The 54,182-nt window shown below is 72.0% G+C and carries 56 protein-coding genes and 3 tRNA genes (1 of these 59 cut by a window edge); 35 read left to right on the forward strand and 24 right to left on the reverse strand.

The features are described 5' to 3' along the window. From folC to AC3ANR_RS06310, 12 genes are all read left to right on the forward strand, one after another. Positions 1-238: the end of a bifunctional tetrahydrofolate synthase/dihydrofolate synthase gene (gene folC / locus AC3ANR_RS06255; RefSeq protein WP_488291017.1), read on the forward strand. Its footprint begins 1,052 nt before the window's first position; the window shows 238 of its 1,290 coding nt (coding positions 1,053-1,290); its start codon lies off the left edge, out of view; the stop codon is at positions 236-238. 21 nt (positions 239-259) lie between these two features. Then, entirely contained in the window at positions 260-1,072 is an 813-nt protein-coding gene (locus AC3ANR_RS06260) for an SPOR domain-containing protein (RefSeq protein ID WP_488291018.1), read from the forward strand. 8 nt (positions 1,073-1,080) lie between these two features. Beyond that, positions 1,081-1,569, forward strand: coding sequence for a CvpA family protein (locus tag AC3ANR_RS06265; protein ID WP_488291019.1), 489 nt, complete (start codon positions 1,081-1,083; stop codon positions 1,567-1,569). 18 nt (positions 1,570-1,587) lie between these two features. Then, positions 1,588-3,108 carry an amidophosphoribosyltransferase gene (gene purF / locus AC3ANR_RS06270; protein WP_488291020.1) on the forward strand — a complete coding sequence of 507 codons (1,521 nt, stop codon included), beginning with the start codon at positions 1,588-1,590 and terminating at the stop codon, positions 3,106-3,108. A gap of 4 nt (positions 3,109-3,112) precedes the next feature. Next, the gene (locus AC3ANR_RS06275) at positions 3,113-4,324 is read left to right on the forward strand and encodes an O-succinylhomoserine sulfhydrylase (protein ID WP_488291021.1); all 1,212 of its coding nucleotides are present in this window, start codon (positions 3,113-3,115) and stop codon (positions 4,322-4,324) included. 7 nt (positions 4,325-4,331) lie between these two features. Beyond that, positions 4,332-5,714: a glutamate--tRNA ligase gene (gltX, locus tag AC3ANR_RS06280; RefSeq protein ID WP_488291022.1), complete on the forward strand. Its 1,383-nt coding sequence runs from the start codon at positions 4,332-4,334 to the stop codon at positions 5,712-5,714. Positions 5,715-5,749: 35 nt separating this feature from the next. Continuing rightward, positions 5,750-5,825, forward strand: a tRNA-Ala gene (locus AC3ANR_RS06285). 51 nt (positions 5,826-5,876) lie between these two features. Beyond that, positions 5,877-5,952 (forward strand) — tRNA-Glu (locus AC3ANR_RS06290). Between the two features lie 83 nt (positions 5,953-6,035). Beyond that, positions 6,036-6,112 (forward strand) — tRNA-Asp (locus AC3ANR_RS06295). 186 nt (positions 6,113-6,298) lie between these two features. Continuing rightward, positions 6,299-8,452, forward strand: coding sequence for an ATP-binding protein (locus AC3ANR_RS06300; protein WP_488291023.1), 2,154 nt, complete (start codon positions 6,299-6,301; stop codon positions 8,450-8,452). Between the two features lie 90 nt (positions 8,453-8,542). After that, positions 8,543-9,469: a DnaJ C-terminal domain-containing protein gene (locus tag AC3ANR_RS06305; RefSeq protein WP_488291024.1), complete on the forward strand. Its 927-nt coding sequence runs from the start codon at positions 8,543-8,545 to the stop codon at positions 9,467-9,469. Continuing rightward, positions 9,453-9,845 carry a chaperone modulator CbpM gene (locus AC3ANR_RS06310; protein ID WP_488291025.1) on the forward strand — a complete coding sequence of 131 codons (393 nt, stop codon included), beginning with the start codon at positions 9,453-9,455 and terminating at the stop codon, positions 9,843-9,845. The genes AC3ANR_RS06305 and AC3ANR_RS06310 overlap by 17 nt, the downstream gene beginning before the upstream one ends. Before the next feature lie 4 nt (positions 9,846-9,849). Here AC3ANR_RS06310 and AC3ANR_RS06315 read toward each other — a convergent pair whose 3' ends face one another. Beyond that, positions 9,850-10,389 (reverse strand): response regulator, encoded by a 540-nt coding sequence (locus tag AC3ANR_RS06315; RefSeq protein WP_488291026.1) that lies wholly within the window; start codon positions 10,387-10,389, stop codon positions 9,850-9,852. 103 nt (positions 10,390-10,492) lie between these two features. Then, a complete protein-coding gene (gene glgP, locus AC3ANR_RS06320; protein ID WP_488291027.1) occupies positions 10,493-12,169 on the reverse strand; it encodes an alpha-glucan family phosphorylase in 1,677 nt (558 codons plus the stop codon). 260 nt (positions 12,170-12,429) lie between these two features. Here glgP and AC3ANR_RS06325 point away from each other — a divergent pair, with 260 nt between their 5' ends. From AC3ANR_RS06325 to AC3ANR_RS06350, 6 genes are all read left to right on the forward strand, one after another. After that, positions 12,430-12,921 (forward strand): septal ring lytic transglycosylase RlpA family protein, encoded by a 492-nt coding sequence (locus tag AC3ANR_RS06325; protein WP_488291028.1) that lies wholly within the window; start codon positions 12,430-12,432, stop codon positions 12,919-12,921. 73 nt (positions 12,922-12,994) lie between these two features. Then, entirely contained in the window at positions 12,995-13,276 is a 282-nt protein-coding gene (locus tag AC3ANR_RS06330) for a hypothetical protein (protein ID WP_488291029.1), read from the forward strand. Between the two features lie 98 nt (positions 13,277-13,374). Continuing rightward, a complete protein-coding gene (locus AC3ANR_RS06335; protein WP_488291030.1) occupies positions 13,375-13,536 on the forward strand; it encodes a hypothetical protein in 162 nt (53 codons plus the stop codon). A 2-nt stretch (positions 13,537-13,538) separates the two neighbouring features. After that, positions 13,539-13,691 (forward strand): hypothetical protein, encoded by a 153-nt coding sequence (locus AC3ANR_RS06340; protein ID WP_488291031.1) that lies wholly within the window; start codon positions 13,539-13,541, stop codon positions 13,689-13,691. Positions 13,692-13,710: 19 nt separating this feature from the next. After that, positions 13,711-13,845, forward strand: a complete 135-nt coding sequence (locus tag AC3ANR_RS06345) for a hypothetical protein (RefSeq protein WP_488291032.1) — start codon at positions 13,711-13,713, stop codon at positions 13,843-13,845. Then, positions 13,842-14,009, forward strand: coding sequence for a hypothetical protein (locus AC3ANR_RS06350; RefSeq protein WP_488291033.1), 168 nt, complete (start codon positions 13,842-13,844; stop codon positions 14,007-14,009). The genes AC3ANR_RS06345 and AC3ANR_RS06350 overlap by 4 nt, the downstream gene beginning before the upstream one ends. Here AC3ANR_RS06350 and AC3ANR_RS06355 read toward each other — a convergent pair. Further along, positions 14,006-14,761 carry a hypothetical protein gene (locus AC3ANR_RS06355; protein WP_488291034.1) on the reverse strand — a complete coding sequence of 252 codons (756 nt, stop codon included), beginning with the start codon at positions 14,759-14,761 and terminating at the stop codon, positions 14,006-14,008. The genes AC3ANR_RS06350 and AC3ANR_RS06355 overlap by 4 nt on opposite strands. Before the next feature lie 98 nt (positions 14,762-14,859). On the opposite strand from AC3ANR_RS06355, the gene AC3ANR_RS06360 reads away from it, so the two are divergent. The 10 genes from AC3ANR_RS06360 (at position 14,860) to AC3ANR_RS06405 (ending at position 25,025) form a co-directional block, all read left to right on the forward strand. Then, a complete protein-coding gene (locus AC3ANR_RS06360) occupies positions 14,860-15,168 on the forward strand; it encodes a hypothetical protein (protein WP_488291035.1) in 309 nt (102 codons plus the stop codon). Between the two features lie 473 nt (positions 15,169-15,641). Then, positions 15,642-16,430, forward strand: coding sequence for an XrtB/PEP-CTERM-associated transcriptional regulator EpsA (gene epsA / locus AC3ANR_RS06365; protein WP_488291036.1), 789 nt, complete (start codon positions 15,642-15,644; stop codon positions 16,428-16,430). Further along, positions 16,423-17,883 carry an undecaprenyl-phosphate glucose phosphotransferase gene (locus tag AC3ANR_RS06370; protein ID WP_488291037.1) on the forward strand — a complete coding sequence of 487 codons (1,461 nt, stop codon included), beginning with the start codon at positions 16,423-16,425 and terminating at the stop codon, positions 17,881-17,883. The genes epsA and AC3ANR_RS06370 overlap by 8 nt, the downstream gene beginning before the upstream one ends. Positions 17,884-18,010: 127 nt before the next feature. Continuing rightward, positions 18,011-19,300, forward strand: a complete 1,290-nt coding sequence (locus tag AC3ANR_RS06375) for a porin family protein (RefSeq protein ID WP_488291038.1) — start codon at positions 18,011-18,013, stop codon at positions 19,298-19,300. Between the two features lie 55 nt (positions 19,301-19,355). Continuing rightward, on the forward strand, positions 19,356-20,204 hold the full coding sequence (gene epsE / locus AC3ANR_RS06380) for a polysaccharide export protein EpsE (RefSeq protein ID WP_488291039.1): 849 nt from the start codon (positions 19,356-19,358) through the stop codon (positions 20,202-20,204). A gap of 14 nt (positions 20,205-20,218) precedes the next feature. Next, positions 20,219-21,625, forward strand: a complete 1,407-nt coding sequence (epsF, locus tag AC3ANR_RS06385; protein WP_488291040.1) for a chain length determinant protein EpsF — start codon at positions 20,219-20,221, stop codon at positions 21,623-21,625. Next, complete coding sequence (gene epsG, locus AC3ANR_RS06390; RefSeq protein ID WP_488291041.1) at positions 21,622-22,521, forward strand: chain length determinant protein tyrosine kinase EpsG; 900 nt, start codon at positions 21,622-21,624, stop codon at positions 22,519-22,521. The genes epsF and epsG overlap by 4 nt, the downstream gene beginning before the upstream one ends. Further along, positions 22,521-23,285, forward strand: a complete 765-nt coding sequence (locus tag AC3ANR_RS06395) for a WecB/TagA/CpsF family glycosyltransferase (protein WP_488291042.1) — start codon at positions 22,521-22,523, stop codon at positions 23,283-23,285. The genes epsG and AC3ANR_RS06395 overlap by 1 nt, the downstream gene beginning before the upstream one ends. Positions 23,286-23,433: 148 nt before the next feature. Beyond that, positions 23,434-24,600 carry a glycosyltransferase family 2 protein gene (locus AC3ANR_RS06400; RefSeq protein WP_488291043.1) on the forward strand — a complete coding sequence of 389 codons (1,167 nt, stop codon included), beginning with the start codon at positions 23,434-23,436 and terminating at the stop codon, positions 24,598-24,600. Positions 24,601-24,701: 101 nt separating this feature from the next. After that, positions 24,702-25,025, forward strand: a complete 324-nt coding sequence (locus AC3ANR_RS06405) for a hypothetical protein (RefSeq protein ID WP_488291044.1) — start codon at positions 24,702-24,704, stop codon at positions 25,023-25,025. A 13-nt stretch (positions 25,026-25,038) separates the two neighbouring features. Here AC3ANR_RS06405 and AC3ANR_RS06410 read toward each other — a convergent pair whose 3' ends face one another. Then, positions 25,039-26,151 (reverse strand): GNAT family N-acetyltransferase, encoded by a 1,113-nt coding sequence (locus tag AC3ANR_RS06410; RefSeq protein ID WP_488291045.1) that lies wholly within the window; start codon positions 26,149-26,151, stop codon positions 25,039-25,041. Positions 26,152-26,378: 227 nt separating this feature from the next. On the opposite strand from AC3ANR_RS06410, the gene AC3ANR_RS06415 reads away from it, so the two are divergent. Beyond that, positions 26,379-27,794: a hydroxysqualene dehydroxylase gene (locus AC3ANR_RS06415; RefSeq protein WP_488291046.1), complete on the forward strand. Its 1,416-nt coding sequence runs from the start codon at positions 26,379-26,381 to the stop codon at positions 27,792-27,794. Positions 27,795-27,827: 33 nt separating this feature from the next. Continuing rightward, the gene (locus AC3ANR_RS06420; RefSeq protein WP_488291047.1) at positions 27,828-29,228 is read left to right on the forward strand and encodes a phospholipase D-like domain-containing protein; all 1,401 of its coding nucleotides are present in this window, start codon (positions 27,828-27,830) and stop codon (positions 29,226-29,228) included. A 25-nt stretch (positions 29,229-29,253) separates the two neighbouring features. Here the strand turns inward: AC3ANR_RS06420 and dmeF are convergent, their stop codons facing one another. Continuing rightward, positions 29,254-30,246 carry a CDF family Co(II)/Ni(II) efflux transporter DmeF gene (gene dmeF, locus AC3ANR_RS06425; RefSeq protein WP_488291048.1) on the reverse strand — a complete coding sequence of 331 codons (993 nt, stop codon included), beginning with the start codon at positions 30,244-30,246 and terminating at the stop codon, positions 29,254-29,256. A gap of 123 nt (positions 30,247-30,369) precedes the next feature. Between dmeF and AC3ANR_RS06430 the strand changes: the two genes are divergently transcribed. Next, positions 30,370-30,576 (forward strand): hypothetical protein, encoded by a 207-nt coding sequence (locus AC3ANR_RS06430; RefSeq protein WP_488291049.1) that lies wholly within the window; start codon positions 30,370-30,372, stop codon positions 30,574-30,576. On the opposite strand, the gene AC3ANR_RS06435 is transcribed toward AC3ANR_RS06430, so the two are convergent. The 10 genes from AC3ANR_RS06435 to AC3ANR_RS06480 form a co-directional block, all read right to left on the reverse strand. Then, positions 30,573-31,478 (reverse strand): hypothetical protein, encoded by a 906-nt coding sequence (locus tag AC3ANR_RS06435; RefSeq protein WP_488291050.1) that lies wholly within the window; start codon positions 31,476-31,478, stop codon positions 30,573-30,575. The genes AC3ANR_RS06430 and AC3ANR_RS06435 overlap by 4 nt on opposite strands. 195 nt (positions 31,479-31,673) lie before the next feature. Then, entirely contained in the window at positions 31,674-32,909 is a 1,236-nt protein-coding gene (locus AC3ANR_RS06440; RefSeq protein WP_488291051.1) for a glycosyltransferase family 4 protein, read from the reverse strand. Continuing rightward, on the reverse strand, positions 32,893-33,981 hold the full coding sequence (locus tag AC3ANR_RS06445) for a glycosyltransferase family 2 protein (protein WP_488291052.1): 1,089 nt from the start codon (positions 33,979-33,981) through the stop codon (positions 32,893-32,895). Before AC3ANR_RS06445 ends, AC3ANR_RS06440 begins: the two co-directional genes overlap by 17 nt. Further along, complete coding sequence (locus AC3ANR_RS06450; protein ID WP_488291053.1) at positions 33,978-34,946, reverse strand: glycosyltransferase family 2 protein; 969 nt, start codon at positions 34,944-34,946, stop codon at positions 33,978-33,980. Before AC3ANR_RS06450 ends, AC3ANR_RS06445 begins: the two co-directional genes overlap by 4 nt. Next, positions 34,943-36,298 (reverse strand): O-antigen ligase family protein, encoded by a 1,356-nt coding sequence (locus AC3ANR_RS06455; RefSeq protein ID WP_488291054.1) that lies wholly within the window; start codon positions 36,296-36,298, stop codon positions 34,943-34,945. The genes AC3ANR_RS06450 and AC3ANR_RS06455 overlap by 4 nt, the downstream gene beginning before the upstream one ends. After that, entirely contained in the window at positions 36,295-37,791 is a 1,497-nt protein-coding gene (locus AC3ANR_RS06460) for an oligosaccharide flippase family protein (RefSeq protein ID WP_488291055.1), read from the reverse strand. Before AC3ANR_RS06460 ends, AC3ANR_RS06455 begins: the two co-directional genes overlap by 4 nt. Then, positions 37,788-37,997: a hypothetical protein gene (locus tag AC3ANR_RS06465; RefSeq protein WP_488291056.1), complete on the reverse strand. Its 210-nt coding sequence runs from the start codon at positions 37,995-37,997 to the stop codon at positions 37,788-37,790. Before AC3ANR_RS06465 ends, AC3ANR_RS06460 begins: the two co-directional genes overlap by 4 nt. Before the next feature lie 235 nt (positions 37,998-38,232). Beyond that, positions 38,233-39,129, reverse strand: coding sequence for a DMT family transporter (locus tag AC3ANR_RS06470; protein ID WP_488291057.1), 897 nt, complete (start codon positions 39,127-39,129; stop codon positions 38,233-38,235). Then, positions 39,126-39,620: a methylated-DNA--[protein]-cysteine S-methyltransferase gene (locus tag AC3ANR_RS06475; protein WP_488291058.1), complete on the reverse strand. Its 495-nt coding sequence runs from the start codon at positions 39,618-39,620 to the stop codon at positions 39,126-39,128. Before AC3ANR_RS06475 ends, AC3ANR_RS06470 begins: the two co-directional genes overlap by 4 nt. After that, positions 39,617-41,113 (reverse strand): DNA-3-methyladenine glycosylase 2 family protein, encoded by a 1,497-nt coding sequence (locus AC3ANR_RS06480; RefSeq protein WP_488291059.1) that lies wholly within the window; start codon positions 41,111-41,113, stop codon positions 39,617-39,619. Before AC3ANR_RS06480 ends, AC3ANR_RS06475 begins: the two co-directional genes overlap by 4 nt. Positions 41,114-41,226: 113 nt before the next feature. Between AC3ANR_RS06480 and AC3ANR_RS06485 the strand changes: the two genes are divergently transcribed. The 3 genes from AC3ANR_RS06485 to AC3ANR_RS06495 all read left to right on the forward strand — a co-directional run bounded on the left by AC3ANR_RS06485 (position 41,227) and on the right by AC3ANR_RS06495 (position 45,005). Next, positions 41,227-42,609 (forward strand): phosphomannomutase/phosphoglucomutase, encoded by a 1,383-nt coding sequence (locus AC3ANR_RS06485; protein ID WP_488291060.1) that lies wholly within the window; start codon positions 41,227-41,229, stop codon positions 42,607-42,609. A 96-nt stretch (positions 42,610-42,705) separates the two neighbouring features. Beyond that, the gene (gene waaC / locus AC3ANR_RS06490; RefSeq protein WP_488291061.1) at positions 42,706-43,677 is read left to right on the forward strand and encodes a lipopolysaccharide heptosyltransferase I; all 972 of its coding nucleotides are present in this window, start codon (positions 42,706-42,708) and stop codon (positions 43,675-43,677) included. Beyond that, a complete protein-coding gene (locus tag AC3ANR_RS06495) occupies positions 43,674-45,005 on the forward strand; it encodes a 3-deoxy-D-manno-octulosonic acid transferase (protein ID WP_488291062.1) in 1,332 nt (443 codons plus the stop codon). The genes waaC and AC3ANR_RS06495 overlap by 4 nt, the downstream gene beginning before the upstream one ends. Before the next feature lie 2 nt (positions 45,006-45,007). On the opposite strand, the gene AC3ANR_RS06500 is transcribed toward AC3ANR_RS06495, so the two are convergent. The 3 genes from AC3ANR_RS06500 to AC3ANR_RS06510 form a co-directional block, all read right to left on the reverse strand. Further along, positions 45,008-45,289: a hypothetical protein gene (locus AC3ANR_RS06500; RefSeq protein ID WP_488291063.1), complete on the reverse strand. Its 282-nt coding sequence runs from the start codon at positions 45,287-45,289 to the stop codon at positions 45,008-45,010. Then, a complete protein-coding gene (locus tag AC3ANR_RS06505; protein ID WP_488291064.1) occupies positions 45,289-45,492 on the reverse strand; it encodes a hypothetical protein in 204 nt (67 codons plus the stop codon). The genes AC3ANR_RS06500 and AC3ANR_RS06505 overlap by 1 nt, the downstream gene beginning before the upstream one ends. A gap of 77 nt (positions 45,493-45,569) precedes the next feature. Then, complete coding sequence (locus tag AC3ANR_RS06510; protein ID WP_488291065.1) at positions 45,570-46,112, reverse strand: hypothetical protein; 543 nt, start codon at positions 46,110-46,112, stop codon at positions 45,570-45,572. Positions 46,113-46,199: 87 nt separating this feature from the next. Here AC3ANR_RS06510 and AC3ANR_RS06515 point away from each other — a divergent pair, with 87 nt between their 5' ends. After that, the gene (locus AC3ANR_RS06515; protein WP_488291066.1) at positions 46,200-46,556 is read left to right on the forward strand and encodes a winged helix-turn-helix domain-containing protein; all 357 of its coding nucleotides are present in this window, start codon (positions 46,200-46,202) and stop codon (positions 46,554-46,556) included. Positions 46,557-46,583: 27 nt separating this feature from the next. Here AC3ANR_RS06515 and AC3ANR_RS06520 read toward each other — a convergent pair whose 3' ends face one another. Genes AC3ANR_RS06520 through AC3ANR_RS06545 form a run of 6 tightly spaced genes read right to left on the reverse strand, consistent with a single transcriptional unit; the run spans position 46,584 to position 54,084 of the window. Continuing rightward, entirely contained in the window at positions 46,584-47,936 is a 1,353-nt protein-coding gene (locus AC3ANR_RS06520) for a TolC family outer membrane protein (protein WP_488291067.1), read from the reverse strand. 29 nt (positions 47,937-47,965) lie between these two features. After that, entirely contained in the window at positions 47,966-48,298 is a 333-nt protein-coding gene (locus AC3ANR_RS06525; RefSeq protein WP_488291068.1) for a rhodanese-like domain-containing protein, read from the reverse strand. A gap of 10 nt (positions 48,299-48,308) precedes the next feature. Continuing rightward, positions 48,309-48,998 carry a protein-L-isoaspartate O-methyltransferase family protein gene (locus AC3ANR_RS06530; RefSeq protein ID WP_488291069.1) on the reverse strand — a complete coding sequence of 230 codons (690 nt, stop codon included), beginning with the start codon at positions 48,996-48,998 and terminating at the stop codon, positions 48,309-48,311. Positions 48,999-49,019: 21 nt separating this feature from the next. Further along, a complete protein-coding gene (locus AC3ANR_RS06535; protein ID WP_488291070.1) occupies positions 49,020-52,223 on the reverse strand; it encodes an efflux RND transporter permease subunit in 3,204 nt (1,067 codons plus the stop codon). 5 nt (positions 52,224-52,228) lie between these two features. Beyond that, positions 52,229-53,389 (reverse strand): efflux RND transporter periplasmic adaptor subunit, encoded by a 1,161-nt coding sequence (locus AC3ANR_RS06540; protein ID WP_488291071.1) that lies wholly within the window; start codon positions 53,387-53,389, stop codon positions 52,229-52,231. After that, on the reverse strand, positions 53,386-54,084 hold the full coding sequence (locus tag AC3ANR_RS06545; protein ID WP_488291072.1) for a TetR/AcrR family transcriptional regulator: 699 nt from the start codon (positions 54,082-54,084) through the stop codon (positions 53,386-53,388). Before AC3ANR_RS06545 ends, AC3ANR_RS06540 begins: the two co-directional genes overlap by 4 nt. Positions 54,085-54,182 lie beyond the last annotated feature (98 nt).

The raw sequence follows: 54,182 nt of genomic DNA on the forward strand, positions 1-54,182 counted from the left end.
CGACCTGCCCACGCCGCGCGCCGCCGCGGCGGCGTCGCTGCAGGCGCTGTGGCAGTCGGCCACCCAGCGGCGCGACGTGCAGGCCGGCACCCATGCCTCGCCGCAGGAGGCGCTGCGGCGTGCCGTCGAGGCGGCGGACCCGACTGATAGAATCCTCGTGTTCGGATCGTTCTACACGGTGGGGGGCGTGCTCGAGGGCGGATTGCCCCGCCTGCAGGCCCGACACCTGGGCTCCTGAACCCGACCCGCGACACGCTGCATGGCCTTCTTCAAGTTCCGCAAGGGTGGCGACGATTCGCCGGCCGCGACGGCCCAGCCCGAAAGCGTGGAAGCCTTGCGCCGCCGCGCGCGCCACCGCCTGATCGGCGCCTCGGTCCTGGTCCTGGTGGGGATCGTCGGCTTCCCGCTCCTGTTCGACACCCAGCCACGTCCGGTCGCGGTCGACATCCCGATCGAGATTCCCGACCGCAACAAGGCCCGGCCGCTGCCGCCCCCGCCGCCCTCGCGCGCGCAGGGCACCGTCGGCGAGGCCGCGCCGCCCGCCTCGGCGGCCCGCACCGCTTCCGCCTCCGTTGCCGCCGCGCCCGCTCCTTTGCCTGCGCCTTCGGCCACGGTCGCCGCCGCGCCTGCCCCGGCGCCTGCGGCGGCCAGCGCGCCGACCAGGGAAGCGCCCAAGGCCGAGCTGCCGGCCAAGCCGCCGGCGCTGGCGCAGGCCAAGCCCGACACCCCGGCCAAGCCCACCCAGGACGCCCCCAGGACGGCGCAGGGCGGCGATGCCGCGCGTGCGCAGGCGCTGCTCGAAGGCAAGCCGGTGCAGGCCACGGCCAAGGACACGGCCGTCGAGGGCCGCTATGTCGTCCAGGTGGGCGCCTTCGCCGACAACGCCAAGGCGCGCGAGACGCGCCTGAAGGTCGAGAAGGCCGGGCTGAAGACCTATGCCCAGGTGGCCGACACCAAGGACGGCAAGCGCATCCGCATCCGGGTGGGGCCGTTCGGCACCCGCGCCGAGGCCGACAAGGCCGCCAGCCGGATCAAGGAACTGGATTTGCCCGCGGCCATCCTCACTCTCTGAGGAGCGGCATGGCGGCACTGGACTGGGTGTTCGTCGCCGTGCTGGCGGTCTCGCTCCTGCTGGGCCTGCTGCGTGGGCTGGTGTACGAGGTGCTGTCGGTGGCCAGCTGGATCGCGGCGTTCGTGCTCGCGCAGTGGCTGGCGCCGGCGATCGGCGGCTGGCTGCCGATGGGCACCGCGGGCGAACCGCTGCGCTACGCGGCCGGGTTCGCGGTGGTGTTCATCGTGGCCGTGTTCGCCGGCGGGCTGCTGGCGTGGGCCATGCGCCGGCTGGTCGAGGCGGCGGGGCTGCGCCCGGTCGACCGCGCGCTCGGCGCGGCGTTCGGCGTGGTGCGCGGCATCGTGCTGCTGCTCGCGCTGGCCGTGGTGGTGCACATGACGCCGCTGCGCCAGGACGCGTGGTGGACCGAATCGGTGGGGGCCGGCGTGTCGACGACGGCCCTCAAGGGATTGAAACCGGTGGTGCCCGAGCGGTTCGGGCAATACCTGCCGGGTTGAGCAGGAAGGCCAGAAGCCATGTGTGGAATCGTTGGCGTCGTCAGCGGCGCGCCCGTCAACCAGCTGATCTATGACGCGCTGCTGCTGCTGCAGCACCGCGGCCAGGACGCGGCCGGCATCGTCACGCAGCAGGGGCGCAAGTTCTTCATGCACAAGGCCAAGGGCATGGTGCGCGACGTCTTCCGCACCCGCAACATGCGCGCGCTGCCGGGCAACGTGGGCCTGGGCCAGGTGCGCTACCCCACGGCCGGCAACGCCGACAGCGAGGAAGAGGCGCAGCCCTTCTACGTCAACGCGCCGTTCGGGATCGTGCTGGTGCACAACGGCAACCTCACCAACGCGCAGGCGCTCAAGGCGGAGCTGTTCTCCACCGACCACCGCCACATCAACACCGACAGCGACTCCGAAGTGCTGCTGAACGTGCTGGCGCACGAGCTCGAGCGCTCGACCCGCGGCGTGCCGCTGCAGCCGCAGGACGTGTTCGCCGCCGTGCGCAACGTGCACAAGCGCCTGCGCGGGTCGTACGCGGTGGTTGCGCTGATCGCCGGCCATGGGGTGCTGGCGTTCCGCGACCCGCACGGGATCCGGCCGCTGTCGATCGGTCGCGGCAAGGACGGCACCGTGATGGTGGCCAGCGAGTCGGTGACGCTGGAAGGCACGGGCCACGTGTTCGAGCGCCACGTCGCGCCCGGCGAGGCCGTGTTCATCGACCTGCAGGGTCAGCTGCACGCGCGCCAGTGCGCGGACGATCCGCACCTGACGCCCTGCATCTTCGAATACGTCTACCTGGCGCGGCCCGACTCGGTGCTGGACGGCATCTCGGTCTACCAGGCGCGGCTGAACCTGGGCGAGGCGCTGGCCAAGCGCGTGATCTCCACCGTGCCGCCCAACGAGATCGACGTGATCATCCCGATCCCGGAGTCGAGCCGGCCCAGCGCCACGCAGCTCGCGCACCTGCTGGGCATCCCGTACCGCGAGGGCTTCGTGAAGAACCGCTACGTGGGCCGCACCTTCATCATGCCGGGGCAGGGCGTGCGCAAGAAGTCGGTGCGCCAGAAGCTCAACGTGATCGGCAGCGAGTTCCGCGGCCGCAACGTGCTGCTGGTCGACGACTCCATCGTGCGCGGCACCACCAGCCGCGAGATCGTGCAGATGGCGCGCGACGCCGGCGCCCGCAAGGTGTACCTGGCCAGCGCCGCGCCGCCGGTGCGCTTCCCGAACGTGTACGGCATCGACATGCCCACCGCGAGCGAGCTCGTCGCCTACGGCCGCACGGTCGATGAAGTGCGCCAGATCATCGGCTGCGATGCGTTGATCTACCAGGACGTCGAGGGCATGAAGCGCGCGGTGATGGCCGCCGCCTCCCCGGACTGCCAGAAGCTCGAGGGCTTCGACGCATCCTGCTTCGACGGCGTGTACGTCACCGGCGACATCAATGCCGACGACATCGCCCGCATCAACGAGGCTCGTATCGGCCAGGAAGACCCGCTGGAGGAGAACTCCTCCCGGCTGGCGCTGCCGAACGCGCAGGAGGCCTGAGCCCGTGGCCGAATCCAAGCCGGATCATCCGCTGCATCCCGAGACGCTGGCCGTGCGGGCGGCGGTCGAGCGCAGCCAGTACGGCGAGAACTCCGAGGCGCTGTACCTCACCAGCGGCTACGTGCAGCCCAGCGCCGAAGCCTCCGCCCAGCGCTTCGCGGGCGAGGAGGAGGGCTTCACCTACGGCCGCTACGGCAACCCCACCGTCGCCAGCTTCGAGAAGCGGCTGGCGGCGCTGGAGGGCGCCGAGGCCTGCATCTCCACGTCCTCGGGCATGTCGGCCATCCTCATGATGTGCCTGGCGCTGCTCAAGGCCGGCGACCACGTGGTGTGCTCGCGGTCGATGTTCGGCTCGACCATCAAGCTGATCGGATCGGACCTGGCGAAGTTCGGGGTGCAGAGCACGTTCGTGCCGCAGGCCGACGTGGGCGCCTGGAAGGCCGCGATGCGGCCCGAGACCCGGCTGCTGTTCGCCGAGACGCCGACCAACCCGCTGACCGAGGTGTGCGACATCCGGGCGCTGGCCGACATCGCGCACGAAGGCGGCGCGCTGTTCTGCGTCGACAACTGCTTCGCCACCCCGGCGCTGCAGCGCCCGCTGGCGCTGGGCGCCGACATCGTGATGCACTCGGGCACCAAGTACCTGGACGGGCAGGGGCGCGTGATGGCCGGCGCGCTGTGCGCGCCGCAGGCGATGGTCACGGAGAAGTTCCTGCCCATCCTCAAGAGCTGCGGCATGACGCTCGCGCCGTTCAACGCCTGGGTCGTGCTCAAGGGCCTGGAGACGCTGGACCTGCGCATGCGCGCGCAGTCGGCCAACGCGCTGGCGCTGGCCGAGTGGCTGCAGGCGCACCCGAAGGTGTCACGCGTGTACTACCCGGGCCTCAAGAGCCACCCGCAGCACGAACTGGCGCTCGCGCAGCAGTCGGGCATCGGCGGCGCCGTGCTGTCGTTCGACGTCAAGGCGGGCGATGCCGACGAGGCGCGCAGCCATGCGTTCCGCGTGCTCGACTGCCTGCAGGTGCTGTCGCTGTCGACCAACCTGGGCGACACCAAGACGCTGGCGGCGCATCCCGCCAGCACCTCCCACGGCCGGCTGACCGAGGCGCAGCGCCAGGCCGCCGGCATCACCCAGGGCCTGATCCGCGTGGCGGTCGGCCTGGAGCATCTCGACGACATGAAGGCCGACCTCTCGCGCGGCCTCGACCTCCTTTGAATCCGCAGTGAAAGTCAGAACGCGCTTTGCCCCGTCGCCGACGGGCTTCATCCATCTCGGCAACATCCGCTCGGCCCTGTACCCCTGGGCCTTCGCGCGCTCGCAGGGCGGCATCTTCGTGCTGCGCATCGAGGACACCGACCTCGAGCGCTCGTCGCAGGCGGCGGTGGACGTCATCCTCGAAGGCATGGCCTGGCTGGGGCTGGACCATGACGAAGGCCCGTACTACCAGATGCAGCGGATGGACCGCTACAAGCAGGTGCTGGCCCAGATGCAGGAGCAGGGCCTGGTGTATCCCTGCTACATGAGCGTGGCCGAGCTCGACGCGCTGCGCGAGCGGCAGATGGCCGACAAGCAGAAGCCCCGCTACGACGGCACCTGGCGGCCCGAGCCGGGCAAGCAGCTGCCCACGCCACCCGCGGGCGTGCAGCCGGTGCTGCGGTTCAGGAACCCGGTGGGCGGCGTGGTCGCGTGGGACGACAAGGTCAAGGGCCGCATCGAGATCAGCAACGACGAGCTGGACGACCTGGTGATCGCGCGCCCGGACGGCACGCCCACGTACAACTTCTGCGTGGTGGTCGACGACATCGACATGGAGATCACGCACGTGATCCGCGGGGACGACCACGTGAACAACACGCCGCGCCAGATCAACATCTTCCGCGCGCTCGGCAAGGAGCCGCCGGTGTACGCGCACCTGCCCACAGTGCTGAACGAGCGCGGCGAGAAGATGAGCAAGCGCAATGGCGCCAAGCCCGTCACGCAGTTCCGCGACGAGGGCTTCCTGGCCGACGCGGTGGTGAACTACCTGGCGCGCCTGGGCTGGTCCCATGGCGACGACGAGATCTTCAGCCGCGAGCAGTTCCTGCAATGGTTCGACCTCGACCACCTGGGCAAGAGCGCGGCACAGTTCGACGAGGCCAAGCTGCGCTGGGTCAATGCCCAGCACATGAAGGCTGCCGCCGACGAAGTGCTGGCACCGCTGGTGGCCGAGCAACTGCGCAGCCGCGGCATCGAGCCGGACGAGCGCCTGGCGCGCATCTGCGGCCTGGTCAAGGACCGCTGCGACACCATCGTGGTGCTGGCCGACTGGGCAGCGCGCTTCTACGTGCACGCGCACGCCAGCGAGGAGGACCTGGCCAGGCACATCACCGATGGCGTGCGCCCGGCCCTGAGCATGCTGGCGAAGATGCTGGAGACGGCGCCGTGGGAGAAGGGCGCCATCGGCGAATGCCTGAAGGAAGTGCTGCGCGCCACCGGCCTGAAGATGCCCCAGCTGGCCATGCCGGTGCGGGTGCTGGTGATGGGAACGGCACAGACGCCGTCGCTCGATGCCGTGCTGGAACTCGTGCCTCGCGAATTCGTGTTGGCCCGACTATCGAAGGCGTGAAAAAACAGTGTAGAATTCGAGGCTCGACACCAAGCGGGGGTATAGCTCAGCTGGGAGAGCGCTTGCATGGCATGCAAGAGGTCAGCGGTTCGATCCCGCTTACCTCCACCAAGCAAAGGTGTCGCGGAAGGTAGTGCGCGCGAGCGCACGTTCCAAGGTTTTGACCCTATCGTCTAGAGGCCTAGGACATTACCCTTTCACGGTAAGTACCGGGGTTCGAATCCCCGTAGGGTCGCCAAGATTTCCCGGCAACGGGATCGCGGCAAACAAGTGGCAGGCACTTGCCCCGGACATCGCTCCGGGGGAACGCCGCACCGACGCGGAGTGGTAGTTCAGTCGGTTAGAATACCGGCCTGTCACGCCGGGGGTCGCGGGTTCGAGTCCCGTCCACTCCGCCAAGAGATCGAAAAGGGGCCAGTCCACCAGGACTGGCCCCTTTTTCCTTTGCGCCGCCTGCGCGCGTCCGTGCGCCTCCTTGCTCGTCACTGCCAACGGCGGGTTACGCGGGCGGCCTGGGCCGCGCTGGCTCGACAACGCGCCAAAAATGCCTAACATGGCAACTCGATTCACATCGGGAACCCGGCATGCGCTTGGGCGAGCGGATCAGCGGCGGACCACCTCACGCACACGCGGCGCTGCTCGCCGGGTTCGCCCTGATGGTGGTTGTCTCGCTGGTGGTCGCCGCGGCGCTGATGCGTGAGCGCTCGCTCACGCTCGAGCAGGCGATGGAAGATGCGTCCCGCCTGGCCGCCGTGCTCGAGGAGAACACGGCCCGCACCTTCGACAGCGTCGACATCGCCCTCGTCGGCCTGGCCAGCCACTTCGCGCAGCGTCCGCTGCCGCGCCACGACGCGGCCAGCCGCCGCCTGATGATCGCGCAGCTGCGCCACCTGCCCACCGTCCGCGCCCTGTACGTGATCGGTCCCGACGGCTTCGTCCAGCACGACACCGACTACCCGAAGACCCCGAACGTCTCCCTCGCCGACCGCGACTACTTCCAGCGCTACCTGCACGAGCCGCAGCTGGAGGCGCACCTGTCGCAGGCGCTCCAGAGCCGCTCGGGCACCGGCTGGTTCGTCGCCTCGAGCCGTCGCATCACGCTGCCCGATGGCCGATTCGGCGGCATCGTCGTCGCCGCGGTGCAGCTCGACGCCGCTTCGAAGCTGTTCAAGAAGATGGCGCTGTCCGCCGGCCAGCAGACCTCGCTGTTCCAGGCCGACGGGCGCCTGCTCGCCCGCTACCCGCCGGACGACAGCCACATCGGCCTGAGCTACGCCCAGCTGCCCGTGTTCAAGGACCACGTCCCGCGCGCGCGCGCCGGCGTCTTCGAGACGAGCGGGCCGCCCTTCGACTACCCGCGCGTGGTGAGCTACCGCGTCTTCGAGAGCCAGCCGCTGGTGGTGGTCTTCGGCATCCGCAAGGACGTGATCTTCGCGCCCTGGTTGCGCACCGTGGCCGGCGCCCTGGTGGGGCTGCTCGTCCTGGGGCTGCTCACGGCCGCCGGCGTGCTCTTCTTCATCCAGCGGCAGGAGCAGTGGCAAAGCGCCAACGCCCACCGGGCCGCGGCGGCCGAGGCCTCGGCGCTCGCCGAAGCGAACGCCAAGTTCCGCACCTTCTTCGAGCAGGGGTGCTTCTTCTCCTGCGTGCTGGACCGCGAGGGCGCGGTGCTCGAGGCGAACAGCGCCGGCCTGCAGGCCTGCGGCCTGGCGCGCGAGGACGTCCTCGGACGCAAGCTGTGGGAGGGCGACTGGTGGGTGAACGCGGCGTCGCAGGGCAGGCTGCTCGAGGAGGGGCTGGCCACGGCGCTGGGCGGCGACACGTTCCGGTGCGAAGCGGCCTGGCGGGTGCGGGGCGGGGGCCATCGCCTCGTGGAGTTCGTGCTGTCGCCGATCCGGGACGGCCAGGGGGCGGTGTTCGGTGTCGCGGCCGTGGGGGTGGACATCACGGAGCGCCAGTCCCGGGAAGAACAGCTGCGAACGCTGGCGGGCGAGCTGACGAACTCCGACCGGCAGAAGACACAGTTCCTCGCCACCTTGTCGCACGAGCTGCGCAACGCCATGAGCCCGATCCAGAACGGCATGGTCATCCTGGCCCGGGCCGAGCCCGACTCGGCGCACGCGCGCTGGGCGCGCGGGGTGGTGCAGAACCAGATCCGGCAGATGCGGTCGCTGGTCGACGACCTGCTGGACATCTCGCGCGTCAACAGCGGCAAGGTCCGCCTGGACATCGAGCGGCTCGACCTGCGCGAGGTGCTGGCCGAGGCGGCGTCGGCCGCCCAGAGCTTCATGGAGGCGCCGGGCCACCGGCTCGAGACGTCGCTGCCCGCGGCGCCGCTGTGGGTCGACGCCGACCGGGCCCGCCTGCTGCAGGTCATGGCCAACCTGCTCAGCAATGCGGCCAAGTACACCCCGCACGGCGGCCGGATCCAGCTCAAGGCGCGCGCGGAGGGGCGCGAGGCGGTGGTCGATGTCGTCGACAACGGCCTCGGCATCCCGGTGGAGGCCCAGGCCAAGGTGTTCCAGATGTTCGAGCAGGTCGAGAGCCATGCGGCCCGCTCGCAGGGCGGCCTGGGCATCGGCCTGGCCCTGGTGCAGCGGCTGGTCGCCCTGCACGGCGGCCAGGTGGAGGTCTACAGCGACGGCAAGGCGCATGGCAGCACCTTCACGGTCCACCTGCCGCTCGTGAACTCGACCGCGGCCGCCGCCGGCGCGGTGGCCGCCGGCACCGGGCAGGCCTGACGGCGTAGCGAACGCTTCGGCACGCGCCGGTTGCGGACGGAAACGCAGCCGCACTGGCGTCCCGCCGGGATGCCGGCGTACAGTGGGCCGGTGAAGTTCAAGGACTACTACGCGACGCTGGAAGTCCCGCGCGGCGCCGACGCGGAGACGATCAAGAAGTCGTACCGCAAGCTCGCGCGCAAGTACCACCCGGACGTGTCCAAGGAGCCCGAGGCCGAGGCGCGCTTCAAGGAGGTGGCCGAAGCGTACGAGACGCTCAGGGACCCGGAGCGCCGTGCCGCCTACGACCAGCTCGGCCAGCGCCCCCCGGGCCAGGAGTTCTCGCCCCCGCCGCAGTGGCAGCACGAGTTCGCGCACGACCAGGTCTTCGAAGGCGTGGACCTCGCCGACATCCTGGAGGCGCTCGGCCGCCGCCATGGCCGCGCGGCCGGCGGCGCGCCCCGCCCGCGCCATGGGCAGGACGTCGAGGCCGTGGCGCGCATCACGCTGGAGCAGGCGCACCAGGGCGCCACGCTGCACCTGGACGTCGCGCACGAGGACGGTTCGCGCACGCTGGCGGTCACCATCCCCGCCGGCGTCACCGATGGCCAGAAGCTGCGCCTGCGCGGGCGCGGAGGCCGAGGCCTGCACGGCGGCGCCGACGGCGACATCTACCTGCACATCCAGATCGCGCCGCACGCGGTGTTCCGGCCCGACGGCCACGACCTGCACTTCGACCTGGCGCTCGCGCCCTGGGAGGCCGCGCTCGGTGCCGACATCGAAGTGCAGACGCTCGACGGCCCGGTGCTGCTGACCGTGCCGGCCGGCACGCGCTCGGGCCGCAAGCTGAGGCTGCGCGGCCGCGGGCTCGCCACCGGCCGCGGCGGCCATGGCGACCTGTACGCCGTGGCGCACGTCGACGTGCCCACCACCCTTTCAACGCGCGAGCGCGAGCTGTTCGAGCAGCTCGCCAAGGCTTCCTCGTTCAATCCGCGCACCGTCGCGGGCAAGGGGGCGACCCATGGAAACGCAAGCTGATCTGATGTGGCTGGATGCGCGCGAGAGCGTGGCGCTCGCCGAGCTCTCGCGCATGTGCGGCCTGAGCGTCGAGGACATCCGCGAGCTCGCCGACGACGGCGCGCTGGCGGCCATCCCGGCGGGAGCGAGCGACCTTCGCTTCAGCGCCGACTGCGTGCTGCCGCTGCGCCATGCGGCGCGGCTGCGCGTGGACTTCGACCTCGACCTGTTCACCACCGGGTTGCTGGTGGGCTACCTGCGCCGCATCGAGCAGCTCGAGCGCCAGGTCGCCTCGCTGCGCGCCCAGATTCCGCCGCACCTGAAGGGCGAGCCGTACGAGGGGCAGCGGCCGCACGAGCGCGGCGAGCATCCCCGGGCCGGCGTGCAGCGCCCTTAACGCCCTAGCGCTCGCGCGGGGCGAGCAGGCGCTCGAAGGTCGCCACGAGTTCCTCGGGCCCGAGCGGCCCGACCAGGTACGCATCGGCCCCGCAGCCCAGCCCGGCGTCGCGATGCAGGTCGTCGGTGTAGACCGCAGACGTCAGCACCACCGGGACGTGCGCCGTCGCCGGGTCCTGCCTGAGCATGCGGCAGACCTCCACGCCGTGCACGTCCGGCAGGTTCACGTCCAGCAGCACCGCCGACGCGGACTTCGCGAGCGCGGCTGCCTCCAGCCCGGCCGCGGCCTCGATCACGTTGAAGCCGGCATTGCGCAGGAACCGCAGCGCGGCGTAGCGCGAGGCGGGCTGGTCGTCGACGACGAGGATGGTGCACGCGCCGCGGTCGCTGGGCGGGCCGGGTTCCGTGGCCTGCGCTTGCGTGAGGTGCTGCAGGACGCTGGCCGCGCCGTGTCCCGACCGGTGCCCCGGCAGGGGGGCCGCCGGCGCACCGGGGTCCGGCGGCGTCCCGCGGCGCGCATCGGGTGGTGGCGATCCTTGCGTCATGGCAAAAATTGTAGGGACATGGCGAGCCATTGTGGAGGGCTTCGCTGGCGGAAGGGCCGCGCTGCCGGGCGCACCGGCAGCGACTGGCCGCCAGGCCGCGCGGCTACCGCGAATAGGCCTCCAGCACGTAGCGCCGGAGCATGCGGTGGCTGTTGAACAGCGCGCCGTTGCGGGCGATCGTGTTGCGGGCCAGCTCGTTCCAGCCGTCGGGATCGCCGTGGAACAGCGGCGCGACCGCGTGTTCGAGCTTGTCGTACAGCGATGCCGCGTCGGCCGCTTCGTCGGCCGGCCCGTCGCCCTCGCCGACCGACCAGCCCGTGAGTCCCTCGGCCCAGCCCTCCACCCACCAGCCGTCGAGCACGCTCAGGCTGGGCACGCCGTTCACCGCCGCTTTCATCCCGCTGGTGCCGGACGCCTCGAGCGGCCGCTGCGGCGTGTTCAGCCAGACGTCGGTGCCCGCGACGAGCAGGCGCGCCAGGCGCATGTCGTAGTCGGGCAGGAAGGCGACCGGCACCTCGGCGCCCAGGGTCGCGGCCCACGCGTGCAGCTGCTCGATGTGGCGCTTGCCGCCCTCGTCGCGCGGATGCGCCTTGCCAGCGAGCACGACCTGCAGGGGGTGGCGCGCGGAGATCGCGCGCAGCCGGTCCAGGTCGCGGAAGAGGAGATGCGGCCGCTTGTAGTCGGTCATGCGCCGCGCGAAGCCGATCGTCAGGCGCGACGCGTCGAGCCGAGCGCCCGTGCTCGACGAGCCATTGGCCGCGTCCAGCAGCACCGCCTTGGCCTGGCCGTGCGCGGCCGCGATCTGCGCCAGCGGGATCCGGCTGGCCTGCATCAGGTGCTCGGGCTCGTGGCACCAGTGCGGGATGTTCCGGTCGTACAGGGCACGGTGCGCGTCCGACGCCCAGGTCCACGGATGCACGCCATTGGTGATGGCATGCACCAGGTACCCCGGGAACATCGCGCGCGAAGTCTCGGCATGGCGCGGCGCCACGCCGTTCACCCAGCCGCTCAGGTTGAGCGCGAGGCGCGTCATGTTCAGGCGATCGGCGCCCGCGATCGACCTCAGCCAGCCTTCGTCGACCAGGCCGGCGAGCAGCTCCAGCGCGAGCGGGTAGTCGAACTGGTCGTGCCCGGCCGCGACGGGCGTGTGCGTGGTGAAGACGCATTGCCGCTGCACCGCCGCGACCGCTTCGGCCTGGCTGCCCTCCTGGCGCCGCAGCAGCGCCAGGGCGAGGAACGCGGCGTGGCCCTCGTTCAGGTGGTACTTCGCGATCTCCAGACCAAGCGCCTCCAGCATCCGCACGCCGCCGATGCCCAGCACCATCTCCTGGCGGATTCGCAGGTCGTCGCCGTTGCCGTACAGCGAGCCGGTGATCGTGCGGTCGTCCGGATGGTTTTCCGGCAGGTCGGTGTCGAGCAGCAGGACGGGCACCGGCCGCGACGACACGCAGCGGCTGTCCACCATGACCTGCCAGGCCGCGAGCCACACCTCGCGCGAGCCGATGCGCACGCGCACCTTCGGTGCCAGCCGCTGCGCGACCGCGGCCGGATCCCAGCCCTGGGACTGCTCGACCTGCCGGCCGCCGGCGATCGACTGGCGAAAGTACCCCTGGCGCGACACCAGCGTCACGCCCACCAGCGGCACGGCCAGGTCGGCGGCGCTGCGCATCATGTCGCCGGCGAGCACGCCGAGCCCGCCGCTGTAGGTGGGGATCGACGCGTCGAGCGCGATCTCCATCGAGAAGTAGGCGACGCGCGGGAGCAGCAGGGGGTCGGTCACGGCCGTGGTGCACGCGGACGGCGCGTGCGGTCCCATCGTACGGGGGCCGATCGCCGCCGAGCTTGCGCCAGCGCAAGCGGCGCTGTCGCCGCACCATTCACGCCGGCCGGGCGGGGTGAGGCCGGCCGGGCTGTCCTGCCCAGCCGGGATCTCCTACGCCACGCGCCGGCCCATCCGCACACGCGCGGCGGGTCATCCATCGCAGACTTGGCTTCTGCCCGGCAGTTCGCATTGCCGGGCATGCCAGGAGAACAACACCCATGCGATCCCTCCATTCCGCCATCGGTGCCGCGCTCGCGGCCGTCGCCCTCGGCGCCGCGGCCGCGCCCCCCGCCGACGAACCTGCCGCCCAACCCGCCCGGCCCGCCGTGAAGAAGGCCGCCGGCAAGAAGCAGCTCGACCATTCCGGCAAGCCCCAGGTCGGCAAGGCTTCCTTCTATGCCCGCAGCTTCGCCGGCAAGAAGATGGCCAACGGCCGGCCCATGGACCCGGCCGACGACAACGCGGCGAGCAAGACGCTGCCGCTGGGCACCAAGGCCCGCGTGACCAACCTCGAGACCGGCCGCAGCGCGGTCGTCACGATCGAGGACCGCGGCCCCTACGTGGCGGGCCGCATCGTCGACCTGTCGCCGGCGACGGCGCAGAAGATCGGGCTCGCCAAGGAGCAGGGCGTCGCCCCGGTCGAGGTGACGCCGATCGAGGTGCCCCAGCCCGACGGCAGCATCAAGGTCGGCGACGCAGGGCCGGGCTGACCCAGCCTTGGCCTGCGCGGCCATGCACCCTTGTCCTACAGCAGGCGACTCTGCCGCTGCCTAGCATGGCCCCATGCGCTTCAGCCGTGCCGACTACGCGAAGATGCTCGCGGCCCAGAACGAACTCGCCCGTGCCGAGGAGGACTACCGCCGCCTGCGCGCCGCGTATCTCCAGGTGGCGCACGACGAACCGGGCCACGAGGTCGCCCTGGCCATGATCGGCTGCGACATGGACCGCGCGCACGCCGTCCTGCAGTCGCTGATCGGCCTGCCCCGCATGCCGTTCACCCACGACCCCAGCAAGACGCTGCGCGAGCAGGCCGAGCGCGACCAGGCCGAGGAAGAAAGCGCCTGACCGCCTGCGTCGGCGCGCGCCGACAGGGGGTCAGCGTGGGCGCCGAGGGCCGCACCTGGGCTGCCGCGGGACCATCGGTCCCCTTGGAGGACGCCGCCATGATCCCGTACCAGCTGGACCCGAGCCTGCACGACGCGCAGCCCACCCCGCCGCAACTGGACGACGGCTTCTCGCCGCCCGCGCCCGAACCGCAGGAGGCCGTACGCCCTGCCGCCGGCGACGCATCCCCGCCCCAGCTGTCGCCCAAGAGCGACTTCTGACGATGGCCACGCACCCCGTCGAGCCCGATCCGCCCGAGGGCGAGGAAGGCGAGGTCGCACCCAATCCCAGCCGGCTGCCCGTGGAACCGGAGTTCGGGCCGCAGCCGCCCGAAGTCGAACCCGAGGACCCCGCGGCGCATCGGCCCCCGATCTGACAAGCACCCAGGAGAATCCATGCAGCATGCCATCAGCCCCGGCCTCGACCGCGAGGAGCCGGACCTCTGGATGGAGGACGACATCCCGACGCCGGCCGCCGACGAAGCCGAGGAGGCCGAGCTGGTGCCCGAGAAGGAACCAGCCCGAGGATGAACACCGGCACGCCCACCCCCGAGCCCGAGCCGACCGAGCCCTTCAAGCCGAAGCCGGAAAACCCCGAGCCGCGGCATCCCGCGAAAGATCCGGACCGCACGCATCCGCCCGATCCGGACGAGGGCCATTCGGAGCATCCGCGCCAGCCGGCGGGGCGGGGTTAGCCGTCGTTGGCGGCCAGCAGCGCCTGGCAGGCCTCGTCGAGGCCTGCGACCGGCGTCGCCTTGGCCAGCGCCATCCAGACGCCGAAAGGCAGCGCGGCGCGCCGGGCGCGCGCCGCGGCACGCGCGACCACCAGGCGGTTCTGCTCCAGCAGCATGACGCCGCAGCCGTCGGGGATCTCGTCGGGCGAGCCGATCGGCCGCCCGCGCGCATCCGCCCCCAGCACGTACCAGCATTCGCCCAGGTCGAGGTAGGCCGCGCGCTTGGACGCCTGGCGCAGGTCCGCCAGCAGGTCGCTGCGCCGCACCTTCACCTCGTGCACCACCGGCTCGACGTATTCCGCGACCGAGGTGTTGCGGATCGAGAAGACGTCGGGCTTGCACATGCACCACTGCACCGGTGTGCCGGTGTCGTCGCCCGTGGGCACCTGCGCCCGCAGCGCGAGCCCGCGCCACGCGATGCGCCCGGCCCGTCCCATGTCGCGGGCCACGCGCTCGACGAGCGCTTCGTGCGCGGACAGGCGCGCCCGATTGCCCGCGGCGCCGCTGGCGATCAGCGCCAGTCCCGCGTCGGTGACGCGCAGCGATTCGTGCCCGCTCGGGGCGAGCACGCGCTGCAGCAGCCCCGCGGCCAGCAGTTCCACTTCCAGCAGGTCCTGGCAGGGCCAGCCGGCCGAGCGGTACACCTCGCGCAGGCGCCGCGCCTGGGCGGCGCCCAAGGCGGCCGCGGCGGTCGGGACGGCGGGAGAGTCCATGTGGCCGGCCAGTTTAGCCGCGACCGTAGGCTGTCTCCCACGTGCGTTGTGGCGGTTGCCTGATCGGCGGCGCGCCCTCGCTGGCCACAATGCGCGCCATGGCAGAGAGAGCCACCTATGGGATCACCGCCCTGCGCTATGCGGGCTCGCAGCTGGTCGAGGCCATGATGGGCCTGATCGACGCGCGGGCCGCGCGCTGGGACCTTCGCCCCTCGCCCACGCGCGTGACGGAGGTGGTCGATCGCCTCGTCGAGGGCGACACGGTGATCAGCCTGTTCCCGGACGACGAAGGGGGCCTGCAGGCCGGCCCCGAGGTCAAGGTCGACGTCCTGCCCGAGGGCGTGGAAACGCTCGCGTTCGATGACGACCGGCCGGGCCGCCGGCTGGACGACCTGCCGAGGTTCTGACCCATTCCCCCTAGCGCGCACGGCCGGGCCTGGAGCCCGGCCTTTTGTTTTGGACGGTCCGGCTCGGCGCGCCGGCCCGGTTACATGTGCGGTGCCCGCGGGGTCGCCCGCAACGTGGCTTGGCGTCGGTTTGCACTTCGCTGCGCCCTGCACAAGCTCGTTACGGACGGCCGTGTCGGAAAAGCCGGACACGACGGTGAGCCGTTACCGACAGCAACCGGCGCGTGGAGCCTACCCCGAAGGCATGTCCATTTTTCACACCATCGCTGCATGGAAGAAATTCACCAGCAGCAACGCGCTTCCGGCGCCGTTTGCACCAAGTCGGCGAGGGGCGCAAGTCATGCGTTGCCGCGGCGCGACGGTGCTTACACGTCGTTGCGTGGCGCCGATCCTGGTGACGTTCGCGGCGCGCGCGGCGCCGCAACAAGTGTTTCGAAAGTTGTTGCCGCGGTGACGCGGCCAGGGAGAGCAGCATGAACGTGGTGTCGGCGATGCCGGAGATGGATCCGGTGCAGTTCCTCAAGATCGCGGGCCAGGGCGCCACGCTTCGCACGCATGCGGACCTCTGGCGCTGGCTGCAGGGCGACGTGCAGCAGTGGCTGCCGCACCAGATCATGGTGGTGGGCTGGGGCGACTTCCGCTCCGGCGAGCTCCAGTACGACATCATCTCCAGCCTGCCGGGCCTGCGCACCCACCTGTGCCCGCCGGCTCGCATCGCGCCGCTGGTCAGCTACTTCCGCGACTGCTGGGTGGCCGCGCAGTCGCAACCGTGCCAGCTGGACATCAGCGGCTGCGGACAGCTGCTCGGCGAGGCGGGGCAGGGCTGGGCGCCGTCGCCCGGCGTTCCCGGCATGCAGACCGCGCTGGTGCACGGCGTGGGCGATGCCCGCCTGGGCGGCGAGCGCGTGTTCGCTGCGCTGAGCTCCGGGCTCGCCCCGGCCGGCGGCGCCGGCGCGCTCAAGCTGCTGGTCCCCTTCATCGACTCGGCCCTGCGCCGCATGCCGCTGGCGCCGATGCGCCAGCCGGGCGCCGAGCGCAACCAGGTCGAGCAGCTCGTGGTGCGCCTGGGCCAGCTGTCCGAGCGCGAGCGCCAGATCATGGTGTGGGTCGCCATGGGCAAGACCAACCCCGAGATCGGCTGCATCCTGCACATCAGCGAGTTCACGGTGAAGAACCACATGAAGAGCATCTTCAGCAAGCTGGACGTGAGCAATCGCGCCCAGGCGGTGGCCAAGCTGACCCGGATGGCGGCCTATGCCTGAAGCGGAAGCCGATCACGTGCTCGGCCCGGCTGCGACCGGCAGCGCGGCCACCGCCGCGCCGCCCCCCGCCCCGGCGTTGCCCGGACCCGCGGTCTTCAGCCACAGCCGGCTGCTGCGGGCCTTCGAGGCCTTCGTCGAGCCGATGGCCACCGTGGCCTCGCTCTGGCTGCTGGTGCGGCTGTTCGAGGGCGAACTGGCCTCGCGCTGGCTGGTGGTCTCGATCCTGGCGTTCGCGCTGGCGTATCCCGGCCGTCCGCAGCTGCGCGCCTCGGCGGCCCGGGTCGTCTCCGACACCGTGCTCGCCTGGGCCTGGACCTGCGGCCTGCTGCTGGCCATGGGCTACGCCACCGGCCACCTGAACGACTTCTCGCGCGACGTGGTCATGCACTGGCTGTGGCTCGCCCCGACCTCGCAGCTGCTGGCCCACTGGGCGCTGCGGCAGGCCGCCCCGCACCTGGTGCGCCTGCAGGGGCCGCCGCTGCGCGCGGTGGTGGTGGGCATGAACGAGCAGGGCGGCTCGCTGGCCGACCGGCTGGCGATGGCGCACTACACCGGCGTCGAGCTGCTGGGCTTCTTCGACGACCGCACGCCCGATCGCATCCACGGCCGCGGGCGGCACCGCATGCTGGGCAAGATCGACGAGATCGCCGAGTACGTCAAGAAGCACCGCGTGCAACTGGTGTACCTGTCGCTGCCCATGGCCTCGCAGCCGCGCATCAAGCAACTGCTGGACGCGCTGAAGGACACGACGGCGTCGGTCTACTTCGTGCCCGACATGTTCGTCACCGACCTGATCCAGGGCCGCACCGACATGGTGTGCGGGCTGCCGGTGATCTCGGTGTGCGAGACGCCGTTCCGCGGCCCCAATGCGGTGCTCAAGCGGGGCAGCGACATCGTGCTGGCTGTTGCAATCCTGCTACTGCTGTCGCCGGTGATGCTGGGCATCGCCGCGGCGATCAAGCTGACCTCGCCGGGCCCGGTGATCTTCCGCCAGCGCCGCTACGGGCTGTGGGGCCAGGAGATCGTGGTCTACAAGTTCCGCTCGATGACGGTGACCGAGGACGGCGCCGTGGTCACCCAGGCGCGCAAGGACGACGCCCGCGTCACCCCGCTGGGGCGCTTCCTGCGCCGCACGTCCATGGATGAGCTACCCCAGTTCATCAACGTGCTGCAGGGGCGCATGAGCATCGTCGGGCCGCGCCCGCATGCCGTGTCGCACAACGAGTTCTACCGCCCCCTGATCAAGAGCTACATGATCCGCCATAAGGTCAAACCCGGAATCACGGGCTGGGCCCAGGTGAACGGCTACCGCGGCGAGACCGATTCGCTGGAAAAGATGGAGGCACGCATTCGCTGCGACCTCGACTATCTGCGAAACTGGTCCCTGCGGCTGGACCTCTACATCATCTGGAGGACCGTCCGCCTGGTGTTCAAGGACGGAGCGGCTTATTGAGCACTAGCACCAATGAGCCATTGTCCGCCCGTAGCCTTGCGCGCAACGATGAGACGCTTTGATGCGTCGCCGCGCCGGGCGCTTCGTGAGTGAACACCAAATGAAGAAACCATCGTTCCGGCCCCTGTTGACCGCGACCGCCGCAGCCTGCCTGCTGCCCGCCGCGGCCGTGCATGCGCAGACCACCCTCCAGGCGCCCGGCGGGCAACTGGGCGAGTCCGCCGCCCAGGCGGCGGGGCAGCCCATGGCGACCCCCATGGGTCAGTCCATGGTGGTTCCGATGTCGCCCGCGGCGTCGATCTCGCAGCCGTTCCCGCCCACCACGGCGGCGGCGCTGGACACCGACCGCGAAGGCATCCGCCTGCGCGCGATGGCGGGCGTGGAGCGTGACGACAACGTCACGCGCGTGTCGACCGGCCGCATCTCCGACACCATCACCAACCTGGGTGTCGGCCTGCGCTTCAACAAGCGCTACGGCCTGCAGCGCGTGGTGCTCGATGCCGAGTACGACCACTACCACTTCGACAAGCTGTCGACCAACTACAACACGCTGAACTACGCGGCCGCCTGGTACTGGGCCGTGGGCAATGTCCTCGACGGCGTGGCCAGCGCCGACCGCCGCCAGTTCCGCGACGTCACGGCCAACGGCCTGGGCGGCACCATCAGCCGCCGCACCGAGCGCAACGAGCTGGTCGAGGGCCGCTACAAGCTGGGCGCCGCGTGGCGCGTGCTCGCCGGCGTGCAGCACAACGCCACCACCAGCACCGACCCGACCAGCTGGGACGGCAACACCAGCGTCGACAGCGCCCGCGTTGGCGGCCAGTACGAGTTCGCCTCGGGCTCGACGATCACTGCGCGCTACCGCCACGGCAACGGTGACTACAGCACCGGCCTGGTGCCCAAGTTCAAGGACAACGAGACCGACGTCGCCATGCACTGGTCGGTGTCGCCCAAGACCGCGCTGGACGGCCGCGTCGCCTGGCTCAAGCGCGAGCATTCGGGCGCGCCAACCCGCGACTTCGACGGCACCGTCGGCTCGCTGGCCGCGACCTGGGACGCCACCGCGAAGACCCGCCTGATCGTGGGCTACTCGCGCGACCTCGGCAGCTACCTGCTCGGCACGGGCGGGCATGTCGAGAGCGACCGCTACTACATCGCCCCGACGTGGCGGCCGACGGTGCAGACCGCCGTCAGCTTCCGCATGGAGCAGGAGAACCGCCGCTGGGTCGACGTGACCGGCAGCGGCGATGCCGGCCGCAGCGACCGCTTCAACGTGGCGGCGCTGGGACTGGACTGGCAGCCGCTGCGCGCCGTCGGCGTGTCGGCGCAGCTGCGCAACGAGCGACGTTCGTCGTCGCTGCCGATTTTCAATTACCGCGCCAACGTGATCGGGCTGGCCGTCAAACTGACCATCTGACGGCCTTCCCCGACCGACGCGGCGCCAGACCGCAGGTTGTTGAAGGGAGAGTGAAATGAGAAGCGTGTTTCGATGGATCGGGTTGCTCGTGATGGCAACCTGGGCTGTTCTGGCGGCAGCCCAGGTGGGAGCCCCGGGAGCGCCCGCCGGCGCGAACGGTGGCGGCGCCACCGCGAGTGCCGACTACAAGCTGGGGCCGGGTGACCAGATCCGGGTCCAGGTCTACCAGAATCCCGACCTGACCGTCGAGACACGCGTGTCCGAGCAGGGCACGATCAACTACCCGCTGATCGGCAACGTCGCCCTGGGCGGCACCACGATCGGCGAGGCCGAGCGCAAGATCGCCACGGCCCTCAGGAACGGCAACTACCTGAAGCAGCCGCAGGTCAACATCGTCCTGCTGCAGGTGCGCGGCAACCAGGTCGCCGTGCTCGGCCAGGTGCAAAAGCCCGGCCGCTTCCCCCTCGAGACCACCAACACCCGCGTCAGCGACCTGCTGGCCGCGGCGGGCGGCGTGACCCCGATGGGCGACGACACGCTGATCGTCACCGGCACGCGCAGCGGCCAGCCGTTCCGCAAGGTGATCGACATTCCCGGCCTGTTCCTCAATTCCCGCGGCCAGGACGACATCCTGGTCCAGGGCGGCGACACGATCTTCGTGAACAAGGCGCCGGTCTACTACATCTACGGCGAAGCCCAGAAGCCCGGCCCCTATCGCATCGAGCGCGGCATGACCGTGCAGCAGGCAGTGGCCCAGGGCGGCGGACCGACCCCGCGCGGCAGCCTCAACCGCCTGCGCCTCACCCGCGTCGGCCCCGACGGCCGCCAGGTGGAGACCGATGCCAAGCTCAGCGACCCGGTGCTGCCGAACGACGTCATCTTCGTGCGCGAGAGCCTGTTCTGAAGAGAGACCCCGCCATGAACCTGACCCAATTCCTGTCCATCCTCCGAGCGCGGCGCATCGCGGTGCTCGCCATCTTCCTCGGCACGATCGTGCTGGCGCTCGCCTGGGTGCTGCTGCGGCCGGCCTACTACACGGCGCGCGCGCCGGTGCTCGTGGACATCCGCGGGCAGGACCCGCTCGCGCAGCCGAACTACCAGGCCATCGTGCCGGCGGCCTACATGGCCACGCAGATCGACATCGCCCGCAGCGAGCGCGTCGCCGAGCGCGTGGTCGACATGCTGGGCCTGGACAAGGACCCGAAGGCGGCCGAGGACTGGAAGCAGTCCACGGGCGGCCGCGGCAGCCTGAAGGCCTGGCTCGCCAGCGACCTGCAGACCGGCCTGGACGTCAAGCCGGCGCGCGAGAGCAATATCATCAACATCTCGTGGACCGGCCGCAGCCCGCAGCAGGCCGCCAAGGTGGCCAACGCGTTCTCGCAGGCCTACCTGGACACCGCGCTGGACATCAAGACCGACCCGGCCAAGAAGTATTCGACCTGGTTCGACGAGCAGCTCAAGTTCGCGCGTGACCGCCTGGAGCAGTCGCAGGAACGCCTGACCGCCTACCAGCAGAAGACCGGCGTGATCAGCGCCGACGGCGCCGACATGGAGACCCAGCGCCTGAACGAGCTGTCCTCGCAGCTCACGATGGTGCAGGGCCAGCTGACCGACGTGGCCAACAAGCGCAACGCGTCGGCCTCCAACGTCTCGGAGGCCATGTCCAGCCCGCTGATCAACAGCCTGAAGGCCGACATCGCCCGCCAGGAGGCCCGCATCCAGGAGGCCAGCGCCAACCTGGGCGCGCGCCACCCGCAGATGATCCGCATGCAGGACGAGTTGCGCGCGATGCGCTCGCGCCTGTCGTCCGAGACCGGCAGCATCGGCAGCTCGATCAATACCGCCTACGAGGTCGGCCGCGCCCGCGAGCGTGAACTGACGGCCGCGGTCAACGCCCAGCGCGCCCGCGTGATGCAGTTCAACAAGTACCGCGACGAGCTGAACGTGCTGCGCCGCGACGTCGAGGCTGCGCAGAAGGCGTACGAGCAGGTGAGCGAGCGCGCCTCGCAATCCAAGCTGCAGGCCCTGACCAACCAGACCAACATCCAGCGCCTCGCCACGGCCGTGGAGCCGCTCGAGCCCAAGGGCCCCAGCACCAAGCTGGCCCTGATCGTGGCCGCCATCGCCGGGCTGCTGCTCGCGCTGGCCGCCGTCATCCTGATGGAGCTGCTCAACCGCCGCGTGCGCTCGGTCGACGACCTGTCGATGGCCACGCACCTGCCGATCCTGGCCACCGTGCCGGCGCACAACGGCGCCGCCGCGCTGGCGCGCCTCGCGCACGAACCGGCGCGTCCCGCGCTGGCCTACCGTGGGAGCCTCGCATGAACAGCCAGATCCTGCCGCTGCACCGCGATCTCGACATCATCGGACCCGCGCGCGAAGCCACGCTGCCGATCGGCGCTCTGCTGGTCGAAGCCGGCCGCATCACGTCCGAAGAAGCCGAGAAGATCCACGACTACCAGAAGAAGGTCGGCCTGCCGTTCGGCGAGGCGGGCATCTCGATGGGCCTCTTGACCGACGAGGACGTGCGCCAGGCGCTGGCACGCCAGTTCGGCCACGCCAGCCTGTCGCCCGACGCCGGCCTGGGCAAGGACCTGATCGCCGCGTACGAGCCCGACAGCCCCGCCGTCGAGCACCTGCGCAGCCTGCGCGCGCAGCTGATGCTGCGGTGGTTCGAGAACGACAGCCAGCACGCCGCGCTGGCCATCGTCAGCCCGGGCTCCGGCGAAGGCCGCAGCTACATCACCGCCAACCTGGCCGTGCTGTTCTCGCAGATGGGCAAGCGCACGCTGGTGATCGATGCCGACCTGCGCAAGCCGCGCCAGCACCGCATCTTCGGCCTGCCCGGCAAGATCGGCCTGTCGGCCCTGCTGGCCGGCCGCGCCGGCGCCGAGGTGATGTGCGACATCCCGCAGCTGCCGGGCCTGACCGTGCTGCCCGCGGGCGTGCTGCCGCCCAATCCGCAGGAGTTGCTGTCGCGGCCCGGCTTCCAGCGCCTGGTGCAGTCGCTGCGCGGCATGTACGAGGTGATCCTGGTGGACACGCCGCCGGCCAGCGCCTGGGCCGACGCGAGCACCGTCGCCGCGCGCGCGGGCGCCGCGCTGATGGTCACCTGCCGCGACCGCAGCTCGATGCCGCGGGTGGTCAAGCTCTCCGAGGACCTGCGCGAATTCGGCGTCAGCGTCGTGGGCGCCGTGCTCAACGGCGCGGGGGCGGCGTGATGCTCGACTGGCAGATGCGTTGGTACCAGCTGGTGCGCTCGATGGCGCGGGTGAACACCCCGCGCGGCGAGCAGCAGCTGCTCGACTGGCTGCTGCGGCCGGGCGAGGCGCGCGTGCTGGCCTTCGTCAACGCGCATGCGATGAACGTGGTGGCCGAATCGGACGCCTTCTACCAAGCGCTCATGTCGGCCGACGTGGTGGTGCGCGACGGCGTCGGCGTGTCGCTGCTGATGCAGCTTCTGAACCAGACGCCCGGTCAGAACCTCAATGGCACCGACCTGATCCCCCGGCTGCTGGCGCGCGCCAACGGCCAGCCGCTGGCCCTGTTCGGCACCCAGGATCCCTGGCTCAATCGCGCGCAGCAGGTGGTGCTGTCGAAGCTGGCCCCGGACAGCCCGTGCGTCACCGCGCACGGCTTCATGGAGCTGGCCGACTACATCCACCTGGCCGCGCAGCAGCGCCCGCGCGTCATCGTGCTGGGCATGGGCATGCCCAAGCAGGAGGAGGTCGCCATCGCCCTGCGCGCCGCGCTGGGCTTCCCGTGCCTGATCGTCTGCGGCGGCGCCATCATCGACTTCCTGGGCGGCAAGACGCCGCGCGCGCCGCAGTGGGTGCGCTCGGTGGGGCTCGAATGGGCGTTCCGCCTGGGCTGCGAGCCGCGACGCCTGTGGAACCGCTACGTGCACGGCAATCCGCTGTTCCTGCGCCGCGCGATGAAGATCGCCGAGCGGTCGCTGCGGCACGGCTGGCCGGCCGTGGCATGAGCGACGCACCGGAGCGCACCGGAGCGCACCACGAAAGGGCCGCAGACGCGGCCCTTTTTTTGCGCCGGTGGCTGGGCTTAGTCCGGCCGGGCCATGGCCGGAAGGCGCAAAAACGGGGATGCTTGGCCCACATCCGACGGAACATCCCATGATCGAATCGACCACCGCCGCCGGCCTGGCCGGCGAGACCCTCGAGGCCCCGCTTCCCGGCACGCCGTGGACCCGCGAGGCCCGCGCGTCGGCGGCGGCACGGGGGCGCCAGGCGGCCGCAGGACCGGCCGCGGCCGGCACGGTGAAGTTCTCGGTCATCATCCCGCTGCACAACAAGTCGCGCTACATCCAGTGCACCATCGCCTCGGCGCTGGCGCAGACCGAGTCCGACCTGGAAGTCATCGTCGTCGACGACGGTTCGGCGGACGACGGCCCCGACCTGGTCGCCGCCATCCGCGATCCGCGCGTGCGGCTCGTGCGGCAGGCCAACGCCGGCGTGTCCGTCGCGCGCAACCTGGGCATCGCCATGGCGCGCGGCGAGTGGATCGCCTTCCTCGATGCCGACGACTGGTACCACCCGCGCTACCTGGCCCACCTGCTGCAGGCGCAGCAGGCCTACCCGCGCGCCGACGCGGTCGCCAGCCGCTTCGTCACCTTCCGCGACGGCGACAGCATCGCCCCGCCCACGTGGCAGGTGCCGTCGGAGCGGCCCCGCATCGAATTGATCGACGACCTGCCCACGCGCTGGATGCAGGGGCCCACGCTGTTCACCGGCTCCATCGCCGTGCGCAAGTCGCTGCTGCAGCGCATGCAGCCGTGCTTTCCACCCGGCGAATCGTTCGGCGAGGACCTGGACCTGTGGTTCCGCGTCGCCGAGAAGACGGCGATCGTGCTCGTGCACGCGCCCATGGTGGCGTACCGCACGCAGGTGGGCGGCAGCCTGAGCGCGGGCCACGATCACCGCGAACTGCCGCCGTGGGTGCACCGCATGCAGCAGCGCGCGTGTTCGGGCGCGCTGTCGCCGGCACGCTCGCAGTCCTCGCTCGACTACGTCGCGCAACTGAAGATCGACGTCGCCCGCCAGGCCGTCTGCCGCGGCCGGCGCGCCGAAGCGGTGAAGTGGCTGTGGGACGCGCGGCGGATCGCCGGCAGCAAGCGCTGGTGGTTCACCGCGTCGATGATCCTGCTGTGGCCCGGACACCTGGTGGCCGCCTACGTCGACCGCACCCGCGCCCAGCCGGTGGAGCAGGCGGGGCGTGACGCCGGCGGCCGCATCGAGCCCACGCTCATCGACGGCCTGGGCGTGACGGCGCGGCCGGGCTGAGCGGCCGCCGAGGGCGAGCGACGGCGACCGGGGCATGGCGAGCGGCCGTGCCGCACGCGCGCGGATGACGGCGTGCGCGACCCGGTGGCGACAATGGGCGCATGGGTCGCCCGCACTACCACGTCTACGTCATCGAGCTGGACGACCGCGTGTGGAACGTGGCGCGCTTTCGCCGCGCGAACCCGGATCACGTGCTGGGCAAAGCGTTCGTCTATGTCGGCATGACCGGCCTGGATCCCGACATCCGCTTCGACAAGCACAAGGCAGGCATCCAGGCCAACCGCTTCGTGCAGGACTGGGGCGTGCGGCTGCTGCCCGCCCTCTACGACCGCTACAACCCGATGACGTACGACGAGGCGCGCTCGATGGAGGTGGAGCTCGCGATCGCGCTGCGGCGCGCCGGCTACGGCGTCTGGCAGGGCTGAGGCTGCCGGCGCCTCAGGCGAAGGTGCCCGCGAAGTCGGCGCCCAGCATCAGCAGGTCGGCGCCCGAGGCGACGGCGGCCTGCAGGCGGCCGAAGCGGCGCAGCACCGGGCGCAGCGGCTCGGCCCAGGGCGAGCGGCGCAACCAGCGGCCGGTGCCCTTGCGCGCGTCGCGCAGCCGGGTGGCCAGCGCCGCCTCGCGGGCCACGCTGCCCTGGACCAGCGGCAGGTGCGTGTCGGCGAAGCTGGCCTTGTACGCCTCCTCGCCCTTGCCCAGATCGAGCAGCCGGTGCCCTTCCCGCGCCGCCGCCTCGGCCACGTGCAGCAGCAGCAGCGCGCCGGGCGAATAGGCCGCGTGCGCATGGCTGTAGACCGGGAACCACCAGTGCCACACGGCCTGCGAGCGCATGCCGAAATGCGCCGCCACCAGCTGGTCGCCGGCATACAGGGCGGACAGCCGGCCGCCGAAGTCGGCATCGTCGGTCGCGGCGATGCGCCGCACGAGGCCCCGCGCCCACGCCGGCTTGAAGCAGTCCTGGGCGCCCGTGCGCCGGCACTGCGCCGACTTCAAGGCCAGGACGTGCTCCAGCACCTGCGGGTCGCGCGTGTGCGCCTCGAAGCGCAGCGGGCCCACCTCGCGGGCGAGCTTGCGCGCCTTGCGCGGCAACTCGCCGATGCGCCGTGCGCCGGCGGCCAGCCGGGCCTGCCGCCACGCCTCGAAGCCGCCGGACAGGTCCAGGGCCGGCGAGCTGGCGCGCACCAGCGGCGCCGGCGGGCGTTGCTGGCCGCACAGGTGGTGGAAGTCCCAGTACCCCATGCCGCAGGCCCGCAGCAACTCGTGCCAGTCCCACGAGGTGTCGCAGGCGGCGATCACGCCGTGGTGGTCGGACAGGTGGTCGCCCACCGGCCTGCCGGCGCCCCAGCGCCGCTGGAACGGGAAGAAGCCCGCCGTCCCGCACTCGTCCTCCAGGATCGCGACGCGCACGTCCCCGCACTCGGCCGCGGCCGCCAGCGTGAAGCCGGGGCTGAAGTACGGACTGCCGAGCGCCGGGTTGCCGCGCTGCAGGTGCGTCCAGCGCGCCAGCGCGCGCTCGTCGAGTTCACGCGGCCTGACGACGGAAATCCTCATGAGGTCCTCGGTGTGAATGCCTGGGATCCGCAGCTTGCCAGCTTTGACCGTCGCGCGGGGCGACGCCCCCCGGCCGGGCCATCCGGTCCCAGCCCATCAACGGCCTCCGACGCGCGTCGTCGCTGCTGAGGCAGCCCCGGATCGGCTGCAACTCGTTACGCTCGGCGCGTGCCGTTCCTCTTTCCCTTTCCGACGCCCTCGCGCCCGCGTGGCCGCGTGTCCCGCGCATGAATGCCGATGTCGTCGTCGCCGGCTCGGGCGTGGCGGGACTGCGGTGCGCGCTGGCGCTGGCCGATGCGGGCCTGCGCGTCGTCGTGCTCGAAGCCGGGGCGCACCCGGGCGGCCGTGCCGCCAGCTGGACCGACGAGGCCACGGGCGTGCAGGTGGACACCGGGCCGCACGTCATCAGCAGCGAGCACCGCAATTTCCTCGCGATGCTGCGCCGGCTGGGCTCGGACGACCAGGTGCTCTGGCAGCGGGACCGGTTGCTCACGCTGGTGGACGGACGCGGCGCCGTGCGCGTGCCGCGCTCCCGGTGGGTGCCGCCGCTGCACGGCCTGCCGATGCTGCCCTGCGCGCTGGCGCGGCTGTCCTGGGGCGATGCGTTCTCGCACATGCGCGTCGCCTGGCGCGCCGCGCGCCTGGACGAGGAGGGCGTGCGCGACCTCGACCACGAGGACGCGCATGCGCTGCTGCGCTCGCTGGGCGTGCGTCCGCAGGCGATCGACTGGTTCTGGCGATCGGCGATCCTGGCGCTGCTCAACGTTCCGCTCGAGCAATGTTCCGCCGCCGCGGCGATGCGCGTATTCCGCCTGATGTTCGGGCGCAGCGGCTGGCACCTCGGCTTTCCCAAGCTCGCCCTGGCCCAGCTGTACGTGCCGGGGTCCTGCCGGGCGGTGCTGCGCTCGGGCGGCCAGGTGCTGTTCGGCGCCCGCGTGCGCCAGCTGCGCGTGGCCGACGGGAAGCTGGCGGCCCTGGAGATGGACGACGGGCAGGTGCTGCCCGCCGCGCGTTGCGTGCTCGCGCTGCCGCCGCAGGACCTGGCCGCCGTGTGCTCGGGCGAGCCGGCGCTGCAGGGGCTCGCCACGGTGGCGCGCTACTTCCGCCCGAGCCCGACCCACAGCACGTACGTCTGGTTCGACCGCCCCGTCACGCCCGAGCGCTTCTGGGCGCGCGCCTGGTCGACGCAGAACCTCAACACCGACTTCCACGACCTGTCCAACATCCGGCCCGGGCTGGCGGGCCGGGGGTCGCTGGTGGCCTGCAATGCGATCGGGCCGCAGTCGCGCTCCGAATGGCCGGACGAGCGGATCGTCGAACACACGATGCGCGAGATCGAGCACTTCGCCCCGGCCGCGCGACAGGCCCGCGTGCTGCACACGCGCGTGCACCGCATCCCGATGGCGGTCGCGCAGCCGCGACCCGGCACCGAGATGCTGCGGCCCGGCGCGACGACCAGCCTGGCTGGCGTCTGGATCGCCGGCGACTGGACCGACACCGCCTTGCCGTGCTCGATCGAGAGCGCGGCGCGGTCCGGCGCCCTGGCCGCCGAGGCCGTGCTCGCCGACATCGGCCGGCCGGCGCGCCTGGCGATCGAGCCGCCGCGGACCCACGGGCTGCCTGCCTGGCTGCCCGGGCGGTGACACCGCACCGCCGGCACGACTAAGCTCGCGCCCATGAGCAGCCCCCACCTGACCGCCGGGCACTGGCTGACCCTGCACACCGCGGTGGTGCTGCTGTCCGTGCTGGTCTATGCCGGCGTGTCGCTCGCCACGCGGCAACGGCGCCACCCGTCGGCGGCGATCGGCTGGGTGCTGTCGCTGGTGCTGGTGCCCTACCTCGCGCTGCCGCTCTTCCTGGTGTTCGGCAGCCGCAAGACGGTCCGCGCCCATCCGCACCGCCACGCGCGGCTGCCGCAGCGGCGCGAGCCGTTGCTGTTGACGGGCGCGACGCGGTTCCAGGCGCTCGCGCAGGGGCTGGGCCTGCCGCCGCCCGTGTCCTACGAGGACCTGCACGTGCACGCCGACGGCGGCCTCGCGCTCGACCGGCTGCTGGCGCTGCTGGCGGGCGCCCGGCACACGCTGGAAGTGAGCACGTTCCTGCTCGGCCGGGATGCGGTGGGCGATCGCATCGCCGCCCTGCTGGCGCGCCGCGCGCGCGAAGGCGTGCAGGTGCGCCTGATGGTCGACGGCGTCGGGCGCCTCCTCGGCGGCCGCCCGTCGCTGCAGGCGCTGCGCGATGCGGGGGTCCAGGTGCGCCTGTTCGTGCGGCCCTGGTCGTCGCCGCTGCGCGGCCGCGTCAACCTGCGCAACCACCGCAAGCTTGCCGTGGCCGACGGCCGGTGGCTGTGGTCGGGCGGGCGCAACCTGGCGGCGGAATACTTCGTCGGCACGCCGTCGCACCCGGCGTGGGCCGACATGAGCTTCGACCTGCGGGGGCCGCTGGCGGTGCAGGCACGGGGCCAGTTCGAGGCCGACTGGGCGCTGGCGGTCAACGAGCCGCCGCCACCCGTGCCGGCCCGGCCGGCGGCCCCGGCCAGCGAGCCGCTCGCGCAGTGGCTGCCGAGCGGCCCCGACCAGCCGGAAGACACGCTCTACCAGCTGCTGATCGACGCCTGCTTCGGCGCGCAGGAGCGCATCCTGGCGGTGACGCCGTATTTCGTTCCCGATCCGGCGCTGCAGATGGCGCTCGCGCTGGCCGCGCGGCGCGGCGTGGTGGTCGATCTGGTGGTGCCGCGGCGCTCCAACCACCTGCTGGCCGACCTGGCGCGGCCGGCGGCGCTGCGCGACCTGGCCGAGGCCGGCGCGCACGTGTGGCTGGCGCCGCGCATGCTGCATGCCAAGCTGGTGGTGGTCGACGAGTCCGTGGCGCTGGCCGGCTCGCTCAACCTCGACCAGCGCAGCCTGTTCCTCAACTACGAACTGATGGTGGCGTTCTACGACCCCGCCGCGATCCGGATCCATGCCACCTGCGCCGAGCAGCTGCGCGCCGGTGCGCAGCCGTTCCATCCCCGCCGCGTCGGGGTGGTGCGCGAGCTGGGCGAAGGCCTGCTGCGCTGGCTCACCTTCCAGCTCTAGCCCGCCGGCGGCGCGCCGCTGGGCGTCACGCCAGGGTGCCGGCGGGCGCCACGTGGATCTCGATGGTGGAGTGCACGATCTCCGGATGCACCTCGAGCCGCGAGCGCACCGCGGCCGCATCCAGGGTGCTGCTGGGCGTCAGCAGCGTGATGGCGCAGGCATAGACGTTGCGCCCCACGCGCCAGACGTGCAGGTCCGTGACGCGGTCGCCCTCGGCTTGCACCGCCTCGCGGATCTCCTGCACGATGGCATGGTCCATCTCGCGGTCGAGCAGCACCTTGCCCGTCTCGGCCGTCAGGCTGCGCGCCCAGATGGCGACGAGCACCGCGCCCACGATGCCCATCACCGGGTCGAGCCACGACCAGCCATAGGCCCAGCCGCCCGCCAGCGCGAGGATCGCCAGCACCGAGGTGGCGGCATCGGTGATCACGTGGACGTAGGCCGAGCGCAGGTTCAGGTCCTGGTGCCCATGTGAGCCGCCGTGGCCGTGCGCATGGCCGGGATGGTGGTGCCCTTCGTGCGAGTGCCCGTGGTCATGGCCGTGGCCGGCGTCGTGGTGCGCCCGGCCGAGGATGAGGGCGCAGGCGACGTTCACCAGCAGGCCGCCGATCGCCACGATGATCGCCTCGCGGTAGTGGATGGCCTGCGGCGCGAGCAGGCGCTCGATGGAGCCGACCAGCATCAGGCCGGCCACGCCGATCAGCGAGATGGCGCTGGTGAAGCCGGCCAGCACCTCGATCTTCCAGGTGCCGAAGGCGAACCGCTCGTCCTGCGCGTAGCGGCGCGCGGTCACGTAGGCGAACACCGAGAGGCCGATGGCCAGCGCATGCGAGCTCATGTGCCAGCCGTCGGCCAGCAGGGCCATCGAGTTGAACCACCAGCCGGCGGCGATCTCCACCACCATCACGACGGCGGTGATCCACATGACCAGGCGCGTGCTGCGCTCGGCGGCCTCGCTGGTGCTGTGGAAATCGTGGTCGTGTTCCCACGGCAGGTCGTCGGTCTGGTTCGCTGGCATCGGTGTGAGGTCCTCGCGCGATTGTCCGTGACGCGTGGCCGCGGGGCATGGCGCGACGGCGGTCTTCTCCTACAGCCGAGCTTGGCGCGCCTGTCGAGAATGGTCGCCACAGGAGAGATCAGCATGGAACAGCACAGCGAACCTTCCGTGTCCCACTTGCACGCCGAGGCGCCGCCGGCCGGCCGCACCCGCGGCCCGCTGGCCAGGCTGGCGCACGGCCTGTTCGGCATCGGGCGTGGCGCGGCGGACCGGTCGATCGAGCAGCCGTTTCGCGACAGCGATTTCGAGGGCGATTCGGGCTTCTTCGGCCGCCCGCTCGGCGATCACTAGCCGCGCAGCAACGGCGCCAGCAGCTCGCGCAGGTGCGCGAGCGACTGCGCCAGGGCCTGCTCGTCGATCTGCAGCCGCGTGCAGGCCACGCGCGCCCGCTCCAGCCGCTGCAGCAGCGCCTCCCGCGCCGCGACGGCGCTTTCGGTGCCGCTGAGCACGGCGTCCGCGCCGGCATCAGGATCCGTCAGCGGCTCGATGCGGCCCTGCCACTCGGCCCAGGCCGCGTCGAGGCCGGGGCCCAGGAGGTCGAGCGTCGCGGCGCGCCCGTCCATCACCATGCGCCCGAAGCGCACCACGTCGCCGGCGCCGGCGCACGCCGCCTCCAGCCGCTGCACGGCGACGCGCCGCAGGTCCACGTCGGCCAGCAGGGCGCGCAGCTTCTCCAACGTCTCGTGGTCGGTCGGATCGGGCCGCTGCGGCCGCAGCGTGTCCCAAAGCTCGGCCAGCAGCTCCTGCGCCTGGCGCACGCGCGTGTCGATCTCGCCCCGTGCGCGTTCGAGCCGCTGGAGCGACTGCTCGGCGGCGGCGCGGTGCGGCAGGTGTCCGGCCCGCACGCCCAGCAGTCGTTCCACGACCGGCGCGCGGGTGGGCAGGGCGTCCACGTAGCGGTCGCGCAGCAGGCGGGCCGAGTGCCGGTTGCGGAACGGCCAGCTTCGCTTCCACAGCGAGTCGGGGGACTGGAAGTCGGCGGCCACGACGGCCTGGTGCATGTCCTGCAACGCCCGCAGCAGCGGCGTCACGCCGGTCTGCAGCAACTGGGCCTGCAACTGGTCCGGGATGGGCGCGGTGCTCGGCACGAGGCTGAGCGCGGCCTGCACGATGGCCTCGATGCGGCCCGTGAGCGCGGTGGGAAACGCAGTGGAAATGGAACCCGCGGGGTTCGACGGAGCGCCGGGCTGCATGGTAGTTACAACTGGAAACCCAGTGTAACTATCCCCGTGTTGGTGCAAATACCCCGTTTGGGTGGCCGGTGCATCAAGGCAGGCCCCGAGACGGCCTGCGCGCGAGGCGGCAGCGCCCTCCCGGTGCGGCAATCTGCCGCCGGGCGCGGCCCCAGTCCGCCTGCGGCGCTGCGCGGCGCGAGCAGGCGGACCGCTTCAAGGACGGGGCTCGTCGCGCCCGGCGCCGTCGGCGCTGAGGCCGAAGTGGCGCTGGTGGACCCGCGCGATGGCGGCGCTGAAGCGCTCCAGCGAGAAGGCCGACTCGTAGAGCGCCCGGCCCTCGCGCTCGAGGCGCGCGCGCATGTCGGGGTCGGCCAGCACCTGGGCCAGCCCGCGCGCGATGCTCGCCGGGTTGCCGGGCTCGACGAAGCGCGTGCTGCGCCCGTTGACCAGCACGTTCGGGATCTCGCCCACCGGCGTGCAGACGACGGCCACGCCGTGGGCCAGCGCCTCCAGGATCGCGAGCGGCAGGCCCTCGTCGTGCGAGGGCAGCACCATGATGTCGGCGTCGGCGAGCAGTCGGGCGACGAGGTCCGGGCCCGCCCAGCCGTGGAACTGCACCCGGTCGTCCACGCGCAGCTCGCGCGCCATCGCCATGTACCCGTCGATGTCGCCGCCGCCGGCCAGGCTCAGGCGCAGCGGCACCTTGGCCAGCACCGGGTTGGCCAGCGCCTGCAGCAGGTCGCTCACGCCCTTGCGCTCGGACAGGTTGCCCAGGAACACCACGTGCGGCACGGCCGCCGGTGCGGTGCGCCGCGGCACCGCCGGGGCGGGCACGCCGTTGATGACGATCTCGACCCGCTCGGGCGGCACGCGCAGCTCGCGCGTGACGAAGTCGGCGGCGGTCTTGCCCAGCACGACGCAGCTTTGCGGCAGCGAGAACACCCAGCGCACGAGCAGGCGCCCCGGCGCGGACAGCTGCGCATAGTTCTGCGGCAGCTGCGCCGCATGCAGGTGCAGCACGGTGGGCACGCGCAGCAGGCGGCAGGCGGCCAGCAGCACGCCCTTGCGCACCAGGCTGAGGCGCTCGGCGGCGTTCACGTGCACGCCGGCCAGGTCGCCGCGCCAGCGGCCGCGCACGATCGCGCCGACCGCGCGCGCCAGGTGCCAGGGCGACCACAGGGCGCTGCCGCCGCCGCGCGTCTCCAGCATGCGCAGCACGGGGGCCGCGTCGTCGCCGGGCTGGGCCTGCACGAGGTACTGCGCGACCTTGTACATGCCGCCGCCCATCGGGGTGTTCGGCCCGGCGATGTAGATGAAGCGCGACCGGCTTTGCGTGGCGGCCGGCGCGGCCTGCGGCGTCCCTGGCGCGTGGATCACGGCCAAACCCGGGTGAGTGGCTTCCAGCGTGCCGGTCAGGCCCGCAGGGGCTCCCTCAAGCGGTGTCGTCATGCGCGGTGTTCCTTTCCTCTCGATCCGAATTGGCGGCGGCCGAAGCCGCGGGTTCCTTGAGCACGTCGCTCGGGATGCGCGCGCGCGGCGCCGTGCGCGGCGCGACGAGGCCGCGCACGAGGCCGGCGCTGTTGACGCACCACGAGACGACCGAATAGACGGCGCGCTCCCAGGAGCGCTTGCGCTGCGCCATCAGCAGCACGGGCGCCGCGGCCAGCGCGAGCAGCGTGAGCGTGCGCGCGGCCAGCGGCGCGGGCCAGAACGGCACCGACAGCAGCACGGCCCACCAGCCCAGGACGGCGACGTACAGGCGCAACTCGCGCAGGCCGCGCAGCACCAGCTTCAGGTGCGGCTGGCCGAGCGCGCCGCGGACCAGCTCGCCCGGCCCGCATGCGTAGCGGCTGCGCCAGCGGCGCATCAGCAGCTGGTAGGGCGGGGCGTCGTGGCCGTAGTGCGTGACCGCATCGACCGGCAGGCGCCACAGCTTCCAGCCGCGGGCGCGCAGGCGCACCGCCAGGTCGAATTCCTCGTAGCTGTGCAGGTTGCGGTCCGAGAAGTAGCCGGCCTCCTCGATCGCGCGGCGGCGGTACAGGCCGCCGCCGTCCAGGCGGTCGACCTGCCCCGGGGCGCGGTGCGCCTCGACACGGGCGCTGCGCTCGCCGCGCTCGCGGTACTCCAGGCTCTCCTGGTTCAGCTCCACCACCCGGCCGCCGACGCCGGCGATCTCCGGATGCTGGGCGAGCAGGTGCAGCGCCTGCTCGAGGAAGCCCGGCACCAGCTTCATGTCGCCGTCCAGGATGTAGATGTATTCGCCCTGCGAGTGCTGGTAGCCCAGTTGCGGGCCGGCGCCGCAGCTGCGGTCGGCGGCGCTGGCCAGCCGCACGATGCGCACCGGGTAGCGGCCGGCCTCGCGCACGGTGCCGTCGGTGGAGTGCGAGTCGGCCAGGATCACCTCGCCGCCGATGTCCTTGAGCGCCACCAGGCAGCTCTCGATGGCGGCCGCGATGTTGTCCTGCTCGTTCAGCGCCTTGATGACGATCGAGACGCGGCAGGGGCGGGTGGGCGTGTTCATTGGACGGGTCCTTCGGGCGAGAACATCTCGGCGCTACGCAGCCGCCAGCGCTGCCAGGTGCCCGCCACGTGCGCGGGCATGCACAGGGCCATCACGGCGGTCAGCATCCAGCGGCGGCTCGCCGCGATCCGCCGGGCGCGCCAGAGCCAGTGCAGGGCGCCGCGCCGGTCGCGCTCCTCGAGCGCCGCCCGGGCGAGCGTCACCTGCATCTGGGCGACGAACCACAGCGCCGAGCGGCGGTGCCGGGGCGGGATCTCGCCGCGCAGCGCGCGCTCCTCCATGCGCTGGAGGAAGGCCGGCATCGCCACGCGCGGCTGGCGCGTGGACAGGCTGTCGGGCAGCATGCGCACCGCCGCGAATGGCGCGTTGACGACGGCGACTTCGGTGACGTCGCCCATGCGAAACCACAGGTCCAGGTCCTCGCCGTGGTACTCGCCGGTGGCGAAGCACGGCTGCATCGAGCGCAGGCGGTCGGCGCGGATGGCGACGCTGCTGGTGCAGAAGGGCGGCGACTTCATCCAGCGCGCCCGCAGGTCGTCGACCACCTCGACCTCGAAGAAGGTGTCGGCCGCGGGCCAAGGCTCCATCTCGGCCGCCGTCCCGGGCGTGACCTTGCGGAAACCCGCGCCCAGCATGTCCGCTTCCGGGCAGGCCTCGTGCGCCTGCTTCAGCGCGGCCAGCATGTCGGGGTGGTACCAGTCGTCCGCGTCGAGGAAGGCGATCCAGTCGCCGCGGGCCAGCTCGATGCCGCGGTTGCGCGCGGCCGACACGCCGCTGTTGCGCTGGCGCACGAGCCGCACCCGCGGGTCGGCGATCGCCTCGACGGCCGCGGCGCCGCCGTCGGTCGAGCCGTCGTCGACCACGATCACTTCATGCGGCGGCAGGGTCTGGGCCAGCACGGAGTTCACCGCGTCACGGACGTACCGGCCCTTGTTGAACAGCGGGATGACGACGGAGAAGTTCATGCGGCCGGCCTCAGGGTGGTGTCGATCGGGTCGAGCACGACGGTGGTCTGGCGCCGCTCGGTGGCGGTCGCGGCGACGGTGACCACGAGCAGCAGGTGGGTGAAGACGTCGACGCCGTAGCCGGCCAGCAGCAGCGGCACCTCGCTCACGCACATCAGCGCCAGCGTGAGGAACATGGCGAGCGACAGGCCGCGCGTGGCGCGGGCGAAGCGGAACGACATGACCATCAGCACGACGAACCAGACCACCAGGCCGATGAAGCCCACGGTGCCGCAGCGGGCGAGCATGTCGATGAACTGGTTGTGGCCGTGGGTGGCGAACGGCATCGCGATCGCCTGCCGGTATTCCCCGTCCCACAGCGTCGGGCCGTAGCCGAACACCGGATGGTTGTGCCACTCTTCCAGCGCGACGGTCCAGATGCGGTCGCGGCCGGTCAGCGAGACGAGCTGCGCGCCCTGGCCGGTGCCGAAGAAGTCGGCCACCATGTCGGGCAGGTCGAACACCAGCACGCTCAGCAGGCCGGCCAGCACCACGCCGATGACGCCGAACAGCGCCAGCACGCCGAACGAGTTGCGGTGCGGGTCGCCCAGGCGTTGGACCGACTCCGGCCCGCTGCGCACGACGACCATGCAGGCGGCGCTGATCAGGAAGGCGAGCCACGCGGTCTTGGACTGGGCGAAGAACAGCACCCCCAGTCCAAGCAGCCAGGCGCACACCGTCAGCCAGCGGCGCTGGAACGGCCGCGCCCACAGCAGCAGCAGCGCGGTCTGCGCCATCATGCCCATGGACACGGGGTGGGCGGCCAGGCCGGCGAAGCGCGGCACGCCCGGCAACAGGCCCTGCGAGTACGAGGCGTCCAGCACCATGTTCGGGCTCCACGGCACCAGCACCAGGCCGGCCAGCATGAACACGAACAGGCCGTCGCGCGAGGCGGCGAGGATGCGGTCGCGGTCCAGCGGCCCGCACAGCGTCGCCGCCAGCCCGAACAGCAGCGAGTACGCGTATTCGTGCGTGACCTGCGGATGCGCGCCGAGCAGCCCGGGCGCCAGCACGGTGGTGAGCCAGTACAGCAGGAAGCTGCCGGTCAGCGCCAGCGAGGGCAGGGGCCGGCCCTGCATGAAGTGCGTGACGATGCGCTCGAGCGACGCCGCGATCAGCAGGATGGACACGCCGCGCTGCACCCAGGCGAGCAGCGGGTGGCGCACGATCTCCACCGCGCCCTCGGACTGCTTCTCCAGCTCCAGGAACGCCTGCGTCAGGTCGCGGTTGGACAGCAGGATGTCCAGGGCCGCCAGCGCCAGCATGGCGGGAAAGAGCCAGGACAGGAATCCATGGCCGTTGTAGCGTTTCATGGTTGGGCCTCCGGGGCCGCCGCCCAACGGGGACGGACGGCGGGAAACACGCGCGACAGCACGGCCCGCGCCTCGGGGCCGAGCAGCTGCGGCCGCACGGCCACCAGCGCCAGCAGCACGAGGGTGCCGAGCGCGGCGCCGCACAGCAGCGTGGCGATGGGGTGGTGCATCCATGCCGCGGCATGGCGCCCGAGGAGCACGGCGCCGGCGCACACGGTGCCGAGCAGCAGGCCGCGCGAGAGGAACGGCCACAGGACCGCCGCCTTGAGGTCCAGGGCACGCAGCCCCGCGGCGACGATGATGGCGGCGCGCGCGAAGACGATCACCGCCGAGCCGAGCGCGATGGCCCGCAGCCCGTGCGGCGCCAGCCACCACCACAGCGGCACCGCGACGGCCAGCAGCGGCAGCTGCAGCAGCACTTCGCGGTGCTTGCGGCCGGTGTTCCAGAGCACGGGGGTCGACAGGCCCCAGCAGGCCCAGGCCGGCACGCAGAAGAACAGCACCGCCATCACCCAGCCGGATTCCTGCCAGGCCGGGCCGTACATCACCTCCACCAGGTCCCCCGCCAGCAGCGCCATCACCACCGAGGCGGGCGTGACGAAGACGACGATGCACGCCAGCATGGTCAGCCAGGCCTGCGCGAGCTGGCGGTGGTCGTCCTGCAGGCGAGCGCCGGCGGCCAGGAACGTGGGTTGCAGCGCGCCGAGCAGCAGCGTGTTGGGGATCGACGCCAGGTTGTACGCCACGCTGTACAGGCCGACCGCCTGCGCGTTCAGCAGGCGCCCGATCAGGAGCCGGTCGACGTTGGTGAGGAGCCAGTTGACGATGTTGGTGAAGAACACCGTGCGCCCCGTGTCGAGGGTTTCCTTGGCGAGGCGGTGCCGCCACAGGGGCCGCAGCGAATGCGGCCGGGCGGCGTAGTTGCCCACCAGCGCGACGGCCGCCTGCGCCACGCAGGCAGCGGCCAGCGCCGTGGCGCCCCAGCCGTGCAGCGCCAGCGGCACGCCGATGGCGAGGTAGCCGATCGCGTAGCTCACGAGCTGGATGAGGCCGAGCGCGCGGAAGTTCAGGTCACGCTGCAGCAGGCAGGTCGCGGGACCGGCCAGCGCGAGCAGCAGGCAGGCCGCGGCCATCCAGCGCACCATCGGCTCGACCCGCGGGTCGGCGAAGAAGTCGGCGATCCAGGGCGCGGCGAGCAGCATGACGGCGGCGCACGCCAGGCCGGCCACCACCTGCCAGGTGAACGCGAAGCGGATGTCGTGCTCGTCGATGTCCTTCTGCAGCATCAGGATGTAGCTGAAGCTGTTGCCGGACAGGAAGGCGGCGAACGTGAGCACCACCATGCCGATGCCGTACACGCCGTAGTTGTCGGGACCGAGCAGCCGCGCCAGCGTGATCTGGGCGACCAGCTGCAACGCGAAGCGGCCCACGGTGGTGAGCGCGCTCCACTTGAAGGCACGTTCGGCGAGCGATCGAAGGGGCCCTGCCGTCATTGCTGTCCCATGCCCCAGCGGCGCAGCGCGATGCCGGTCATCAGCGCAAGCGCGGCGAGCAGCATGGCGACCGGTTGCCGCCGTTCGGCATCGGCCTCGGTGGCGGCCGAAGCGGCGGGCTTCAGCGCGACGTTGTTGGTTGCGGCGCCCTCACCGGCGCGGCGCGGCACGCCGGGGTCCGCCTGCACGACCAGTTGCGCGTGCATGAGGCCTTCGGCGGGACGCACCCCGGCCGTCGGGGCCGGGGGCGGGGGGGCGGCCAGCGCCGCCTGCAGTCCTGCGCAGAGGGCGATCGCTGGAATGAGTCGAGACATCGTCTTGTCCTGTGCGGCAGTCGATGCAGGTCATTCTCAAACAAGGGGTGTGGCCCAGGGGTTACCGCCACCGAGGGGGCCATGGCCCGAAGGAGCTAGTGCCGGGACGCTCAGCCGTGCGGGCCGGTCACCTGAACTTCAGCAGCCCCGTCGACAGCGCCGTGCCGCACACGATGACGGCGGCGCACAGCAGCATCCAGCCGGTGACGGCTTCGCCCAGGAAGAGCAGGCCGTACAGCACGGCAAAGACCGGGACGACGAAGGTCACGGCGAGGGCGCGCGACGGCCCGGCTTCCTCGATCAGGCGGAAATACAGGACGTAGGCGAAGCCGGTGCACAGCACGCCCAGCGCGACCAGGGCCAGCCAGGCGCGGGCGCCGGGCCAGGTGGCCGGCCAGAACCACAGCGCGGGCACGGCCAGGCCGAGCAGGGCCCCCAGCTGGCTGCCCGCCGCCGTCACCAGGGCGGGCAGGCCGCTGAGGTACTTCTTGGTGGCGCTGGCGGCCAGGCCATAGCACAGCGTGGCCAGCAGGCACAGCACCACGGCCCAGCCGGTGGCCAGCCCGGGCCCGGCGGCCCGGAAGCTCGCCTTGTCCCAGGCCAGCATCGCGACACCCGCGAAGCCCACGACCAGCCCCAGCGCGCGCGAGGCGGCCGGCTTCTCGTTCAGCCAGGCCCAGGCGACGAGCGCGCCGAACAGCGGCACCGTCGCGTTCAGGATGGCGGACAGGCCGGTCGAGATCGAGGTCAGCGCGAACGCATACAGGGCGAACGGGATGCCGGAGTTGAGCAGCCCGACGCCGAAGATGCGCGGCCAGTGCTGCCGCAGCTGCGGCCCCAGCCCGCGCAGCAGCACGATGGGCAGCAGGAAGGCCGAGGCGATGGCCACGCGCACCGCGGCCGTGGGCAGGGGGCCGAACTCGACCACGCCCAGGTGGATGAAGAGGAAGGAGCCGCCCCAGGTGGCGGCCAGCAGCAGGAAGTCGATCGCCCACGCACGCCGGCCGCGCGGCGTGGCCGTCAAGGCATCCCCTCCAGCCGCAGCAGCGCCGTCTTGCGGTCCAGCCCGCCGGCATAGCCGGTGAGCGAGCCGTCCGAGCCGAGCACGCGGTGGCAGGGCACCACCATGCTCACCGGGTTGCGGCCGACGGCCGCGCCGACGGCCCGCGCCGCGCCGGGCGCGCCGATGTGCTGGCCCAGTTGGGCGTAGGTCGAGCGCCCGCCGTGCGGGATCGCCAGCAGCGCGCGCCAGACGCTCTGCTGGAACGGCGTGCCCATCCGCAGGTCCAGCGGCAGGTCGAACGACGTGCGGCGGCCGGCGAAGTACTCGTCCAGCTGCCGCATCGCCTCGACCAGCACCGGATGGGCGGGGTCCAGCGGCCAGGACGCGCTGTCGGGCTGGTGGCGCTGGCCTTCGAACCAGATGCCGGCCAGGCCGTCGGCACTGGCGGCCAGCAGCAGCGGGCCGAGCGCGCAGTCGTGGCGGGCGGCGACGAGGCGAGAAGGGAATTTCATGCTGTTGCCTCCGATGTGGCGGGTGCGAGACGGGACCAGGCGCGGATCACCGCATAGCTGCGCCACGGCTTCCAGGCCTGCGACGCGGCTTCGGCCTCGCGGGCGGCCTGCCGGCTGGCCTGCACGCCCAGGGCCTTGTGCAGGGCGACGTCGCCGGCCGGGAACGCATCGGGCCAGCGCAGCGCGCGCATGGCGATGTACTGCGCCGTCCAGTCGCCGATGCCCGGCAGGGACCGCAGCCGGTCGAGCGTCTCGGGCACGTCGGCGCCGGGATGCAACCGCAGCTCGCCGGCGGCCGTGGCCCGCGCGAGCGCGACGATCGCCGCCTGGCGCTGCCGCACGATGCCCAGCTGGCCCAGGGCATCGGGCTCGGCGCGGGCGAGCACGTCCGGCCGCGGGAACAGGTGCGTGAGCGCCGGCAGCGGCGTCTCGATCGGCTCGCCGAAGCGGTGCACCAGGCGCTGCGCCAGCGTCCGCGCCGCGGCGACGGTGACCTGCTGGCCCAGCACCGCGCGCACCGCCAGCTCGAAGCCGCTGAGGGTGCCGGGAACGCGCAGGCCGTCGGTGCCGGGAAAGCTCTCCTGCAGCACCGAGCCGATCGCCAGCGGATCGGCATCGAGATCGAGCAGCGCGCGCACCCGGCGGATGACGAGCGGCAACACGTCGCGCAGCGAGTCGCTGACCCGCAGCAGCACCTGGTGGTCCGCCGGCGGCAGCGTCGCCACCAGCCAGCCGGTGAACGAGCGGCCACCGGCTTCGACGGCCAGCGTGCGGGCGATCGCGTCGCGATCGACGGCTTCGATGCCGCCGATCGCCCGCTTGCGGAAGAACTCGAGCATCGCGGCCGTGTCGTACGGCGGCCGGTAGCCCAGGCGCACCGAGATCTCGCGGCCGGCGCGGCCCCCTTCGCGCCGCAGCTGGCTGGGGCTGAGGCCGTAGTGCTGCGCGAACGCGGCGTTGAACCGGCGCACGCTCGCGAAGCCGCTCACCAGCGCCACCTGGGTGATGGGCAGGTCGGTGTCGGCGAGCAACTGCTTGGCGGTGAGCAGGCGGCGCGTCTGCAGGTACTGCAGCGGCGAGACGCCCAGCCGCGCCTCGAAGATGCGGCGCAGGTGCCGGTCGCTCACGCCCAGGCGGGCCGCGAGTTGCTCGACCGAGGGCGCGACGTCGCCCCAGGCCTCCGGCTCGTCGAGCAGGCGGGCGGCCTGCTGGGCGAGCACGTCGCTCGCGTCCTGGATCGACCAGCGCGGCATGTGGGGCGCCAGCTCGGGCCGGCAGCGCAGGCAGGGGCGGAAGCCCTCGCGCTCGGCCTGCGCGGCGTGGGTGAAGAAGCGGCAGTTCTCGCGCTTGGGCGTGCGCACGCGGCACACGGGGCGGCAGTAGATGCCGGTGGAGGTCACGCCGGTGAAGAAGCAGCCGTCGAAGCGCGCGTCGCGCGCCTTCAGCGCCAGGTAGCAGGCGTCGGGTTGCAGCGCTTCGGCATCGGGGGACATGGGGCCATGATACGCAGCGGGGCGGTGCGGACTGGCCGTTTTCGGACATGTGCCTCCGGGCCCCTTCACTAGAATCCGCCGTTCCTTTCCAAGCAGCACAGGACCGCCCCGCCATGCAAGTCTCGCCCTCCATCTTCAAGGCCTACGACGTCCGTGGCATCGTGCCGTCCACCCTCACGGAAGAGGTGGCCGAGGGCCTGGGGCGCGCCTTCGGCACGGCCGCCCGCAAGGAAGGCGAGACGACGGTGGCCGTCGGCCGCGACGGCCGGCTGTCGGGCCCGTCGCTCTCGGCCGCGCTCGTACGCGGCCTGGTGTCGGCCGGCGTGAACGTCATCGACGTCGGCGTCGTCACCACCCCGATGCTGTACTTCGCCGCCAGCACGCTGTGCAGCAGCGGCATCCAGGTGACGGGCAGCCATAACCCGAAGGACTACAACGGCTTCAAGATGGTGCTGGCCGGCCGCGCCATCTACGGCGAGGAGATCCAGGGGCTGCGCCGCACGATGGAGGCCGAGGACTGGAGCACGGCCGGCGGCGGCACGGTGCGCAACGTGAACCTGTTCGCCCCCTACCGCGACCGCATCGTCGGCGACGTGAAGCTGGCCCGGCCGATGAAGATCGTGGTCGACTCGGGCAACGGCGTGGCGGGGGCGTCGGCGCCGGCGATCTTCCGCGCGCTCGGCTGCGAGGTCATCGAGCTGTTCAGCGAGGTGGACGGCAACTTCCCCAACCACCACCCCGATCCCAGCAAGCCCGAGAACCTGCGCGACCTGATCCAGGCGCTCAAGACCAGCGGCGCCGAACTGGGCCTGGCCTTCGACGGCGACGGCGACCGGCTGGGCATCGTCACGCGCGGCGGCAACAACATCTACCCGGACCGCCAGCTGATGCTGTTCGCCCGCGACGTGCTCTCGCGCGTGCCCGGCGGCACCATCCTGTTCGACGTGAAGTGCACGCAGCGCCTGTCGCCCGCCATCCGCGAGGCCGGCGGCACGCCGCTGATGTACAAGACCGGCCACTCGCTGATCAAGGCCAGGATGAAGGAAGTGGACTCGCCGCTGGGCGGCGAGATGAGCGGCCACATCTTCTTCAAGGAGCGCTGGTTCGGCTTCGACGACGGCACGTACGCGGGCTGCCGCCTGCTGGAGATCCTGTCGCGCTCGCAGGACCCGAGCGCCGTGCTCGACGCGCTGCCCACCAGCTTCTCGACGCCGGAGCTGAACGTCAAGTGCGCCGAGGGCGAGCCGCACCAGGTGGTCGACGAGCTGATGGCCAAGGCAAAGTTCGCCGCGCCCGCCGAGGTGTCGACCATCGACGGCGTGCGGGTGGACTGGCCGGACGGCTTCGGGCTGATCCGCGCCTCGAACACCACGCCGGTGCTCGTGCTGCGCTTCGAGGGCCAGACGCAGGAGGCGCTGCACCGCATCGAGGCCGAGATGCTGGCGCTGCTGCGCAGCGTCAAGCCCGACGCGCAGTTCGCCGAAGCGGCGCACTGACGCACTGACGGGCCCCGGCGCGCCGGGGCCGCCTTCGCCGCCATCGGACCCGGCCCGCGCGGCGGCCGCGGGCGGTGCGGCGACAATCGCCGCTTCGTGAAGATCCTGATCGTCAAGCTCTCGTCCCTGGGCGACGTCGTGCATGCGATGCCGGCCGTGCAGGACGTGCTCGCCTGCGTGCCCGGCGCCCAGGTCGACTGGGTCGTCGAGCGGGGCTTCGCGCCGCTGGTGCAGCGCTGCGACGGCGTGGCGGACGTGATCCCCTGCGACCTGCGGCGCTGGACCAAGTCGCCGCTGTCGACGGCGACGCGCGCGGAATGGCGCGACTTCCGCCGAGCGTTCCGCGAGCGCCGCTACGACGCGGTGCTGGACCTGCAGGGGCTCACCAAGTCGGCGCTCGTCGCCCGCGCCGCGCGGCTGACCGAGCGGGGCAAGCGCTACGCGCTGGCCAATCGCACCGATGGCGCCGGCTACGAGGCGCCCACGCGCTGGGTCGCCGACGTCGCCGTCCGCGTGCTGCGGCACATCGACGCCGTGACCCGCTCGCGCCAGCTGTGCGCCGCGGCGTTCGGCTACCGGATGCCCGCGCGGCTGCACTTCGGGCTGCGTGCCCTGCCGGCGCCGGCCGACGGCGCGCGCCCTTGCGTCGCCTTCGTCCACGGCACCTCACGGCAGGACAAGTGCTGGCCGCAGGACCATTGGGTGCAACTGGGGCGGCGGCTGGCGCAGGCGGGCTACGCGATCGGCCTGCCGCACGGCAGCGACGCGGAACGCGAGCGCAGCGAGGCGATGGCGGCCGAGCTCGGCCCGGCCGCCCAGGTGTGGCCGCGGCTGGACCTGGGCGCGCTGACCGACCGGCTGGCCGGCTGCGCGGGCGTGATCGGCGTGGACAGCGGGCTGTCGCACATCGCGGTGGCGCTGGACCTGCCGCACGTGCAGATCTACAACTTCGACACCGCCTGGCGCACGGGCCCGTCGGCGCCGCACCAGCGCAGCGTGTTCGCGCAGCCGACGCCCACGCTCGACGCCGTGTGGCAGGCCTGGCAGGCCGTGCGGGAGGGCGCGTGATCCGGCGCCTGTATTCGCTCGTGATGCAGGGCGCGCAAGCGCTGCTGCGCGGCAAGCTGCGTCGGCGCGGCGCCGCCGAACCCGGCTACCTGGTCGCGGTCGACGAGCGCTTCGGCCGCTACGAGCAGCCCGCGCGTCCGGGTGCGCTGTGGATCCATGCGGTGTCGCTCGGCGAGACGCGCGCCGCGGCCATCCTGCTGGCGGCCCTGCGCGAGCGCCAGCCGGACCTGCGCGTGCTCCTCACGCACGGCACCGCGACGGGGCGGGCGGAGGGCGAGCGGCTGCTGCGCGAAGGCGACCAGCAGGCGTGGCTGCCGTGGGACACGCCGCAGGCGGTGGAGCGCTTCCTGGCCCACTTCCGGCCGCGTGCCGGCGTCCTGATGGAAACCGAGGTGTGGCCGAACCTCGCGCACGCCTGCCGGCGCCTGGGCGTGCCGCTCGCGCTGGCCAACGCGCGCCTGTCCGACAAGTCGCTGCGCCAGGCGCAGCGCCTGAAGCGCCTGGCACAACCGGCCTACGCGTCGCTCGACGCCGTGTGGGCCCAGACCGAGGCCGATGCGCAGCGGCTCGCACGGGCCGGCGCCCGCGTGAGCGGCGTGTTCGGCAACCTGAAGTTCGACGCCCAGCCCGACGCGGCGCAGCTCGCGCTGGGCCGGCAGTGGCGCCAGCGGGCCGCGCAGCCGGTCGTGATGTTCGCCAGCTCGCGCGAGGGCGAGGAGGCCGAGTTCTTCCGCGTGCTGGCCGCCAACCGCGACCTGGCGCGCGCCGGCTGGGCACGGCGCGCGTCCGACGCCGCGGCGGCCGAGATCCGCTGGCTGGTCGTGCCGCGCCATCCGCAACGCTTCGACGACGTCGCGGCACTCGCGCGGCAGGCTGGCTTCACGGTGTCGCGGCGCAGCGCCTGGGACGGCGATGGTCCGCCGTCCGCCGAGGTGTGGATCGGCGATTCGCTGGGCGAGATGGCGCTGTACTACGGCCTCGCGGACGTGGCGCTGCTGGGCGGCAGCTTCCTGCCGCTGGGCGGGCAGAACCTGATCGAGGCGGCCGCGTGCGGCTGTCCCATCGTGATGGGGCCGCACACGTTCAACTTTGCCGAGGCGGCCGAGCGGGCCGAAGCGGCGGGGGCGGCGATGCGCGTCGCGACCCTGGAGGACGCGGTGCGGCAGGCCGCGCTGCTGGCCGCCGACGCTGGCCAGCGCGCAGAGCGGGCCGGCCTGGCCGCCGGCTTCGCGCAGGCGCACCGCGGCGCGGCGGGCCGCACGGCCGACGCGCTGCTGGCGCTGCTAGCGGTGCCGACGGCGTCGCGCGCCGCCGGTGCGCGTTCCTGAGGTCAGGCGCCCAAGAGCAGGAACTCCTCGGCCCGCCGCTCGAGCTTGCGGCGCGCCCGGCTCACGACGCTGACCAACGCGCGCTCGGGCTGCGGGCAGGGGCCCGAGGCCACCTTGCCCAGGGCGTCCGGCGTGTTCCAGACGTCGTCGGGCCGGTCCACGCACAGCTTGGCATAGGCGTAGTAGCCGTCCGCCGCTTCGACCGTGTAGCAGGCGAAGTAGTAGCCGAGGATGGGCCCGATCACCTTCTCGTGCCGGGGGGCCTGGCCGGAAGGCCGTCTCATCAGGGCCGGCTCGGGCGCAGCAGCCGCAGCACCGCGGTGTAGGCCGATTCGGCCTTCCTGCGGGAGGCGGTCCACTGGGCGGATAGCTTGCCGGCCGGTTCGGGGGCCGCGTGCGCCGACCGGGCGTCCTGGGCGAGGGTGAGGAGTTGCAGGAGCTGGTCCGCTTCCTGCCGGGCGTGGCGCCACGTCTCGAATTCCGTCATGACTGCTGGAACGATCTGATTTCTGGAGCGATCTGGTCGCGAGACTAGCCGCGCCGGGGGCGGCCGTCAATCCGGAGTCAACGCCGGCGTGGCGCGGCGAGGTGCAGGATGCCCCGGAACCCGTACAGGACGATCAGCGTGCCCACGAGGTCGCCGGTGGCCATGGCGATGAAGCCGCCGAGCAGGTCCTGCTGGCCGCGCCAGGCGAAGTAGAGGTGGTGCAGCAGCGGGCCGGTGACGGCGTAGGCCAGTGCCAGCAGCAGCAGGCGCCCCGGCGTGAGGTTGGCCAGCGACGCCTGCAGGCCGTAGCGGCGGCGCGCCACAAGGTACACGCCGTACGGCGCGGCCGCCGCGATGATGCCGCCGACGAACGCGCGCTGGCCGTCATCGGGGAAGAACCAGAAGAAGCTGACGAGCCAGGACACCAGCAGCAGCCCGACGGCGCCGGACTCGGCGAACAGCAGCGTCGCCAGCAGCCGCACGCCCGCCGGCAGGTAGACCCAGTTGATGCCTGCGGCGAACTCGAACTGCAGGAAGAGCCAGTGGTTGAGCGCGAGCGCGGCCATGAACATGGCGATCGTGGCGAGCACCATGGAGAGCTGGAGTTGCAGGGGGCGCACGTTCGCGTTGTAAGATCGCGTCCAGATTCTGGAGCGTCGCGAGCGTAGTCAGAACCCCGGTGCCGCGCAAGCGGACCGTCCCCACCCATGCCATCACGAACCCGGCCGGCCGACGTCTACTTCCGGTTCCTGCAGCTTGCGGAGGCGATCCGCGGCCTGCCCTCGCTGCCCCCGCTCGACCCCCTGGAGGAACGCGTGCTCGCGCTGGTCGCCTCGGCGCGCCAGAAGCACGCGCGGCTGTCGGTGCGCGACCTGATGGCCCGTTCGGAGCTGGGTGCCCCGGCCACCATCCACAGCCGCCTGAAGTCCATGCGGGCCAAGGGCTGGATCATGCTGTCGGACACCGAGGATGCGCGCCGCAAGCAGGTCGAGCTGACCCAGGCGGCGATGCTGCACTTCGACCGCCTCTCCTCCTGCCTGCTGAAGGCGGCGCAGGGCAACTGACGCAGCCGGGGCGGCGCCCCGGCCCGGTCACTTCACCAGCAGCGCGTTCAGGCGCGACAGGTCGTCCGCCACCAGGGTGCCGTTGGCCTGCCGCAGCTTGAGCTGGCCGAGCAGCACGTTGTAGCGCGCCTGGGCCAGGTCGCGCTTGGTCTGGTACAGCTGGCTCTGGGCGTTGAGCACGTCGATGTTGATGCGCACGCCGACCTGGTAGCCCAGCCGGTTGGCGTCCAGCGCGCTCTGGCTGGACGCCTCGGCGGCCTCCAGCGCCTTGACCTGGCCCTGGCCCGACACGACGCCGAAGTAGGCGGCGCGCGTGGCCTGCGCCACGGTGCGGCGGGCGTTCTCGAGGTCGGCCAGCGCCTTGTCCTCCAGCGACACCGTCTCGCGGATGCGGTTCTGGGTGGCGAATCCCGCGAACAGCGGCACGTTGAGCACCAGGCCGGCCTGCGCGATCGCCGGGCGCGTGCTGCTCGGGGCGAGGGGGTTGGTGGAGCTGCCGTTGATGTTGCGGATGACCGCGTAGCTGGCCTGCAGGTCGAGCGTGGGCTTGTGGCCGGCCTTGGCCTTCTCGGTCTCCAGCTTGGCCACCTCGAGGTTGGTGCGCGCCTGCAGGATGACGGGGTTGTTGTCGTCGGCCTGCGCGACCCACGACTCGACGTCGGCCGGCTGCGGCGGGCCCAGCTGCAGCGGCGCGGCGACCGGCACCGGCTGCACGTTCTTCTGCCCGACCAGCGTCTCGAGCGCGAGCTTCTTGACCCGCAGGTCGTTCTCGGCCGCGATCTCCTGCGCCTGGCCGAGGTCGAAGCGTGCCTGCGCCTCGCGCGTGTCGGTGATGGTGGCCGTGCCGACCTCGAAATTGCGCTTGGCGCTGGCCAGCTGCTCGCCCACGGCCGTCTTCTGGGCCCGCACGAATTCCAGCGTGTCCTGCGCGGCCAGCACGTCGAAGTAGGCCTGGCTGACGCGCACGATCAGGTCCTGCGAGGCGGCCGTCAGCTGCGCCTGCGCGAGGTCGGCCTGGCGCTTGCCCTGCTGGTAGGTCGCCCAGTTGCCCGGCCGGTACAGCGGCTGCGACGCGCTGATGGTCGTGTTCTGCGTGCCGAAGTAGTTCGGGTTGCTCACGCCCGGCTGCGGCGGGATGCCGACGATGTCGGCCTGCGTGCGCGAGTAGCTGGACGACAGGTTGGCGGTGGGCAGGATGCCGGAGCGGGCCTGCTCGCCCCGGGCGACGGTGGCGTCGTACTGGGCGCGGGCCGCCTGCCAGGCGGGGTCCTGCGCGCGCGCGGCCTCGTAGAGCGCCAGCAGGCTCTGCGCGCAGGCAGGCGCCGCGCCGAGCGCGGCGGCGAGGGCTGCCGCCAGGGGAACGAGCCGCGAGGATGTCATGCCTTCTCCGTCTGTCTTGTCGTTGTGATTCAGTACCTGGGCACCGACGGGTCGCGCTCGCGCGACCAGGCGTCGATGCCCCCCGCGATGTTGGCCACGCGGCTGAAGCCGTTGCGCGCCAGGAACATCGCCACCTGCATGCTGCGGGCACCGTGATGGCAAAGGCATGCTATCGGCTTGCCGGGGTCGAGGCGCCCGATTTGCGACGGAACGTCGTTCATGGCGATGAACAGCAGCTGGAAGGGGCCAGGCTGCACGCTGGCTGCCTGCAGCTCCGCGGGCTCGCGCACGTCGAGCACCACGCCGCCGCCGTGGTCGGCCAGCCAGGCATCGAGATCGTTGGGGCGCACCTGGTCGATCATGGCCGGCGCCTCAGAAGCGGAACCGCGACGGCTCGGGGAAGTGCAGCAGGCGCGGCGCCATCGTGTCCCAGCGCTGCGCGGTCGTGTAGCTGGCGTCGCCGGTGCGGGTGATGAGCGTCGCGCGCATCACCGGCTCGTCGCCGACGATGGCGACCAGGCGGCCGCCGGTCTTGAGCTGCTGCAGCAGCGCCGCCGGCACCTCGGCCACCGAGCCCGACAGCACGATGGCGTCGAACGGGCCTTCCGCGGCCAGGCCGTGGGCGCCGTCGGCCTCGCGCACGTCCACGTTGCGCACGCCCGCGCGCTGCAGGTTCTCACGTGCCGTGCGGGCCAGCTCGGGATCGATCTCCAGCGAGACCACGCGCTGGGCGCGGCCGGCCAGCAGCGCCGCCATGTAGCCGGAGCCGGTGCCCACTTCCAGCACCTTCTCGTGCGGCCGCGGGCTCACCTCCTGCAGCAGCCGCGCCTCCATCTTGGGCTCCAGCATCACCTGGCCAAGGCGCATCGCCTCCTCCAGGTGGCCGCGCAGCGGGATCATCATGTCGGTGAACGCCAGCGCCCGGTGCGCCGGGGGCACGAACTCCTCGCGCCGGACCACCGACAGCAGGTCGAGCACCTGCGGATCGAGCACGTCCCACGGACGGATCTGCTGCTCGATCATGTTGAAGCGGAGTTTCTCGAGGGAGGGCTGGCTGCTCATGGCGTGGGCTGGAAGGGCGGATCAGGACAAACCGTCCATTTTAGAAGCGGCCACGGGCGCCGCCGGGCCGCCCCCGGCCGCCTGCCGCGCCGCCGCACCGGCGCCGCGCTTGCGGCGGGCCCAGGCGGCCAGGTCGTCCAGGTAGCAATAGACCACCGGCACCACCACCAGCGTGAGGAGCGAGGAGGTGATCACGCCGCCGATCACCGCCTGGCCCATCGGGGCCCGCTGCTCGGAACCCTCCGAGAGGGCGAAGGCGAGCGGCACCATGCCGAAGATCATCGCCAGCGTGGTCATCAGGATGGGGCGCAGCCGCACGCGGGCGGCCAGCAGCAGGGCCTCGGCGCGCTCCATGCCCTGCTCGCGGGCGCGGATGGCAAAGTCGACCAGCAGGATGGCGTTCTTGGTCACCAGGCCCATCAGCATCACCACGCCGATGATGGAGAACATCGACAGCGTGGAGCCGAACGCCATCAGCGCCAGCACGACGCCGATCAGCGTGAGCGGCAGCGAGGTCATCAGCGCCAGCGGCTGCAGGAAGCTCTTGAACTGGCTGGCCAGGATCATGTAGATGAAGATCACGGCCATCGCCAGGGCCGACACCGCGTAGCCGAACGACTCGGCCATGTTCTTGGCCGAGCCGCTGAACTGCCAGCGGTAGCCGGGCGGCAGGCCCACTTCCTCCACCTTGCGGCGGATGTCGGCGGTGATCTCCCCCGAGGCGCGACCGTCCGCGTTGGCGTTGATGGCCACCTCGCGCGTGAGGTCGCGGCGGTTGATCTGGTTCGGCCCCGTGCCCTCGCGCAGGTCGGCGACCTGGTTCAGGCGCACGATGCGCGGGCTGCCGTCCGCGTTGGTGCCGGTGGCGAACGGCACGCGTTCGAGCTGCTGGGGCGAGACCCGCGCATCGGGCGCCAGGCGCACGTTGACGTCGTAGGTCTGGTCGTCCGGGGCGCGCCAGGTGGCCACCGCCTGGCCCGCCACCAGCGTGCGCAGCGCGGCGCCGACCTGGCCGACCGACAGCCCCAGGTCGGACGCCGCGTCGCGGCGCAGCTGCACCTGCACGGTGGGCTTGTCGGGCTTGACGCTGGAGTCCAGGTCGACCAGGCCGGGGATGCCGCGCAGGCGCTCCATCACCACGCGGGCGATGCGTTCGAGCTCCTTCTGGTCCGGCCCCTGCAGCGAGAACTCGATCTGCTTGTTGCCGCCCACCGCATCGAGCAGGCCCACGTGCGTGACCGTGATGCCGGGCACCTGCCGCAGCCGCTGGCGCAGCACGCCGGACATCTGGTCGACGCTGCGGCTGCGCTGCTGGCGGTCGACCAGGCGCACGTAGATGGACGCGTACATCTTGCCGGCCGCATTGCCGGTGTTGATGGTCGAGAGCGTGTAGCGCACCTCGGGAAACTCGCGCAGGATCGATTCGACCTGGCGGGCCTTGGCCTCGGTCACCTCGAGCGAGGAGCCCACCGGGGTGTAGAAGTTGACGCTGGTCTCCGAGAAGTCCGCCTTCGGCACGAATTCCGTGCCCAGCAGCGGCACCATGACGACGCTGGTCGCGAAGACGCCGACGGCGACCAGCACGGTGGCGAGCTTGTGCCCGAGCGACCAGCGCAGCAGCGACTGGTAGCCCTCGGACAGGCGCTCGGTGGTGGTGTCGAACCAGCCGGTGACGCGGCCGATCGTGCGGTCGTAGAGCGTGCGGCGTCCGCGCGGCTTGCCATGGGCCTCGATCTCGGGGTCGTGCCACACCGACGACAGCATCGGGTCGAGCGTGAAGCTCACGAACATCGAGATCATCACGGCGGCCACGATGGTGATGCCGAACTCGTGGAAGAACTTGCCGATGATGCCCTGCATGAAGCCGATGGGCAGGAACACGGCGACGATCGAGAAGGTGGTGGCCAGCACCGCCAGGCCGATCTCCTGCGTGCCGTCCAGGGACGCCTGGAAAGGGCTCTTGCCCATCTGCACGTGGCGCACGATGTTCTCGCGCACCACGATGGCGTCGTCGATCAGCAGGCCCACGCACAGCGACAGCGCCATCAGCGTGATCATGTTGACCGTGAAGCCGAACCAGTTCATGAACAGGAACGTGCCGATCAGCGCGATCGGCAGCGTCAGCCCCGTGATCACCGTCGAGCGCCACGAATTGAGGAACAGGAACACGATCAGCACGGTGAGCGCGGCGCCCTCGATCAGCGTGCGGCGCACGTTCTCCACCGCCACGCGGATCGGCCGCGAGGCGTCCTGGATCGGCTCCAGCCGCACGCCCGCGGGCAGCTGCGCCTGCATCTCGTCCACCGTGCGGCGCAGGCCGTCGATCACCGCGATGGTGTTCTCGTCCTGCGACTTCTGCACCGCCAGCAGCAGCGTGCGCTGGCCGTTGTAGAGCGCCAGGCTGTCGATCTCCTGCGGGCCGTCGGCCACGCGCGCCACCTGGTCGACGCGCACGGGCGCGCCGTTCCTGCGCGCCACGATGATGCGGCCGAAGTCCTCGGGCCGCTGCATGCGGGCGTCGATCTGCACGACGCGCTCCTGGGCCAGCGAACGCACCGCGCCCACGGGCAGGTCCTGGCTCTCGTTGCGCACGGCGGCCGCCACCTGGTCGGCGGTGATGCCCAGCGCCTCCATCGCCTGCGGATCCAGGTAGACGTTGATCTCGCGCTTGCTGCCGCCCACCAGGCTGACCGAGCCGACGCCGCGCACGTTCTCCAGCCGCTTCTTGAGCACCTGGTCGGCCCAGTTCGTGAGCTCCACCGCGCTCATCGCCTTGCCTGCCCTGGCGTCGGGCAGCACGGCCAGCGACCAGATCGCGCGGCTGGAAGGATCGAAGCGCAGCACGCGCGGTTCCTTCACCTCGGTGCGGAACGTCGGGCGGATCGCGGCGACCTTCTCGCGCACGTCCTCGGCGGCCTTGCGGCCGTCGATGTGCAGCTGGAACTGGATGATGACGACCGACTGGCCCTCGTAGCTGCGCGAGGTGAGCGAGTCGATGCCGGCGATGGAGTTGACGCCTTCCTCGACCTTCTTGGTCACCTCGCTCTCGACCACCTCGGGCGAGGCGCCCGGGTACTCGGTCTGCACCACCACCACCGGGAAGTCGATGTTGGGGAACTGGTCGACGTTCAGGCGTTGCAGCGAGAACAGGCCCAGCACCACCAGCGCCAGCATCACCATGGTGGCGAAGACCGGGTTCTTCAGGCTGACGCGGGTGAACCACATGGGCGTCAGGCGGGCCTGGCGGCCGAAGCGGGGGCGGCCTGCGGGGCGGCGCCGCCGGTGAAGCGCACCGGGGTGCCCTCGCGCAGCATCCCGACATGGCCGCGGATCACGGTCGCGCCGGCCGGCAGGCCGTCGACCGCGACCCAGCTCTCGCCGTCGGCGTCGCCGCGCGCGCCCGGCGTCACGCCCCGGTGCACCACCTTGCCCGCCTCGACCAGCTGCACGTACGGCGCTGGCTTGTCGGTGCGGATGGCGGTGAGCGGCACCGCGATGCCGCTGGCGCGTCCGGTCGCGAGCCGGCCCTGGGCGAACAGGCCCTGGCGCAGCCCGGTGGCGTCGGTCAGCGCCAGGTAGGCGAGCACGCTGCGGCTGCCCGCCTGCGCGCTGGGGTTGATGCGCACCACGCGGGCCGGCACCGGCCGGGCCAGGCCCTCGACCTGCAGCAGCGCCTCCTGGCCGGCGCGCACCTGCACCGAGTCGGCGGCGCTGAGCGTGGCTTCGAGTTCGAGGCGGCCGAGGTCGACGATCTCCAGCACCTTGGCGTCGATGCCAACGCGCTCGCCCGGCTGGGCGAGGCGCTGCGACACCACGCCGGCGATCGGCGCGCGCAGCACGGTGTCGTCCACGGTCTTCCTGGCCACGTCCGCGGCGGCAAGGGCGGCCTGGTGGGTCGCCTTGGCGGCGTTGAGGTTGTTCAGCGAGGTGTCCAGGGCGGTCCTGGAGATGAAGCCCTGGTCCACCAGGGCCTTGTTGTTGTCGTACTGGCGCTGGGCGATGTCGATCTGGGCCCGGGCCGCGTCGGCCTGCTGCATGGACTGGCGCAGGCGTCCCTGCGACTCGACGGGGTCGATGCGCGCGACGACCTGACCGGCGCTCACCGCATCGCCTTCACGCACCGTGAGCCCCTGCAGTTCACCGGCGACGCGGGCTTTCACCACCGCGCTGTTGACCGCGCGCAGCGAGCCGGACACCGGCACGCCGCTGGTCAGCGCCAGGTCCCGGGCGCGCAGCACGTCGGTAGCGGCCAGTTCCATCACCGCCTCGGCCGTGGCCACCGGGGCGGCCGCCTGGCGCGCCTTGCGCGCGCCCACCAACCGGAACCCGGCGAAGGCGGCGAGCAGGAGCACCACCAGGGCCGCGACGAGCCACTTGCGCCCTCGCGTCATCGCCGCGCCTCCCCGGTGGGCCGCACGCACAGGCCGGACAGCAGGTTCTCCACCTGCACCTGCACGTAGCGTTCGGGGTCGAGCGCATAGTCCTGCGGGGCGCACGCGCCCAGGGAGTGTTTCATCATGATCAGGAACACGATCGGCGAGACGATCGAGAAGACGGCGTAGTCGACGTCCAGCGGACGGAACTCGCCGCTGTCGACGCCGCGCTGCAGGATGCGGCGGATCAGCTCGGTGCCGGGGCGGATCACCTCCTGCTGGTAGAAGGCGGCCAGCTCGGGGAAGTTGCGCGCCTCGCTGATCATCAGCTTGGTGATGCCCGAGGCGCGCGTGGCGCCGATACGCTGCCACCAGACCTGCATGCAGTAGCGCACCATGTCGGCGGACGAGCCCTGGAAGTTCTCGAACTCCTCCTGCCACTCGGCGAAGCGGCCCGAGATGTTCTCCCGCACCACGGCCTTGAACAGCTCCTCCTTGCTGGGAAAGTAGATGAACAGGGTGCCCTTGGACACGCCCGCGCGGGCGGCCACTTCCTCGGCGCGCGTGGCGGCGAAGCCCTTCTCGACGAACAGGTCGAGCGCGGCGTCCAGCAGTTCGCCCGGCCGGGCTTCCTTGCGCCGCTCGCGGCGCGCGGCCTGCGCCTCCTCGGCGGGCGCGCCGGGCTTGCCGCCGATGAGCTTGGACAACGACATGGTGTGGGGGGAAGGGTCTTAATGACTGACTGGTTAGTAATGTACGGTGGGGCCCGCGCGCGGTCAAGCGCCGAGGGCGGACGCCGCGGCGAGGCGGC

It is taken from the genome of Ramlibacter sp. JJN2-2R (assembly GCF_057747835.1).

Excerpts from the sequence above, each read along its gene's own strand:
- AC3ANR_RS06260 (WP_488291018.1), top strand. The coding sequence starts at position 260 with ATGGCCTTCTTCAAGTTCCGCAAGGGTGGCGACGATTCGCCGGCCGCG.
- AC3ANR_RS06265 (WP_488291019.1), top strand. The coding sequence starts at position 1,081 with ATGGCGGCACTGGACTGGGTGTTCGTCGCCGTGCTGGCGGTCTCGCTC.
- purF (WP_488291020.1), top strand. The coding sequence starts at position 1,588 with ATGTGTGGAATCGTTGGCGTCGTCAGCGGCGCGCCCGTCAACCAGCTG.
- AC3ANR_RS06300 (WP_488291023.1), top strand. The coding sequence starts at position 6,299 with ATGCGCTTGGGCGAGCGGATCAGCGGCGGACCACCTCACGCACACGCG.
- AC3ANR_RS06310 (WP_488291025.1), top strand. The coding sequence starts at position 9,453 with ATGGAAACGCAAGCTGATCTGATGTGGCTGGATGCGCGCGAGAGCGTG.
- AC3ANR_RS06315 (WP_488291026.1), bottom strand. The coding sequence starts at position 10,389 with ATGACGCAAGGATCGCCACCACCCGATGCGCGCCGCGGGACGCCGCCG.
- AC3ANR_RS06325 (WP_488291028.1), top strand. The coding sequence starts at position 12,430 with ATGCGATCCCTCCATTCCGCCATCGGTGCCGCGCTCGCGGCCGTCGCC.
- AC3ANR_RS06330 (WP_488291029.1), top strand. The coding sequence starts at position 12,995 with ATGCGCTTCAGCCGTGCCGACTACGCGAAGATGCTCGCGGCCCAGAAC.
- AC3ANR_RS06335 (WP_488291030.1), top strand. The coding sequence starts at position 13,375 with ATGATCCCGTACCAGCTGGACCCGAGCCTGCACGACGCGCAGCCCACC.
- AC3ANR_RS06340 (WP_488291031.1), top strand. The coding sequence starts at position 13,539 with ATGGCCACGCACCCCGTCGAGCCCGATCCGCCCGAGGGCGAGGAAGGC.
- AC3ANR_RS06345 (WP_488291032.1), top strand. The coding sequence starts at position 13,711 with ATGCAGCATGCCATCAGCCCCGGCCTCGACCGCGAGGAGCCGGACCTC.
- AC3ANR_RS06350 (WP_488291033.1), top strand. The coding sequence starts at position 13,842 with ATGAACACCGGCACGCCCACCCCCGAGCCCGAGCCGACCGAGCCCTTC.
- AC3ANR_RS06355 (WP_488291034.1), bottom strand. The coding sequence starts at position 14,761 with ATGGACTCTCCCGCCGTCCCGACCGCCGCGGCCGCCTTGGGCGCCGCC.
- AC3ANR_RS06360 (WP_488291035.1), top strand. The coding sequence starts at position 14,860 with ATGGCAGAGAGAGCCACCTATGGGATCACCGCCCTGCGCTATGCGGGC.
- epsA (WP_488291036.1), top strand. The coding sequence starts at position 15,642 with ATGAACGTGGTGTCGGCGATGCCGGAGATGGATCCGGTGCAGTTCCTC.
- AC3ANR_RS06370 (WP_488291037.1), top strand. The coding sequence starts at position 16,423 with ATGCCTGAAGCGGAAGCCGATCACGTGCTCGGCCCGGCTGCGACCGGC.
- epsE (WP_488291039.1), top strand. The coding sequence starts at position 19,356 with ATGAGAAGCGTGTTTCGATGGATCGGGTTGCTCGTGATGGCAACCTGG.
- epsF (WP_488291040.1), top strand. The coding sequence starts at position 20,219 with ATGAACCTGACCCAATTCCTGTCCATCCTCCGAGCGCGGCGCATCGCG.
- epsG (WP_488291041.1), top strand. The coding sequence starts at position 21,622 with ATGAACAGCCAGATCCTGCCGCTGCACCGCGATCTCGACATCATCGGA.
- AC3ANR_RS06395 (WP_488291042.1), top strand. The coding sequence starts at position 22,521 with ATGCTCGACTGGCAGATGCGTTGGTACCAGCTGGTGCGCTCGATGGCG.
- AC3ANR_RS06400 (WP_488291043.1), top strand. The coding sequence starts at position 23,434 with ATGATCGAATCGACCACCGCCGCCGGCCTGGCCGGCGAGACCCTCGAG.
- AC3ANR_RS06405 (WP_488291044.1), top strand. The coding sequence starts at position 24,702 with ATGGGTCGCCCGCACTACCACGTCTACGTCATCGAGCTGGACGACCGC.
- AC3ANR_RS06410 (WP_488291045.1), bottom strand. The coding sequence starts at position 26,151 with ATGAGGATTTCCGTCGTCAGGCCGCGTGAACTCGACGAGCGCGCGCTG.
- AC3ANR_RS06415 (WP_488291046.1), top strand. The coding sequence starts at position 26,379 with ATGAATGCCGATGTCGTCGTCGCCGGCTCGGGCGTGGCGGGACTGCGG.
- AC3ANR_RS06420 (WP_488291047.1), top strand. The coding sequence starts at position 27,828 with ATGAGCAGCCCCCACCTGACCGCCGGGCACTGGCTGACCCTGCACACC.
- dmeF (WP_488291048.1), bottom strand. The coding sequence starts at position 30,246 with ATGCCAGCGAACCAGACCGACGACCTGCCGTGGGAACACGACCACGAT.
- AC3ANR_RS06430 (WP_488291049.1), top strand. The coding sequence starts at position 30,370 with ATGGAACAGCACAGCGAACCTTCCGTGTCCCACTTGCACGCCGAGGCG.
- AC3ANR_RS06435 (WP_488291050.1), bottom strand. The coding sequence starts at position 31,478 with ATGCAGCCCGGCGCTCCGTCGAACCCCGCGGGTTCCATTTCCACTGCG.
- AC3ANR_RS06440 (WP_488291051.1), bottom strand. The coding sequence starts at position 32,909 with ATGACGACACCGCTTGAGGGAGCCCCTGCGGGCCTGACCGGCACGCTG.
- AC3ANR_RS06445 (WP_488291052.1), bottom strand. The coding sequence starts at position 33,981 with ATGAACACGCCCACCCGCCCCTGCCGCGTCTCGATCGTCATCAAGGCG.
- AC3ANR_RS06450 (WP_488291053.1), bottom strand. The coding sequence starts at position 34,946 with ATGAACTTCTCCGTCGTCATCCCGCTGTTCAACAAGGGCCGGTACGTC.
- AC3ANR_RS06455 (WP_488291054.1), bottom strand. The coding sequence starts at position 36,298 with ATGAAACGCTACAACGGCCATGGATTCCTGTCCTGGCTCTTTCCCGCC.
- AC3ANR_RS06460 (WP_488291055.1), bottom strand. The coding sequence starts at position 37,791 with ATGACGGCAGGGCCCCTTCGATCGCTCGCCGAACGTGCCTTCAAGTGG.
- AC3ANR_RS06465 (WP_488291056.1), bottom strand. The coding sequence starts at position 37,997 with ATGCACGCGCAACTGGTCGTGCAGGCGGACCCCGGCGTGCCGCGCCGC.
- AC3ANR_RS06475 (WP_488291058.1), bottom strand. The coding sequence starts at position 39,620 with ATGAAATTCCCTTCTCGCCTCGTCGCCGCCCGCCACGACTGCGCGCTC.
- AC3ANR_RS06480 (WP_488291059.1), bottom strand. The coding sequence starts at position 41,113 with ATGTCCCCCGATGCCGAAGCGCTGCAACCCGACGCCTGCTACCTGGCG.
- AC3ANR_RS06485 (WP_488291060.1), top strand. The coding sequence starts at position 41,227 with ATGCAAGTCTCGCCCTCCATCTTCAAGGCCTACGACGTCCGTGGCATC.
- AC3ANR_RS06500 (WP_488291063.1), bottom strand. The coding sequence starts at position 45,289 with ATGAGACGGCCTTCCGGCCAGGCCCCCCGGCACGAGAAGGTGATCGGG.
- AC3ANR_RS06505 (WP_488291064.1), bottom strand. The coding sequence starts at position 45,492 with ATGACGGAATTCGAGACGTGGCGCCACGCCCGGCAGGAAGCGGACCAG.
- AC3ANR_RS06515 (WP_488291066.1), top strand. The coding sequence starts at position 46,200 with ATGCCATCACGAACCCGGCCGGCCGACGTCTACTTCCGGTTCCTGCAG.
- AC3ANR_RS06520 (WP_488291067.1), bottom strand. The coding sequence starts at position 47,936 with ATGACATCCTCGCGGCTCGTTCCCCTGGCGGCAGCCCTCGCCGCCGCG.
- AC3ANR_RS06525 (WP_488291068.1), bottom strand. The coding sequence starts at position 48,298 with ATGATCGACCAGGTGCGCCCCAACGATCTCGATGCCTGGCTGGCCGAC.
- AC3ANR_RS06530 (WP_488291069.1), bottom strand. The coding sequence starts at position 48,998 with ATGAGCAGCCAGCCCTCCCTCGAGAAACTCCGCTTCAACATGATCGAG.
- AC3ANR_RS06535 (WP_488291070.1), bottom strand. The coding sequence starts at position 52,223 with ATGTGGTTCACCCGCGTCAGCCTGAAGAACCCGGTCTTCGCCACCATG.
- AC3ANR_RS06540 (WP_488291071.1), bottom strand. The coding sequence starts at position 53,389 with ATGACGCGAGGGCGCAAGTGGCTCGTCGCGGCCCTGGTGGTGCTCCTG.
- AC3ANR_RS06545 (WP_488291072.1), bottom strand. The coding sequence starts at position 54,084 with ATGTCGTTGTCCAAGCTCATCGGCGGCAAGCCCGGCGCGCCCGCCGAG.